We start from the raw sequence: 57671 nt of genomic DNA, 5'->3' as shown, positions 1-57671 counted from the left end.
AACAGCTTTACCCAGCGCACCACCGGCGAATGCTGCCCGGTTCGTTAACTCTTTGTTGCGCCCGCCCCGGGCGCATCTGCCTGATATTTCCGCCGTTCTTCTTCTGCTGCTTACCCTTCCTTCGTGTCACTGCCATACCCGTGTAAATTTTGTTCAAAATTTAAAATCGGGTGATATAATGTGACCCAAGTCACACTTTAAACCTGGTTTGACGGCAAAAAAGGCTTCCCTGACACACTTTTTTGTCGCCGGTGATGTCCGCAGATTGTCAGGATTACCTGTTGATATTGAGGTCCGGCCAATGGCTACGTTAACCACCAGTTTTCTTGTTATGCGTTGGGAATTGCTGAGCGCAGTCATGATGTTTTTTGCCAGCACCCTGAAAACTAAACTTCGTCAGGATAGCCGTCACGTGATGGCATTTATGTGTGGCGGGATTGGTTTAGGCATGACCTGCTGGTTTGTTACCGGGCTGATGGGCATTACCCTGAGCATGGAAAACGTGCATAACTTCGTGGAAATCTCGAAGCATGCCTTTATTGATGCGATGAGCCAGGCGCCTGCTGACTGGCCGATGCCCTGATTGATTCCCTGAATTTTGCGCATAAAAAACCCCGCTAAGCGGGGTTTTTTATATTGCTGTGTGTGCTTAAATTTTCTTCAACATGGCAGGGATATTAACATCCTGCACTGTAACGCCCGGGCTCTGCGTTCCGCGGCGATCCTGAATCCACATATCTCCCATCATCTGATTCAAACCACGATCTAATCCGGTAACCAGTCCTGCACCTGGGGTGAAGGTCAGTTCGCCAAAGTAGATCCGCTCGTCATGGATATACCAGTCCACACGCACATAGTCGAAATCGCTGGCCAGCTTCTTGCTCAGTTCGAGCGCATGTTCCAGTGAAGGCATAATCGGAGACACATCCAGACCGGTATCGCGAATCTTGTGATAAGCCTCATTGAGGTTATTCACGTAGAAGTTCATCGACAGCAGCGGCTGGCAGCGGTTGTAGATCACCTGCAGCACATATTCGAACTTGCCATCACGCTTGTTGAACATATGAAACTTGTAATCAATCGGCGCACTTTTGCCATCACCAATGTACTTCTCAACCAGGATACGTGGCTTGATGTAGCGATAGTGAATCTCACGCGCTTCGTTAGCGAAGTCAGTCTTCAGCCAGCGATAGCAGTCATGAATGATCTGCTGCTTGCGCAGTGCGTCCGGCTCTTCCAGCAGAATCTCTACCATGTTGGAGGCGTGGTTCGGCTTAATCACCGTTCCCTTCCAGCAGGGTAAGCTATTCAGCGTTGTCGGATCAGTGGTTTCGTGTACCAGCGGGATCAGGTATTCATTACCGATTTTTTCAGCAATGAATTCGCGCACCGAGTACTTATCTGACAGACGACCATAGCTCTGGTAATCGCCGAAGATAAACTTACGGTACAACACCTTCTCGTTGAACACTTTTGGCTGACGCAGATTGGGCAGCTTTCTGAACTTGTGGAAGTAGTAAATGCGGTCCTGATAAGCCCAGGGCATTTTCTTAATAAAATACTGCACACTTCTTCTGAGTTCTTCTTTCAACTTGAGCATATCTGACCTCATTTGTATGTTTTGTAGTTGAGTGAGGAAACCTGAATCTTTTGAATGACGCCGTTTTTAAAGAAGTAATTCATTACGGTCAGGGACAAAAGTTCTGAAAGGAAAACGCTCCACGCGGCCCCCATGATGCCGTGACCCTGGATCAACCACCAGGAGAGCGGCAAACTGATGACCATCAGGCAGATGATTTTCCTCAGCAAGTAGTTAAATCCTCCCTCTTTGACCATGTAGCGATACGCTACGGTCCCCATTGCCGAAAAGCTGGTCGCTATCGACAGCAACGTAATGAGACTTCCTGACTGTGTGTAAGCCGGTCCGTACAACGCAATGATGATCCGCTCGCCGTAAAGCGAAATGACAAGCAGCATCAACAATGAAACACCCATAACGTAACCATTAAGCCGCGCCGCCAGCTTAATGGCGACCTCGCCGCGCTCTCTGAAGATCTCAGTGAAGCAGGAGGTAATGAGCGCCACCGGGATAAAAATCCAGGAGGCGGAAATGGTATTCGCTGCCGCGAACAGGCCAAGGTCGCGTGCGGGAGCCGTGCCTGCCAGGAACATCTGCGCCGCTTTGACCTGCACCGAGATAAAGATGCTGGAGATAGCCAGCGGCAGTCCGGCGTACATTAGATAGCGCAGATAGGCGGTGCGCTTTTCGCGCGGCGGCATCTGATCCTGATGGTCCTGATAAAAGTTGCGACGTTTGATCAGGTAAGGCACCAGCGTGACGGCAACAATCGACAGCGTTAGCCACAGCGGGTTAAGACGCAGCCAGGCGACGGTGAAACTGATGCCGAAACTCAGCAGCATGCCCACTGCGTTAGCGATGGTGTTAAGACGCGAGGCAAGACGTGCGTTGTTATAAACGCTGAAAGTGTCCTGCGTGACAAAAACCGAGGCAATAAATGAGGCCAGTGCAAACGCCAGGAAGTTTTCCTGCATGTTGTACCAGACCCAGATTAAGACTGGCACCGAAGTGACCAGCAATAACACCATGCGCATCGTGCGGGCGATGGTCATCAGGCGCAGGCCTTTTGACGCATTTTTGCTGACGCGCTTAAACAGAATGGTTTCGGTGCCAAAGATTGCAACGGTTTGCACCATCGCGAATAGTGAGGTAGAAAACGCCATCTGGCCAAACACCGTTGGCCCAAAGGACTTCGCCACGTAAGACGTCACAAAAATGACGCCAAAAACGGAGATGATCTTCTCAGACATCATCCAGGCGGCATTAGACATTACGCTCAATTTCATCAACTCTTCCTTAGTATTACTCAACTACAACCGCTTCGGTACAACATCCCTGTAACGAATTAATAAGCGCTCAGTGGGCCTGGCGAAAACATAAGACTTCAGACCAAGCTGGTCCGAAAATTGAGATGCAAATCATAATCCGGAGAGTGAATTCAGGATAATTCTTATTATAAATGGTGCGAATCACTTCAAATGGAAACGATTTCAGGCTGAAAATAAAACAGCCTTAAAGAGCCCTGCCGACATAATAATCCCGTCGGTAAGGGTAAATATCCTGTGTACGTTGTATTTTTTCGTATTTTGGATGCGATGAATTTATAACAAAAATCCCCCTCCAGGAAGGCGCGCCCCCCTGATAAGAATAAAATAAGATTTATCCCATGATGATATTTCTTCTAAATATCTTAATTTAGGCTTCGCAATTCAATTCGCGCACTTTAATACTGCCTTAATAAAATCTTACAGTGCCAGAAATTATTAAAGTCATTCTCATCCATTAATCGATAAGAAAGGTAAGAGCATTTATGAGAAAGTCACGATACAGCGAAGATCAAATCACAAATGCCATTAAAGCTTCTGAATCGGGCGTGAAAGTCAGAGAGATCTGTGAAGAGTTAGGTATCTCTGAAGCCACGTTCTATAGCTGGAAGAAGAAGTTTTCTGGGTTGTCTTCGGAAGAAGGCAGAAAAATCAAAGAGCTGGAAGAAAAACTGCAAAACATCACGCGTGAATTGCAGACGCTCAATTCAGATAAAGAGATGCTGCAGAGCGTTCTGAAGCACTTCTTTACGACGAATGAAAAACGTCAGGCTGTGGATTTCCTGCAGACTACCTTCGACATCGGTACCCGTCGTAGCTGCCGCTTATTAGATATCAGCCGTAGCGTATACCATTATCCGTCAGGCACGGAGAATCGCTAAACCCAATGCTACCGCGCTTTTTAGACTTAACGCTGAGATTTGTTCTTACCAGAAGAGATGAAGATCATTTAACAGGACAATTGCGGCACCCTTTTCCGCTCCATTTATAACTAATGAATGGCTTCACGGCTAAGCTTCTTTTTTTGCGGTAAAATTGATTCACAACAGCAAAAGTCTCGCATTCTACGGCTATTCGCCCCCTCCCAATCTCGTTTACGCGGGATTGGGCCCTCCATTTTTTACGTAAGCCCAGCTAATCACCGGAACTAATTCCCTTCAATTCTATTAAGCCGCTTTAAACACCGCGCGAAAAACAACCATCCTTTTTTTAAGTTAATTGTGGCACTAACTCAAATTCTGCGGCTTCGTTTTAATTCCCGGCTATGGGTTTATTGCATTAACTTTCTCCAGGATTAATCCAGGATAAATAGTTTATTGCTCCTTATCACTAACGTTCAGTGTCTATCTTTTCACTCTCTTCATTGCGCATCATTGATGCCAGAGATTAATCTTTAATTAATAGCGCAGCGGCGGAATTTTCTTACTCATTTATCATTGAGTGAAGTTAATAGTGGTTTCTGGCCTCTCTTTCCACGGACCTTACAGCAATAAATAGCCTCTGATAAAAGCGTAACGTCCATAATGCCGCACTATTTTCCCTGATTAATGACGGATATCTGAGCAGTAAGGTTCTGCCAGGGCTGAAAAGAGCCCTGTTCAGCAGACCCTGAGTGCCATTTTTTTACTGAAGAGCGAGGGATAAAAGAGTGAATCAGAGTGGACAGTACAATCACGCAGCGGAATGAAATCGATTTCGCGGCATAAATCTGCCGCAGAGCGTGCAAATCGGGATAGGGTTTAATCTTAAAAAGCCGCGCAGCGGGTTTTCCACACGGCAAAAGGGTTTGCCTGATTTATACGGCTTACGGGTTAAGTGAGACCACATGAGGTTGGGGTTTGATACGCATCGCCCACAGTACACCGACCATCAGACAAATAATGCCTGTCACGGTGAGCTGAGGTGGCCAGCTTTGATACCAGAGAAAAGTCCACAACAGGCCAGACAGAATCTCGAAAACGATCAGCGGTCCCATCAGTACGGTAGGCAGGCGCTGGCTGGCAGCGTTCCAGCATAAGGTGCCCAGCCAGGAGCAGAGCAGGCCAATCGTCAGCATCAGGGAGATAAACACAGTGGGACGCGGCCCAAAGGGCAGCGAAAAATCAGGCTGTTGCCAGGCGAGTTGCACACTGACCAGCGCGTACATGATCAGCGCCATCGGCAGCGTCACGATGCCCTGCGCGGTGGCCCAGGTTGAGGGACGGAGTTCGGGGTGGGTTCGCAGCCAGCGGGCATTGCGCAGCGGATACCAGGTCCAGCACATTACCGCTAACAGTGCCAGCACGATACCGGTCAGATAGCGGCCCAGATCCACTGTGGTGCCCTGACTTTGTAGCTCCGCCGCATTTACGCAGAGTAATCCGGCCGCCATCATGATCAGTGCCGGAACCAGCCGCCGCCATGGTAGCCTTCCTTCGAGATGGCCGTAACAGAGATTGGCGGTCACGGCGATCACCACCGGCAGCGTGCCGATAATCATGGTGGAGACCGGCCCGCCGGTGCGCTGAATGGCGTTCGCCAGAAACGCATAATAGAAGAGGTTTCCCACCAGCGAGAGCTTCACCGCCTCACGCCAGTCGGCCCGGCCCAGCTTGCGCAGGCGACGACGACCATGCCAGGCCAGCGGCAGCGCAATCAGTCCAAACGCCACATAACGTCCCGCCGACTGCAGGGCGCCAGGATAGTCAGGTATCAGCAGCGGCCCGACAAAGATTAGCCCCCACATCAACCCGGCAGTGATAGCAAACATAACACCCGCAAACATGATTTCTTCCTTATATAGACGTTTAATGGAGTGTGGCGGGTTCGGGCGGGGAATGCTTGTAGCAGATTGCGGTGGTATTAAGGCTGGCAAACCTGTTTTTGATAGCGGCCCGGCGTGATGCCATACCGGTTTGCAAAGGCGCGGGTGAGATGGGCCTGATCGGTTAATCCCACTGCCGCCGCAACGCTGGCAGCCGCTTCACCCTGTGCCAGCCTTTGCTTGGCGTCATAGAGTCGGAAAGCCATTAGCATCTGATGCGGCGTAACGTGATAGTGCTGGCGAAAGGCGCGTAAGAAGTGCCATGGCGATAACGATACCAGTGCCGCCAGCTCTTCCAGCCGCACAGGTTCTGCGAGGTTGGCGCGCAGGAAATCTTTTACCTGGTCAAAGCGATGACGGGCATCAGGTCTGCCCTGTGAGGACATGCGGGCCAGCGGACGGATCTGCAGCAGCAGCTCGGCGATCAGGCTCTGGCGCGCCAGCTCAGACTCCGCCTGCCAGAGTGCGGTCAGCAGGCAGGAGAGCGGCTGCGCCACGCATGGATTGGTCAGCAACGCCTCGTTAAACCACCAGCCGCGATCGCCGGTCAGCTCATCCATCAGCTGTGGCTGAATGTAGATCATCTGATAGCGCCATCCCTCCTCGCACGCTGACTCACCGGTATGCAGCTCATCCGGGTTCATCATGACCAGCGAGTTTTCCGGGGCAGTATAGTCGGTGCCGCGATAGCGAAAGCGCTGCGCGCCCGCTTCGATAGTGCCGATCCCAAAGGCTTCATGGGTATGAGGTTCGAAGGCATAGCGAGAGATATGGGCCTGATAGAGCTCTATACCGGGCAGCTCAGCGAGTTGCTGAAACCGGGCGCGATCTTTCTCATAGGGGAAACTAGCCGGAACACCTTCCACTTCTCTCTCCTTATTTAACCAGTCCGTTCAGGATGCCTGCGACCGGGGTGAAAATGCAAAAGATTGCTATCCATAACGCCGCGGGTGACACTGTTTTTTTCTGAGTGATGGGAGCAGGCATGGCACAGCGCGTGGTATTGGTTATAGATATGCAGAATGGGGTGTTCAGCTCGCCACGCTTCGACACAGCGGGACGGATTGCACAGATTAACCGGCTGACTGAACGCGCTGAGATCACCATATTTGTCCGGCACCGCGAAGGCGCGATGTGCGAGGGTAATGACGCGTTTGATCTGCTGCCGGAAATCGCTCAGCCCGATGGCGCGCATTATGTCACTAAAACCGCCTGCGACAGCTTCTGGCAAACGGAGCTGGCCGCGCTGTTAAAGCGTCTGGCGGTTGAGGAGTTTGTGGTGTGTGGCTGTGCCACCGACTATTGTCTGGATACCACGATAAAAGTCGGGGCCAGTGCGGGCTATGCCATTACCGTTGCCGCTGATGCGCACACGACGGCAGATCGCCGCTGGGTCAGCGCCGAAGCGCTGATTAACCAGCACAATGAGGTCTGGGCTTCACTGCAGATACCCGGCAACGTGCCGCGCGTGCTGAGCACGGAGGCCATTCTGGCAGAATGGTCATAACAGGTCGCGAAAGCCGCGCATAAAAAAAGCCCGCATAAGCGGGCTTTTTTGCACTCTCTGGCCAACGTAATCAGAATGGAATATCGTCGTCGAAATCCATTGGTGGTTCGTTGTTGTTGCTGGCCGGCGCGCTCTGTGGCTGCTGCTGCGGACGAGACTGCGCGCCGCCACTGAACTGGTTGTTGTTGCCCTGCGGCTGCTGCGGCTGACCCCAGCCATTGTTGCCACCGCCCTGCGCGCCGCCACCTGCTGGCGCACCAGCACCGGCGTTACCGCCCTGCTGACGGCCACCCAGCATTTGCATGGTGCCACCAACGTTAACCACAACTTCGGTGGTGTAACGTTCCTGGCCGCCCTGATCCTGCCATTTACGGGTGCGCAGCTGGCCTTCAATGTAGACCTGCGACCCTTTTTTCAGGTATTCGCCTGCAACTTCAGCCAGTTTGCCAAACAGCACCACACGGTGCCACTCGGTGATCTCTTTGTTTTCACCGGTCTGCTTGTCGCGCCAGCTTTCAGAAGTAGCCAGCGTAATGTTGGCAACAGCGCCACCATTTGGCATGTAACGTACTTCCGGATCCTGACCCAGATTCCCGACAAGAATCACTTTGTTAACGCCACGACTGGCCATGTTGCTGTCTCCCGATGAGTTAATGCATACAGTCTAATCCATCAATTCTAACACGTCCTGCGGTCTGTTTCCCACTTTCGAGCGGGGTTCCAGTTTTAATCCTTAGCGCTCAGGAGGCCAAGAGTACTGGATATTTATTCAGTCTATTTTTTGTGCCATAATGACACGTTATTCTGGCCGTGTCGGCAAGGCGCGGTGAGTGCTGCTAATCCGGGAAAGGTGAATGGATAAGATCGAAGTTCGTGGTGCCCGCACCCATAATTTGAAAAACATCAACCTGACCATCCCACGCGACAAACTCATTGTGGTGACCGGCCTGTCAGGTTCAGGTAAATCCTCACTGGCGTTTGATACGCTGTATGCGGAAGGTCAGCGCCGCTATGTAGAGTCGCTCTCTGCGTATGCGCGCCAGTTTCTTTCGTTAATGGAAAAGCCGGACGTCGATCATATCGAAGGTTTGTCGCCCGCCATTTCCATCGAACAGAAATCCACCTCGCATAACCCACGTTCGACCGTGGGAACCATCACTGAGATTCACGATTATCTGCGTCTGCTGTTTGCCCGCGTAGGCGAACCGCGCTGCCCGGATCATGATGTACCGCTGGCGGCGCAGACCGTGAGCCAGATGGTGGATCAGGTGCTTTCCCAGCCGGAAGGCCGTCGCCTGATGCTACTGGCACCGGTCGTAAAAGATCGCAAGGGTGAGCACACCAAGACACTGGAGAATCTGGCGACGCAGGGCTATATACGTGCCCGTATCGATGGCGAAGTGTGTGACCTCTCCGATCCGCCGAAACTTGAGCTGCAGAAGAAGCACACCATCGAAGTCGTAATCGACCGCTTTAAAGTGCGTGACGATTTGGCGACCCGTCTGGCGGAATCGTTTGAAACCACGCTGGAGCTTTCCGGCGGCACGGCTATCGTGGCGGACATGGATGACAGCGCCGCAGACGAGTTACTCTTCTCGGCTAACTTCGCCTGCCCAATCTGTGGTTACAGCATGAGCGAGCTGGAGCCGCGCCTGTTCTCGTTTAATAACCCGGCAGGCGCCTGTCCAACCTGCGACGGCCTGGGCGTACAGCAATATTTCGATCCTGACCGCGTGGTGCAGAATCCCGATCTTTCGCTGGCGGGCGGCGCAATTCGTGGCTGGGATCGCCGCAACTTCTACTACTTCCAGATGCTGCGTTCGCTGGCGGAACACCTCGATTTTGACATCGAAGCGTCGTTCGGCAGCCTGCCTGAAAACGTGCAGAAAGTGATTCTGTACGGATCAGGTAAAGAGAGCATCGAATTTAAGTACATCAACGATCGCGGCGATACGTCGGTTCGCCGTCATCCGTTTGAAGGCGTGCTCAATAACATGGAGCGCCGCTATAAAGAGACCGAGTCCTCAGCGGTACGTGAAGAGCTGGCGAAATTTATCAGCAACCGCGCCTGTGCCAGCTGTGAAGGCACCCGTCTGCGTCGTGAAGCGCGTCACGTCTTCGTGGAGAACACCACGCTGCCGACCATCTCTGAGATGAGCATCGGCCATGCGATGTCCTTCTTTGAAAACATGAAACTCAGCGGCCAGCGTGCGCAGATCGCCGAGAAGATTTTGAAAGAAATTGGCGATCGCCTGAGTTTCCTGGTTAACGTCGGCCTGAACTACCTGTCGATGTCACGCTCTGCTGAAACCCTTTCCGGCGGTGAAGCGCAGCGTATCCGTCTGGCCAGCCAGATCGGTGCTGGCCTGGTTGGTGTAATGTATGTGCTGGATGAGCCTTCAATCGGTCTGCATCAGCGCGACAACGAACGTCTGCTTGGTACCCTGATTCATCTGCGAGACCTCGGTAACACCGTGATTGTAGTTGAGCATGATGAAGATGCGATTCGTGCCGCTGATCATGTGATCGATATCGGTCCGGGTGCAGGCGTACATGGCGGCCAGGTAGTAGCTGAAGGTACCGTCGATCAGATCATGGCGGAAGAGGCGTCACTGACCGGCCAGTTCCTGAGCGGCAAGCGGGGTATTGCGGTGCCTGAGGAACGTGTCAAAGGCGATCCGGCCAAAGTGCTGAAGATTACCGGCGCACGCGGCAACAACCTCAAAGATGTCACGCTGACGCTGCCGGTCGGGCTGTTCACCTGTATCACCGGTGTTTCAGGCTCGGGTAAATCGACCCTGATCAACGATACGCTCTTCCCGATTGCCCAGCGGGCGCTGAACGGCGCGACCATCGCCGAACCCGCACCTTACCGTGAGGTAGCGGGACTGGAGCACTTCGACAAAGTGATCGACATCGACCAGAGCCCGATTGGTCGTACACCGCGCTCCAACCCAGCGACTTACACCGGCATCTTCACGCCGGTGCGAGAACTGTTTGCGGGCGTGCCGGAAGCGCGTTCGCGCGGCTACAATCCGGGTCGCTTCAGCTTTAACGTACGTGGCGGACGCTGTGAAGCCTGTCAGGGTGATGGCGTGCTGAAAGTCGAGATGCACTTCCTGCCGGACATTTATGTGCCGTGCGACCAGTGCAAAGGCAAACGCTATAACCGTGAAACACTGGAAGTGAAGTACAAAGGCAAGAGCATTCATGAAGTGCTGGAGATGACCATCGAAGAGGCCCGTGAGTTCTTCGATGCTGTGCCTGCACTGGCGCGTAAGTTACAGACGCTGATTGATGTGGGTCTCACCTACATTCGTCTCGGTCAGTCCGCCACGACCCTTTCCGGCGGTGAAGCCCAGCGTGTGAAGCTGGCGCGTGAGCTGTCGAAGCGTGGCACCGGTCAGACGCTCTACATTCTGGATGAGCCGACCACCGGACTGCACTTTGCCGATATCCAGCAGTTGCTGGAAGTGCTGCATAAGTTGCGCGATCAGGGCAACACCATCGTGGTGATTGAGCACAACCTCGATGTGGTTAAAACCGCAGACTGGATTGTGGATCTCGGTCCGGAAGGCGGCAGCGGCGGCGGTGAAATCCTGGTGTCGGGTACGCCAGAAACCGTGGCGGACTGTGAAAAATCACATACCGCGCGCTTCCTGAAACCCCTGTTACAGCAGTAATTCTCTCAGGCCCGCCACGCGCGGGCCTTTTACGCTCCTCTGCCGATTCAGCCAGAGAAATGCAGAATCAGGCAAGATTCAGACATGTATAGGCATATACGCTTTTCCCCACGCTGACTATCCTTAAGCGGTTCCTCTTTGGCACGTCTCTGACGTCGCCCTGTTTTCGCAGCACCTCAACGCTGCTGCACTTCATCGAATAACACTCACGACACATCGAAACTGGAGACACCATGAATATTACGCATGCGTATGCTGCTCAGGATGCAAAATCCAAACTGGCACCGTTCGATTTTAAGCCGCGTGAGCTGCGCGCCCATGACGTTCAGCTTGAAGTGCTGTTCTGTGGCGTTTGCCACTCAGACCTGCACCAGGCCCGTAATGAGTGGAAAAACACCATTTTCCCTGTAGTTCCGGGTCATGAAATTGTTGGTCGCGTGACCGCCGTTGGTCCGCAGACGCAGAAATACAAGGTCGGCGATCTGGTCGGCGTGGGCTGTATGGTCGATTCATGCCGCAGTTGTCCGAGCTGTCAGCAGGGTCTGGAGCAGTATTGCGAAAATGGCTTTGTCGGCACCTATAACGGTGAAGATCGCGAAACCGGCGCCATTACTTACGGCGGTTACTCAACGTCGATGGTGGTTGATGAAGGTTTTGTGCTGCGCATTCCGGAGAACCTGGAGCTGGCGGGTGTTGCACCGCTGCTGTGTGCCGGTATCACCACCTATTCGCCACTGCGTCACTGGAATGTCGGTCCTGGTAAGAAAGTGGGTATCGTCGGTTTAGGCGGCCTGGGCCATATGGGCGTGAAAATCGCGCATGCCATGGGTGCACATGTGGTGCTGTTCACCACCTCGCCATCCAAAATTGAAGATGGCAAACGTCTGGGTGCAGATGAAGTCGTCATCTCCAAAGATCCGGAGCAGATGGCGCAGCACGCGAACAGCTTTGACTTCATTCTGAATACTGTCGCGGCTCAGCACGATCTCAACCCGTTCATCACCCTGCTGAAGCTGGATGGCAACATGACGCTGGTTGGCGCACCGGAGCACGATCACCCTGCACCACAAGTGTTTAACCTGATCTTCAAGCGTCGCAGCATCGCAGGCTCACTGATTGGTGGCATCGCAGAAACCCAGGAGATGCTTGATTTCTGTGGTGAACACGGCATTACATCAGACATCGAACTGATCGCGATGGATCAAATTAACGAAGCCTATGAGCGCATGCTGAAAAGCGATGTGAAATACCGCTTTGTTATCGACATCAACACCCTGCGCGAGCAACCTGCCGCGTAAACTGTCCGATCTGAAACCCTCTTGCTTTGGCAGGAGGGTTTTTTATTGCCGTTTATCGGGCTGCTGCAACCTGCTGGAATGAGGCATCGACCAGATAGTAGATCTGCGAATCTTTCAGCGAACCGTCCAGGAACAGCGTGCTCCAGTGTGACTTGTTCAGATGCTCACTGGGAATGATGTCGCTATGCTCTTCACGCAGTAACTCGGCCAGCGCCGGCGTCGATTTCAGCGAGACCGCTGGCCGCCCTTTTGCCTCATGCACCATCGCAAACAGCACGCCGTTGCTTTTAATCTGTGTGGCCTTCCAGTCACTGTGTACGCTTTGCTCCGCGCCCGGCTTACTCATGCAATAGGTCAGTAAGTCTGAGTTATTCATTACGCTTCCCCTTGTAAAGTGGCGACAATCCGCCTGGCACCGCCCTCAATGCGATGCTCGCCCAGCCAGATACCCTGCCAGGTGCCCAGCACCAGACGTCCCCGCTGAACCGGTAATAACAACGAAACCCCTAAGGTCGAAGATTTGATGTGCGCTGGCATATCATCACGCCCTTCGTAGTCGTGCTGATAAGGCGCATTTTCCGGCACGTGCCGCATGAAATGCTGCTCCATGTCGCTACGCACTGTCGGGTCGCAATTCTCGTTTAAGGTTAACGACGCCGAGGTGTGCTGTAACAGCAGATGCAGCAGACCGGTTTTGATATCACGCAGTCCTGTGAGCGCGTTAACAATCTCATCGGTGACCAGATGAAACCCACGCGACTTCGCGCTCAGCGTAATAGTTTGTTGATGCCACATAGCTTATTCCTGAAACGGTTATCCCGTTTAAGTGTGCAGCATGTCGCTGAAAGGTAAACCCTGACCCATAAAAAAACCGCCAGAGAGAACCCTGACGGTTTTTTTACAGCCTGCCTGCCGTTACATCACGGCGGCAAACGCTTCAGCGACCTGATGCACGTTTTTGCTGTTCAGACCGGCCACACACATGCGACCGCTGCCCACCAGATAGATGCCAAATTCGTTACGCAGACGATCGACCTGCTGCGCACTCAGGCCGGTATAGCTGAACATGCCACGCTGCTTCAGCAGATAGTCGAAGTTTTTACCTGGCAGAGCGGTACTCAGCACGTCCACCAGCGACTGACGCATCGCGAGAATACGCAGACGCATCTCTTCGACTTCAGCCAGCCAGCTGGCTTTCAGTGACTCATCGTTGAGCACGCGCGCAACAACCTGTGCACCAAAGTTAGGCGGGCTGGAATAATTGCGGCGAACGGTGGCTTTTAACTGACCCAGCACGCGTGCTGACTCTTCGGCGCTGTCACAGACGATGGAAAGACCGCCCACGCGCTCACCATAGAGCGAGAAGATTTTGGAGAAGGAGTTGCTGACCAGCGCAGGCAAATCCGCCGCCGCAACCGCACGCAGTGCATAGGCATCCTGCTGCATACCGGCACCAAAGCCCTGATAGGCGATATCCAGGAAAGGAATCAGTTGCTGTGCTTTCAGCACCTCAATGGTCTGATCCCACTGCGCATCAGTCAGATCAGCGCCGGTCGGGTTATGACAGCAGGGATGCAGCAGCACGATGCTCTGCGCTGGCAGGGTTTTCAGGGTGCTGATAAAGGCATCAAACCGCACACCGTGCGTCTCAGCGTCATACCAGGGATAGGTATTGACATCAAAACCTGCGCCATTAAATATCGCGACGTGGTTTTCCCAGGTCGGATCGCTGACCCAGACCGCAGACTGCGGGAAGTAGCGCTTCAGGAAATCCGCACCCACTTTCAGCGCGCCAGAACCACCCAGCGTCTGAATCGACGCAATACGGCCCGCCTTTAACACCGGATGGTCGGCACCAAACAGCAGCGGTGCAATCGCATTACGGTAGCTGTTCAGCCCTTCCATTGGCAGATAGAGCGATGCCTGATGCGGCTCAGCATAGAGCTGTTCTTCGGCAGCCGCTACGGCCTTTAGCTGCGGAATAATGCCCTTTTCATCGTAATAGAGCCCGATACTCAGGTTAACTTTGTGTTCGCGTGGGTCTTGTTTGAAGGCTTCCATCAACGACAGAATCGGATCGCCAGCATAGGCATCGACGTTTTGAAACACGGTGTAGGTCTCCATGATTGGTCCAGAGGATAGAAGCGGTTAAACCCGATAGCGTCCCGGACGGTGGTTCATTGCAATAATCAGATTCAGGATCACCGCACCTGCAATCGACGCGAGCAGGATGGGGCCACTCACCACAAACAGTGACGCCAGCACGACGCAGGTATCAACCGCCATTTGCAGCTTACCCGCGCGGATCCCAAAGCGATCCTGTAGCCACAGGGCCAGAATATTGATGCCGCCCAGGCTCGCCTTATGACGAAATAACACTATAAACCCGATTCCCATGATGACGTTACCGAACAGTGTCGCATAGAAGGGGTTAACGTCAGAAAAGTGGACGAACAGCGGGTGCAGCTGGGTGAACAGCGACACCAGCCCGACAGCGCAGAAGGTTTTCAGGGTAAATTCCCAGCCCATGCGTTTTACCGCCAGCCAGTAAAAAGGGATATTGATCAGGAAGAACGTGCTGCCAAACGAAAGCGGCGAGAGATAACTGATCAGAAAGGCGATACCTGCGGTGCTGCCGGTCAGCGCGCCCGCCTGTTTCAGCATAATAACGCCGAACGAGACCATCAGGGTGCCAAGCACCATCGCCAGCGCATCTTCAATGCGTGAATGCGGGACGCGGGAGGGTTCTGCGATGTTATCCATGGGGGTTTTCTCAGTGCAAATGATGCGGTTCAGATGCAAAAAACAGACCATCGCCACACCATTGAACTGCTGTAAAGCCGGCGCCAGCGATATCCTGTTGATATCCAAGGCGCTTTTAAAGTAACTTTGTGCATAAATTTCGGCCGACACCGTTAATCCATGCGTTAAAGTCCCTCATCATGCGCGTTGTTTGCATTTATTAGCGAAATTGTGCACCAAAACCACACAATGCGCACCTTTTTAGCGCGTCTTCTTCTCAGGCATCATCATCAGCCCGTTCTCTTTCATTCGTCCCAACACCACCGAGGTTTTCACATGGGAAACACTCTGGTGGCCCGCGACTAACTGGCTGATTAACGCACTGAGCGAATTGAGATCGGCTACCGCTACTTTGAGCAGATAGTCAGCATCGCCAGTGGTTTTATAGGCATCCACGATTGCCTGCTCCTGCTCCACCATGCGGTGAAAGCTCTCAACATATTCGGCGGTGTGGTTGATTAAGCGCACCTCAATTAATCCCACCATGCCAAGCCCGATCGCATCTGGCGACAACCGGGCGTGATAGCCCAGGATGAGATTAGCCTGTTCCAGATTGATACGGCGGCGGGAACATTGTGAGGCGGAAAGGCCGACCAGATCGCTGAGTTCCTGATTGGTCAGACGGCCGTTAGATTGGAGTAAAGTCAGGATTTTAAGGTCGTAATCGTCTACGTGAGTCATTCCGTTTCCACAGCGTGATGGGCGTCGCTTTGTTACAGATAACCCGATAACCCGAGAGGTTGTCCAACACTATTTTCTGATGATGGGGGCTGTCATGCACAGATCGTGCATGACAGCACAAACCGGGGATTATTCGTCGTCGTATTGCGGGCCAGCGTAGTTATCAAAGCGCGACCACTGACCGTTGAATGTCAGCCGTACTGTACCGATCGGACCGTTACGCTGCTTACCCAGAATGATCTCGGCGATCCCTTTGAGATCGCTGTTTTCGTGGTAAACCTCATCGCGATAGATAAACATGATCAAATCCGCATCCTGCTCGATCGAGCCTGATTCACGCAGATCCGAGTTGACCGGACGTTTATCGGCACGCTGTTCCAGTGAGCGGTTAAGCTGTGACAGCGCCACCACCGGCACATTCAGCTCTTTGGCCAGCGCTTTCAGCGAGCGGGAGATCTCCGCAATTTCCAGCGTACGGTTGTCCGACAGCGCCGGAACGCGCATCAGCTGCAGGTAGTCGATCATTATCATGCTTAATCCACCGTTTTCACGGTAGATGCGCCGGGCACGCGAACGCACTTCGGTAGGCGTCAGGCCAGAAGAGTCATCAATGTACATGTTCTTCTTCTCAAGCAGGATGCCCATGGTGCCGGAGATTCGCGCCCAGTCCTCATCATCCAGCTGTCCGGTTCGGATGCGGGTCTGATCGACGCGGGAGAGCGAAGCCAGCATACGCATCATGATCTGCTCGCTGGGCATTTCCAGACTGAAGATCAGCACCGGCTTCTCCTGCAGCATGGCGGCGTTTTCGCACAGGTTCATCGCAAAGGTGGTTTTACCCATCGAGGGACGTGCAGCGACAATAATCAGGTCAGAGCCCTGCAGCCCCGCCGTCTTTTTATTCAGATCCTGATAGCCGGTATCAACGCCAGTGACACCATCGTGCGGAGTCTGATAGAGCGATTCAATACGGGAAACGGTCGATTCCAGAATCTGCTCAATGTTTTTTGGACCAGCATCTTTATCCGCGCGCGCTTCCGCAATTTTAAAGACGTTCGACTCCGCGAAGTCGAGCAGCTCTTCGCTGTTACGTCCCTGCGGATCATAACCGGCATCGGCAATCTGGTTGGCGACGGAGATCATCTCACGCACCACCGCCCGCTCACGCACGATATCGGCATAAGCGCCGATGTTCGCCGCGCTTGGGGTGTTTTTCGCCAGCTCAGCCAGATAGGCGAAGCCGCCCGCCATCTCCAGTTCGCCACGCGTTTCCAGCGATTCGGAGAGCGTAATCAGGTCAATGGGTTTGCTGTTTTCCAGCAGCCGCTGCATCTCGGAAAAAATCAGCCGATGCGAGCGGTTGTAAAAGTCATTCGCGACGACGCGCTCGGAGACGTTATCCCAGCGCTCGTTATCCAGCATTAACCCACCGAGCACCGACTGCTCCGCTTCCAGAGAATGCGGGGGCATTTTCACGCCTGCGAGCTGGCGATCCTGCGTTTCGTTCGATTTGTTGGTGGGTTTATTTCCTGCCATAGTGAATGCATTACCGATCTTCTGTGGGGACGCGCAAGTATACCTTAGTTGGGGTGCGTGCCTCACCCTCATGATGAAACAATCACAGGAGTCAGAATGGCAAAGCGTATTCAGTTCAGCGCACATGGCGGCCCGGACGTTTTAGCGTGGACAGATTTTGAACCTGCTGACCCCGCCGAACATGAAGTGCAGGTTGAGAATCGCGCTATCGGGATTAATTACATCGATACTTATGTTCGCAGCGGACTTTATCCGGTTGCCGATTTCCCCTCTGGTCTGGGGACGGAAGCCGCGGGTGTCGTGTCGCGGGTGGGCCGTGGTGTGACCCTGTTTAAACCCGGCGATCGCGTGGTCTACTGCATGGCGGCTATGGGCGCTTATAGCGACGTGCACAACGTAGCGGAAGATCGCCTGATGCATCTTCCGGAAGCAATCAGCTTTGAGCAGGGTGCAGCCAGCTTTCTGAAAGGACTGACCACGCAATATCTGCTGCGCCAGACCTATAAAATCAGCGCCGGTGAGACCTTCCTGTTTCATGCGGCCGCTGGCGGCGTCGGGTTAATCGCCTGTCAGTGGGCAAAAGCGCTGGGTGCACATTTGATCGGCACCGTGGGCTCAGCAGAAAAAGCCACAATGGCGAAGAATGCCGGTGCCTGGGCGACCATTAACTATCGCCAAGAGAATATTGCTCAGCGCGTCAGCGAACTGACGGCAGGGAAAAAAGTGGCAGTGGTGTATGACTCCGTGGGCAAAGATACCTGGGAAGCGTCGCTGGACTCACTGCGCCGTCATGGCCTGATGGTGAGTTTTGGTAATGCTTCGGGTCCGGTGACCGGCATTGATCTCAGCATTCTGAATAAGAAAGGCTCGCTGTTTGTGACCCGTCCTTCACTGTTTGGTTATGTCACCAACCGTCAGGAGCTGGAAACCGCCAGCGCCGAGCTGTTTTCGCTGCTGGCGAGTGGCGCAATCAAAGTGGATGTGCCAGAGCAGCAGAAGTTTGCGCTGAAAGAGGCCAGCAGGGCACACCAGATGCTGGAGAGCCGCGCCACGCAGGGATCCTGCCTGTTAATTCCGTAATCGCAGTCAGCAAAAAGGGCTTCCCGTGGGAAGCCCTCTTCTTTTTTTTATTTTTTGTTCGCGCTGGTGTAGGGACAGCGGCGATGAATTCATGTCGAGTCGATGGCACATCGATTTGACGACAGGCATCCTGCCAGAAAACATAAGTAAAAAATATGTTTAATTGCAGTTCAGCACTGAGCAATCTCTCACACTGTGATCGCTACCGCATTTAGCGCCAGCCTTTGCGGTCTAACCTGTTGATCTTACGCCTCAGCTTACGACGCGCTCGCGCATCGCTGTCGCCAAAAAAGGCCCGGTGTAGCCACACAGCGATCACCGCCAGCACCAGCCACGGCAACACCTTGATAACAATTGCGAACAGTCCACCGACAAACATTACAATGGTGGCGACGACCAGTGCCGCCAGCACGCCAATCAGCGAAACGCCGGTCAGCAACAGCATCAGGAAAAACCCTAATACGAATAATATTTCCACGTCAGCGCTCCTTTTTGAGATCGATTGCTGTAGTTATTACAAGAAGCGTGCCAACCATTAACTGATTGATTTTAAGTTGAAATAATTCAAGAGCGGCATGGCAACCTGGCGAAAAAAACCATATCGTGGCGTAAAAAAAACCAGCCTTGAGGGCTGGTTTTTCAGCGTTGAATGACGGATCACGCTTCCTGTGGGATCTTATCCGCTACCAGCGCGAGCGCCGCTTCCAGCACACGAACATCAGCACCCGGCTTGTGGGCGTTTTCACTCAGGTGGCGTCGCCATTGACGGGCGCCCGGAATACCCTGGAACAGGCCCAGCATATGCCGTGTAACGTGTCCCAGATACGTGCCCTTCGCCAGTTCCGCTTCTATATAGGGATACATGGCGCGTACCACTTCCACCGGATTAGCCGCCGGATGCTCACGTCCAAACAAAGTCTGATCGACCTGCGCCAGAATGCCAGGGTTTTGATAGGCTTCACGTCCCATCATCACGCCATCGAGGTGCTGCAGATGAGTCTGTGCCTCTTCCAGCGTTTTCACGCCGCCATTAAGCGCGATGGTCAGATGGGGAAAATCGCGTTTCAGCTGATAGACGCGGGGATAATCCAGCGGTGGAATTTCGCGGTTCTCTTTGGGGCTGAGGCCGGAGAGCCACGCTTTACGCGCATGGATGATAAATGTCTCGCACTCACCGCGTCCCGCCACTGTGCCGATAAAATCGGTCAGGAATTCATAGCTGTCCAGCTCATCAATACCGATGCGGGTTTTCACCGTGACCGGAATGGAGACCACGTCGCGCATCGCCTTAATGGCATCCGCGACCAGATTCGCCTCGGCCATCAGGCAAGCGCCGAAACGGCCATTCTGCACACGATCAGAGGGACAGCCGACGTTAAGATTTACTTCATCGTAGCCGCGCTGCTCTGCCAGCTTCGCGCACTCCGCCAGTGCCGCCGGATCGCTTCCGCCAAGCTGTAAGGCGACGGGATGTTCAGCCTCACTGTAAGCCAGGTAATCCCCTTTGCCATGAATGATCGCGCCCGTGGTCACCATTTCGGTGTAGAGCAGCGTGTCACCGGTCAGCTGACGATGAAAATAGCGACAGTGACGATCGGTCCAGTCGAGCATGGGGGCGATAGAGAAGCGTTGCGAAGAGAAATTAGGCATGAAGCGCAGACAATCCGGTAATTAAAGGTGATGGAATTCTGTGCAAGGATAACACAAGGGCGGGCGATAGTGCATCGCCCGCCCCTGAACCGCCTGAATAACGCGCTTAGAAGTTAAAGCCGAGCTGCATCATCGCGCCCCAGGTGTTGTTAGCACCCACAGAGCCCGCCAGATCCAGATGGACGGCTTTGTTAAACGGCGACAGACCGAAACCGGCCGTGGCAACATTCTCGTCGTGAGAACGCATGTCTGCACGATAACCGCCACGCAGCTGCAGCCAGTCAAGTACGCGGTATTCCGCGCCCACACCCGCATACTGGCTGTTATCCTGGGTTTTGAAGCGCTTAGTCTCAGTCAGATCCACATCGCCCGTCACGGTAAACGGACCTTTATCCCAGGACAGGCCGGTGGTGACCAGCGGGCGAATCTGGTAGGTGTCGCGGAAACCATTGACCTCTTTGGTCTGCAGATCGCGCGACACCAGGTTCTGTCCGGTGACACCCAGCGTCCAGTTTTCAGCAAAGGTGGTCGCCAGACCGGCATCAACGTTAAAGCCGGTGTCGGTACTGCGATACTGACTATTGTTGATGTCGTTCTTGTCGTAATTGTAGATGCTGGCGGTGTAGTTATAGAGCCAGGTTTTCTGCACTTTTGGCGTCACGCCTACCGATACGGGCTGACCGGCGATGGTGAACTCATGCGCCACCGCAACGCCATAATCGGTGGTGAGTGCCGCTAAACCATTCGCACTGGAGCGAAGATTATTTTGATCGCCCGGACGTGGGAAAACCGTGCCATTAGCAACACCGCGCAGGTAGTCGATATCACCCTGTACTACGTTAGCGCGGACATGCGCGGTACCGTAGGCTTTGGTGATAAAGGCGAAAGGCAGGGTCTCATTGGGAATGGTAACCGCAACCGCAGCGCCCGCACTGCCGTCGGCTTTATTACCGCGCAAATCGCTTAGCCTGTTGGCGACATCGCCAGAGGCGGCGCGCAGTTCAGGATAGCCACGGAAAAAATCCGCTGCCGTAAAGTTACCCAGTACCGTGCGGTAGCGATCCACGGTGTCCGAAATATCATCGACTTTATCGAGCAGCTTATCTTTGTCAGTAACCTGAATACCTGCCGAGGGAATAATAATGCTGACGTTATCGTCGGGTTTGGCGCGCGTCATCAATGCCGGGTTTGCCAGCACTGCGGAGCCATAGAGAGAAGATGCGACGCCGGTGCCGCCCATTGCGTCATTACGTGCATCATACCAGGTCCCTGCCGCCATGGCGGAAGAAGAAAGGAAAAGCGCGGTCACTACAGCGGAGTACTTCAGCGCTGAACGTTGAGCGGATTTTTTCACCATTTGCCTGCCATCACCTGAGAAATTGTCATTGAAACATTCAACGACTGAATAGTTTGTTAGCCCTATTGTGAACCCTGGCTAACGCGTTATTGCTGTGAATTCAAAGGAAACAGTGTCTTAGTTCAAGGGATTGGACGTTTTCCAATCAAAAAATCATTGTAATTGTTCAAACTGCGCCGTGATATTTCAAATAATGCCAGACTTTTCTTAAGTCTTTCTGAACATTACTTCTTAACTCAGTGAGATGCAAAGCAAAAGGCCAACAAATTCCGCTTCAGGTCGATTCAGGGTGGATCTGATTCGTCGTCATATTTGAGATAAAAGACGGGTTAAACTCTGATTATGCTGCTTTATCAGGTAAGTAATGCTGATTTTTCAAACAATACCAACTTCAGCATCGCGAAACTTTGTGTGATAAAATAACATCACTTATCCAGCGGAGTATTTTCATGACCAACATGACGTCACAGCAAATTTTGATTCAGGCCGAAAAAATGTGCCTGCAACGCGGTGTGCGTCTGACTTCGCAGCGTGCTGAAGTATTGCGCCTGATGGCCGAACAGCCCGGCTCAATCAGCGCCTATGATTTGCTGGATCAACTTCGCGTCAGTGAACCTCAGGCCAAGCCGCCCACGGTCTATCGTGCGCTGGATTTCCTGCTGGAGCAGGGTTTCATTCATCGGGTGGAATCCAATAACAGCTACGTCATGTGTCATCACTTTGAAGCGCCAGCCCATACGTCGGTGATGCTGGTCTGTGACCGCTGTGCTGCTGTTACAGAGAAACAGGCACAAGGTGTGGAGAAGATTATTACGACGCTGGCAGGTGAGGCGCAGTTTACATTACGCCACAGCGTGATTGAAGCGCATGGGTTATGTGAAAGTTGTGCTGCGGTTGAAGCCTGTACGCACCAAGAGAGCTGCGAACATGATCACCAGGATGATGGGAAAAAGCGGGGAAAACGCGGGTAAATGGCACATCCTTGTGCGATTCCATCCCTGTACCCTCCGGTGCGGGCACACCGAAGCGGTTTCAGCTGATTATCAGGATATCGTGATTACCAGCGGTGATCTTTGTTCTTGCCTTCCCAGTCCGTTACTTCGCGCTCTGCTTCATCTTTCGCATAGCCGTAACGTTCCTGGATTTTACCGACCAGCTGATCGCGTTTACCTTCGATAACCTGCATATCATCGTCGGTCAGCTTGCCCCATTTCTCTTTCATTTTGCCTTTGAACTGCTTCCAGTTGCCGCTCGCTTCGTCTTTATTCATGGCAGACCTCCAATCCTCGGGTTTAATGATTATTTTGCTACTCAACAAAATAACGATATAAAGCGCTGGTTAACTGCGCTGCTTAAAGTTAATTGTAGTAGCCAATTTCATAACCGTAGAATAATACGGAATAATCTGTATCAACCTCATGTTAACCCTGCAGGATCAGGCGTCAAACCAGCTGTTCTGACGCCAGTGCTTACGCCAGATGAGCCACAGTGACAGGCCGCGCAGCGCCAGGAAAACCGTCACCGCCAGCCACAGGCCGTGATTGCCCAGCACCGGTATGCTGAGCAACGTCAGAAAATAGCCTGCCGCTGCCACGACCATGCTGTTACGCATCTCGCGTCCGCGCGTCGCGCCGATGAACATCCCATCCAGCAGATAACACCAGACGCCGATCAGCGGCATGATTATCTGCCAGACCAGATAGCGGTCTGCTGTCTGCTGCAGTGACTGAAGAGAGGTCAGCAGGGTGACAATCTGCGGGCCAAAAATGGCATAAGCCAGCGAGAAGAACAGCGCTACCACCAGCGCCTGCCGACAGGCTGAGTGCCAGACCTGCTGCAATTTACTGCCATCTTTTGCGCCATGTGCTTCGCCGGCAAAAGCTTCAACCGCGTAGGCAAAACCATCCAGCGCGTAGGCAGTAAAGGTAATGAACATCAGTAATACTGCGTTAACCGCTACCACATCCGGACCCAGCCGCGCACCCAGCACGGTGAGCGAGGCAAAACAGAGCTGCAGCATCAGAGAGCGCAGCATGATATCCCGGTTGAGGCGCAGCAGCCGGCCGCTGTCACCGCGCCAGCTCTGCTTCAGCAGATTAAACGTAATACCGCGCAGCTTTAACACCCGCCAGACCATATTACCGCCGACACCCAGCGTGATGTACTCCGCCAGCGCCGTGGCGGTTGCCGCACCCGCGACACCCCAGTGCAACCCCATCACCAGCCAGAGATCGAGCACGATGTTAACCAGATTGCCCACCACCAGCAGGATCACCGGCGCGCGGGCATACTGCACGCCCAGCAGCCAGCCCAGAATCACCAGGTTTGCCAGGGTTGCAGGCGCACTGAGCCAGCGAATCTGAATAAACAGTGCCGCCTGTTCAAGAACATCGGGATTGCCACCAACCAGGTGGGTCGCCAGCTGGATAATCGGATAACGTAAAGCGATGAACAGGACACCTGCCAGCAACGCAATGATCAGCGGCTGTGCCAGTGCACGTGCCAGAGCGGTTTTATCGCCCGCACCAAACGCCTGTGCCGTAAGGCCAGTGGTACTCATTCGAAGGAAAAGCAGCAGCATAAACAGGAAGCTGGTCACTGTTGTCCCGACCGCAACCCCGCCAAGATAGACAGGGCTGTCGAGATGACCAATAACTGCAGTATCGACCACCCCCAGTAAGGGAACGGTGATATTTGAAAGGATCATCGGCAGCGCAAGCCGCCAGAGATTTTTATCCGTTGCCGTGACAAAGCGCATTCGCCGTTCCGTGCTCAGTGTCGCTGCAGTAAAGCAGGCGACAAAATTAGGGCAGACAGAATAGCATCAGAAAAGGCGAATGCACGCAGCCCTCAGAATCAGAGCCACTCGCCGTTACGGACCACGCCAACCGCCAGACCTTCAATAGTCAGCGACTGAGCACGGGTATCGACAACAATCGGGTCGAAATCACTGTTTTCAGGCAAAAGGTGCACGATAGCACCCTGCTTTTTCCAGCGTTTAACGGTGACTTCATCATCAATGCGGGCAACAACAACCTGGCCGTTGCGCACATCCTGGGTTTTATGTACCGCGAGCAGGTCGCCATCCATAATCCCGATATCTTTCATAGACATTCCGCTGACGCGCAGCAGGAAGTCAGCAGATGGTTTGAACAGGCCTGGATCGACCTTGTAATGGGTTTCGATATGTTCCTGCGCCATGATCGGCTCACCGGCTGCAACACGGCCAATCAGTGGCAGCCCTTCAGAGGCTTCTTCTTCCATTAACAGACGAATGCCGCGCGAAGCACCAGAAACGATCTCGATGACGCCTTTGCGCGCCAGCGCTTTCAGATGCTCTTCTGCCGCATTTGGCGAACGGAAGCCCAGCTGCGCGGCAATCTCTGCACGCGTAGGCGGCATGCCCGTTGAAGAAATATGGTCGCGAATCAGGTCATAGACCTGCTGCTGCCTGCTGGTTAATGCTTTCATCCCGCCCCCTGGTTGTTTATACAGTCGCTGTGAGTATATACAGGTATTGGCGAAATGGAAACCGATTGTCAGGTAAAACGCGCCCTCAGGCGCGTTGTGGAAGGGCTATCGCAAATGTGTCCAGAGCAGCGCGACCCAGACAAACAGGGCCAGTATGATGCTGATCAGCACCGCTGCCGAGCCCATGTCTTTTGCGCGGCCCGCCAGCGGATGATGCTCCTGACCGATGCGATCGACCACCGCTTCAATGGCGCTATTGAGGATTTCGACAATGACCACCAGCACCACCACCCCAATCATAAGGATGCGGGCGATCACATCGACATCCAGCCAGCACGCGATAATAATAGCGGCCAGTGCAGCCAGCGCTTCCTGCCGAAACGCCGCTTCATGTTGCCAGGCGGCTCGCAGTCCCTGCCATGAGTAGCCTGCGGCTTTTACTATTCTGATAAGTCCGGTGGCATTATTTGCCATGATGTGGGAACCCTTTCATCGGATTGACGTCAATGTCTGGGCTGCGTGCAATTGGCACCACCACAGATCTTCGCTGCGCTTTCTGATATGCTTGCGGCGCTTTGCTAACAAGAGGCTTCATGTTGTCTATGTCAGGTTGGCGTAAACTCTATTACAAATTACTTAATTTACCACTCTCCTTTTTGGTAAAAAGTAAGGCCATTCCGGCCGATCCCGTGTCTGAACATGGTCTGGATCCGACCCGACCTATTATGTATGTTTTGCCTTACGATTCGAAGGCTGACTTACTGACTTTACGTGCACAGTGTCTGCGGCATCATCTGCCCGACCCACTCACTCCGCTGGAGATTGATGGTTCACTGCTGCCACGCCACGTGTTTATCCATGATGGCCCGCGCGTCTTTCCCTATTTTGTGCCCAGCGTTGAATCGGTGAAAATCTTTCACGATTACCTGGACCTGCATCGCAATAACCCTAAGCTGGATATTCAGATGCTGCCAGTCACGGTGATGTTTGGCCGCGCGCCAGGACGTGAAGTCCAGGGCGAAGCGACGCCGCATCTGCGGGTGCTGAACGGGGTGCAGAAGTTCTTTGCAGTAATCTGGCATGGACGCGACAGTTTTGTCCGTTTCTCGCCTACTGTCTCACTGCGCCGTATGGCAACGGAACACGGTACAGATAAGTCGATTGCCCAGAAACTGGCTCGCGTGGCACGCATCCATTTTGCCCGTCAGCGAATGGCGGCGATCGGCCCGCGTTTACCGGCGCGTCAGGATCTGTTTAATCGCCTTCTGCAATCCAAAGCGATTGAAAAAGCCGTCGAAGATGAAGCACGCAGCAAAAAAATCTCCCATGAGAAAGCGCAGCAGAACGCCGTCGAGATGATGGAGGAGATTGCGGCAAACTTCTCCTATGAAGCCATCCGCGTAACTGACCGCGTGATGGGCTGGCTCTGGAGTCGGCTCTATCAGGGCATCAACGTCAATGGCGGCGAAAAAGTCCGCCAGCTGGCGCAGGATGGCCACGAGATTGTCTATGTGCCGTGCCATCGCAGCCACATGGATTATCTGCTGCTTTCCTATGTGCTCTATCATCAGGGACTGGTGCCGCCGCACATTGCCGCAGGTATCAATCTCAACTTCTGGCCAGCTGGCCCGATTTTCCGTCGTCTGGGCGCCTTCTTCATTCGTCGTACCTTTAAAGGCAACAAGCTCTACGCCACGGTATTCCGCGAATATCTCGGCGAGCTGTTCACCCGGGGCTATTCGGTTGAGTATTTTGTGGAAGGAGGTCGCTCACGTACCGGTCGCCTGCTGGACCCTAAAACCGGTACCTTAGCCATGACCTTGCAGGCGATGCTGCGCGGTGGAAATCGCCCCATCACGCTGGTGCCGATCTACATCGGCTATGAGCACGTGATGGAAGTGGGCACTTACGCTAAAGAACTGCGCGGTGCAGCGAAAGAGAAAGAAGGCTTTATGCAGATGGTGCGCGGCTTACGCAAGCTGCGCAATCTCGGTCAGGGTTACGTTAACTTTGGCGAACCCCTGCCGCTGGTCAACTATCTCAATAAGCGGGTGCCGGAATGGCGCGATGCAATCGATCCGATTGAGCCGCAGCGGCCCAGCTGGTTAACACCAACCGTCAACGATATTGCTGCCAGCCTGATGGTGCGTATCAATGAAGCGGGCGCGGCTAACGCCATGAACCTCTGTGTCACGGCGCTGCTGGCGTCACGTCAGCGCTCACTAACCCGTGAACAGCTGATTGAACAACTGGAGTGCTATACCCAGTTGCTGCGCAACGTGCCTTACTCGCCAAATGCGACCGTACCCGATCTCTCAGCGGAAGCGCTGCTCGATCACGCCATGGGTATGAATAAGTTTGAGAGTGAAAAGGACAGCATTGGCGACATCATTATTCTGCCGCGCGAGCAGGCAGTGCTGATGACCTACTATCGCAACAACATTCATCACATGCTGGTGATGCCGTCGCTGATTGCTGCCATTGTTCAGCAGCATCAGACGCTGAGCGAAGCGGAACTGCTGCGTCAGGTGAGCCTGATCTACCCGATGCTGAAGAGTGAACTGTTCCTGCGTTGGCAGAGCGATGAGCTGCCACAACTGCTGACTGACGTGAGTCAGGAGCTGGCACGTCAGGGACTGATTACCTTCGAAGCGGGTGAGTTACGCTTTACCGCAGCACGCTATCGCACGCTGCAACTGCTGGCTGCGGGCGTGCGCGAAACGCTGCAGCGTTATGCCATTACCTTCTCTATTCTCAGCGCCAAGCCGACGATTAACCGTGGCACGCTGGAGAAAGAGAGCCGGACGCTGGCACAGCGTCTGTCAGTGTTGCACGGGATCAATGCCCCGGAGTTCTTCGACAAAGCGGTCTTTACCTCGCTGGTACTGACGTTGCGCGATGAAGGATATATCAGCGACAGCGGTGATGCCGATGTCGCGCAGACCCTGGCGACCTGGCATATCCTGGCTGACCTTGTCACCAGTGATGTCCGCATGACAATTGAAACCGCGGTAGCGCACGACTGACATCGCGCACAGTAAAAAGGCGACCTCATTAGGTCGCCTTTTTTATGTCTGGAAACGTTATCAGAACAGCTGACTGAACGGCGGCGTATTCATCAGTACGCCAAGGAACAGCACCATCCCGACGTAGTTGTTATTCAGGAAAGCCTGGAAGCAGGGCTGACGTTCACGCCCGGCGATCAGCTTTTGCTGATACACAAACAGGGCAGCCGCCAGCAGCAGCGTCCAGTAGAAGGCACTGTTCAGATGCAGCATCATGCCCACCAGCGCCATCAGCAGCAGGGTCGCCAGTTGCAGCAGACCGATGATCAGCTTGTCGAAGCGACCAAATAAAATCGCCGTCGACTTCACACCAATCTTCAGATCATCATCCCGATCCACCATCGCATACTGCGTGTCGTAAGCGACCGTCCAGCAGATGTTGGCGATAAATACCAGCCAGCATACCAGAGGTAAGGACTCACTAACTGCGGACCATGCCATAGGAATCGCCCAGCCAAATGCGGCCCCCAGCACCACCTGCGGCAGATGGGTATAGCGCTTCATAAAGGGATACACCCACGCCAGCGCCAGCCCCACGACGGAGAGCATAATTGTCATCAGGTTCATGGTCAGTACCAGCGCAAAAGCCACCAGCGCCAGAATCACGAACAGCAGCTTAGCCTCTTTTGAACTGACCGCGCCGCTGGCCAGTGGCCGGTGCTTCGTGCGCTCCACGTGACCATCGACTTTGCGATCGGCGTAGTCATTGATCACACAACCAGCAGCACGCATGACAATCACTCCGGCCACAAACACCGCCAGCACCGGCAGTGGCGGAATCGACATACCCGCCAGCCATAATGCCCAGAGCGTTGGCCACATCAGCAGCAGCGTACCAATGGGTTTATCGATACGCATCAGGCGAGCATAGGCACGCCACTTATTCATACTTAAGCTATTTTGCACCACAGGATCCTCAGACCAGATCGCGATAAAGCGGCGATGCCGGTAAAAACAGTTCAGTCAGCAGCAGCGGTTTGCCGGAGAGACGCAGGCGCGAACGCCGTCCCCACAATCCCTCTACCTGGCCCGGATCAATAAAATCACGGGTCAGCGTCGATGAGGAGAAGAGATATCGACCCAGAGGACGGGTGCCCAGCTGTTGCAGCATCGCCTCTGGCCCGTTGAGGGTGCTTTCCGGCACCAGCGTGCGGCCAGCCAGCCAGGGCTGATCGTCGCCGAACAGTAGCACTTCACGCAGCCAGAAGCGTTCATCGTCTGGCAACAACGCCCTTTCCTCACCCAACTCGCTGGCGTCGATAAAACCTTCACGCAGCGGCTGAACCGTGACCCGCTGACAGTGCTGTTCAAAACGGCGCGTCATTGAATCTTCCTCCATCAGCCAGTCAAGCAATGGCGGTGCCAGGGTGGCCTGCGACGGAGAAAGCCAGGTGAGCGAACGTAATAAGCTGAGTGCGTCTTGCGACATGAGCACCACTCCCGATAATTTTCAGGTCGCTAGTTTAGCGCAGAGAAGCGATGCGAACACCTGCCGTCGTGTCAGACGGCAGGAAGATTACTCGCGTTTCAGCCGGTTGCTGTTTGCCAGCCAAAGGGTGATCACCAGAATCAGAATCGCCGCAGAGTAGCAGAGCGTATCGAAGGGATTTTTATGGTCGACAATAATCAGGCGGATGATGGCCGTGATGCCGATATAGACAAAATAGCGCAGCGGAAAATGATAGCCAGACTGAAAGTACTTCACAATCAGGGCGATAAATTCGAAGTAGAGGAAATAGATGACGATTCCATCAATCAGCAGATAGGAGGAAGCCTGTTCGCCAGTGTTAAACAGCACGTTTGCCAGATGGATAGTTTCTTTGCCTAAAAAGACGATCAGGATGATCGCCAGACTCAGCAGACCCAGATTCAGCACCCATTGCAGTACTGTTGCAAGGTGGCGGGCCAAAGGATTTTTGTCACTCATGTTGCGCCTTTAAAAGGAGTTATTAGCGCGCGGTATCATGCGCGAGTGTGACGCAAATCACAATAACTCCTCAGGCCTCCACATCAACACAGAGCGCATCGTAGCGCCAGTATTCACAATCGCAGTCAATCACCTCTTTTTGCTGGTTGCGATTAATGCGGGTGATCAGCAAGCCGGGACTGCCCGGTGCCACATTCAGCGTGGGGGCGGCAACCTCCGGCAGCGGGCCAGGCAGAATAGTGAAGCGCGCGCCGCCATATCGAATACCGTAGCGCTGGTCATAGAGATCGGTCAGAGAACGGGTCAGGTCTTCATCGAGCAGCCCGGGGAAAAAACGCGGATTGAGATAGTGTTCAACATACAGTACCGCACGCCCATCAATGCGCCGCAGGCGGCGAATGCAGTAAACCGCCGAACCGGGGGCCAGCCGCAGCGCGCGGGCTACGCTGTCGTGCGCCGCGACCTGCTCAGCGGCGATGACCTCGGTGGTCGCCTGCCGTCCCTGCTCCATCGCCATGGCATGAAAGTGACTGTGATGCAGCGGATTGTAGACCAGACGCGGCGGCGCGATAAACCAGCCACGACGCAGCTCCCGGTAGATCATACCCTGCGCTTCCAGCTTGCCCAGCGCTTCCCGCAGAGTAATTCGCGTGGTGCTGAACGCCTCGCTTAAGGCACGCTCTGACGGCAGTCGCCCGCCGCTGAATTCATCCGCCTGAATGCGCGTCAGCAGTGCGCTGGCAATCGCATCCGCCGTTTTGAGTGCTATCGACTCCACAACAGTAGCCTCATTTTGGTGCGACTTCGCACTCTGACTGTTCAGGTAAACGTGCCTGTGACGGGCAAGCGGGTCACGTCTCTTGCCGCCCATCCCACGCACCGCACCGCCTTGTCATAAATCGTTCATATACAGGGGCTACATTGGCTCGGTTCTTGCTGGACTAGACCAGCCAGGCCCATCAACTTACACCCGGAGCAACTGAGATGAAAGCGTTTATCGCCTCTGTAGTAGCCAGTGCTGTAGTCCTCACCCTGCCCGTTGCGCAGGCCGCCGATAACGACCTCGCCGCGCTGGAAAAAGCCGCACGCAGTGAAGGTCAGGTCAACAGCGTCGGGATGCCAGACAGCTGGGCCAACTGGAAAGATACCTGGAACGACATCAGCAGCAAATATGGCCTTAAGCACAGCGATACCGATATGTCATCGGCGCAGGAGCTGGCGAAATTCGATGCCGAGAAAGAGAACGCCAGCGCTGACATCGGTGACGTGGGCGCCGCCTTTGGCCCGATTGCCGTTGCTAAAGGCGTCACCCAGCCCTATAAGCCGACGCACTGGGATCAGATTCCGGCCTGGGCCAAAGATAAAGACGGTCACTGGGCGCTGGCTTATACCGGCACCATCGCCTTTCTGATCGACAAGCAGCAGGTTAAAGATATTCCCCACAGCTGGGCCGATCTGAAGAAAGGTAAGTATGTGGTTACTATCGGTGACGTCGGTGTGGCTGCTCAGGCGGCTAACGGCGTACTGGCTGCAAACTACGCTTTAGGCGGTGATGAGAAGAACCTGAAGCCCGCGCTGGCATTCTTTGCCGATCTGGCAAAACAGGGGCGCCTTGGCGTGACCGACCCGGTGATTGCCAACATCGAAAAAGGCGAAGTACAGATGGCGGTGGTGTGGGACTTTAACGCGCTTAACTACCGTGACCAGATCGACAAAAATCGCTATGAGGTGGTGATCCCGTCTGATGGTTCCGTGACCTCCGGCTATACCACCCTCATCAACAAATATGCGAAACACCCTAACGCCGCAAAACTGACGCGCGAATATATCTTCTCAGACCAGGGACAGATCAATCTGGCGAAGGGCTATGCCCGCCCGATTCGTGCTGAGCACCTGACCCTGCCAGCGGATGTTCAGGCTCGCCTGCTGCCGCAATCAGAATATAAAAACGCCCGTCCGGTTAAGGATCAGGCTGCCTGGGATAAATCATCGAAAATGCTGCCGCGCCTGTGGCAGGAAAACGTCATCATCAACATGCAGCAGTAATTCGCGGCAGGGAGAACGGAATGAAGACCATACTGGTCGTGCTGGACGGCCTGAGCAATCAGGTCGCACAACATGCAATGGGTTACCTGCATGCCGAATGTTCGCAGGGCAACGGGTTCTATTACTCTATGACCTGTGAATTACCGTCGCTGTCGCGCCCGCTTTATGAGTGCATTCTGACAGGGGTTCCGCCGGTCAGAAGCGGCATTATTCATAATGGCGTCAGCCGGTTAAGTCGCGAACGCAGCGTGTTTAATTTTGCGCGTGCGGCGGGCCTTACGACAGCGGCGGCGGCCTACCACTGGGTGAGTGAGCTTTATAACCGTACCCCGTTCGTTCCGGCGCGCGATCGTCACACCGATGCGCCGGACCTGCCCATTCAGTTTGGCCATTTTTACTCTGACGATAGCTATCCCGACTCGCATCTGTTTGAAGATGCAGAGAGCCTGCGGCTGCGTCACGATCCCGATTTTTTGCTGATCCACCCGATGAATATTGACGATGCCGGTCATAGATCGGGGCTCTCCTCACCGCAGTACCGCAACCGGGCGCGCATCGCCGACGGTCTGCTATCGCAGTGGATGCCGCTATGGCTGGCCGGGGGCTACCAGGTGATGGTGACCGCCGATCACGGCATGAATGACGATCGCTCCCACGGGGGGATTCTGCCGGAGGAGACCACGGTACCCCTGTTCGTTTTTGGTCGCGCTTTCTCGCTGCAGCCTGACCTTGTACCCCAGCAGACCGACCTGTGTGGCACGCTGTGTGAACTGCTTGAAGTGGCGCATGACAAGCCGGTCTGTCGCGGCCTGCTGGCGGAATCTCAACGATGAAGGGAAAAGGATTCGCACTGCTGCTGCTGTTACCTTTCACCCTGTTCTGGGTCGCCTTTCAGCTAGCACCGCTGTTGTGGATTGCCATCAACAGCTTCTGGAGTGAGATGAACAGCCAGTGGGGCTGGGATAACTATCACGACATCGTGACCTCACCGTTCTACCAGCAGGCGTTTCGCTTTTCGCTGGATATCTCGCTCTGGTCCAGCGTCTGGGGATTACTGATTGCGCTGGTCACCGGCTATTCGCTGCATCAGCTCGGCGGCGGACGACTCCAGCGCTTTCTTATCTCCTTTACCAACATGACCAGCAACTTTGCCGGTGTCCCGCTGGCATTTGCCTTTGTGATTCTGCTGGGGCTGAACGGCTGCCTGACGCTGCTGCTGCGCCATTATGGTGTGATTGAGAGCTTCCGACTTTTCTCGCGCAACGGCATGGTGCTGGTTTACACCTGGTTCCAGATCCCGCTGGGCGTGCTGCTGCTCTACCCGGCGTTTGACGGGCTGAAAAAAGAGTGGCAGGAGTCCGCTGCGCTGCTGGGTGCCAGCCGCGGTCACTACTGGTGGCACATCGGCCTGCCGATTCTCTTCCCGGCGCTGCTTGGAACCTTCGTGATCCTGCTGGCGAATGCGCTGGGTGCCTACGCCACGATTTACGCCCTGACCACCGGTAATTTCAACGTGGTGCCGGTGCGCATCGCCGCGCTGGTGTCCGGTGATATTTCGCTGGATCCCAATACCGGCAGCGCGCTGGCGATGTTGCTGGTGGCCATTATGGCGCTCATCACCCTGGTGCAGCAGTATCTGGTGCGGCGCAGCTATCTCAATGCGAAACAGCCATGAAAGGAGCCGTCATGTCGCGTGCTGAGCATTTTTATCACCGGATCATGGTCGGGTTACTTTTTACCCTGCTGGCATTGCCACTACTGGCTACGCTGCTCTATGCAGTGTCGTCCGACTGGAGTAATACCATCCTGCCGCAGGGCTACAGCCTGAAGTGGTTCATCCAGCTCTGGAGCGATCCGCGTTTTCTGACGGCGCTAGGCCATTCGCTGCTCATTTGCTTTGGTGCGCTGCTGTTCTCGCTGGTACTGGTGCTGCCTGCCATGTTTGTAATCGCTTACTACTTTCCCCGACTGGATTCGGTGATGAACATCCTGATCCTGATGCCTTTCGCCGTGCCCCCGGTGGTGTCATCCGTGGGATTACTCCAGCTCTACTCTTCCTCACCGCTGATGCTGACCGGCACGCCATGGATCTTAATCGGCTGCTATTTCACCATCGCACTGCCCTTTATCTATCGGGCGCTGGCGAACAATATGCAGGCAATCAACCTCAAAGAGCTGATTGATGCTGCACAGCTGCTGGGAGCCAGTACCTGGCAGGCGGCGATCTGGGTGGTGCTGCCCAACCTGCGCAAAGGGATGCTGATTGCCGTTCTGCTCTCTTTCTCCTTTCTGATTGGCGAATTTGTCTTCGCTAACCTGCTGGTCGGCAACCGCTATGAAACGCTGCAGGTTTATCTCTTCAACATGCGTAACGGCAGCGGTCACTTCACCAGCGCACTGGTGATCTCCTATTTCCTGGTCGTGCTGCTGGTCACCTGGCTGGCCAACACCCTGAATCCTGAACGAGGCTGAATATGCATTATCTTGAGGTCAGAGAGCTGAACAAGTCCTATGGACCCACAGCTATTTTTGAGCAGATCAATTTCAGCGCCGCAGAAGGTGAATTTGTCACTCTGCTCGGCCCCAGCGGCTGCGGTAAATCAACGCTGCTGCGCTGTCTGGCCGGGCTAACCAGCGTCGACAGCGGCGAGATCAGAATAGAGGGCAAAGATATCGTGCCACTGGCACCGCAGAAGCGCGCCATTGGCATGGTGTTCCAGAGCTATGCACTGTTTCCCAACATGACCGTGGAGAAGAACGTCGCGTTTGGTCTGAAGATGCAGAAACTGCCCGAAGCGCAGATCCGCCAGCGGGTGCTGGAGGTGCTGGAACTGGTTGAACTCAATGACTATGCACGCCGTTATCCGCATCAGCTATCGGGCGGGCAGTGTCAGCGCGTGGCGCTGGCGCGTTCACTGGTGACGCGTCCGCGTCTGCTGCTGCTGGATGAGCCGCTGTCGGCACTGGATGCGCGTATTCGCCGCCATCTGCGCGATCAAATCCGGCGCATCCAGCGTGAGCTGAATCTCACTACCCTCTTCGTCACCCACGATCAGGAGGAGGCGCTGACGCTCTCCGATCGCATCGTGCTGATGAACCGGGGTAAAATCGTGCAGAACGGGGATGCCGAAGCGCTCTATACCCAGCCGGTCGATCTGTTCGCCGCCGGATTTATCGGCAACTACAACCTGCTCAGTGCTGAGCAGGCAACGCGCCTGACCGGCCAGTCTTTCCACAGCCAGGTGGCCATTCGCCCGGAATCGATGCTGTTCACCGCGCCGGGCCAGGGCATTCCTGCGGAGATCCTCAGCCACAGCCTGCTGGGGAACGTGATCCGCTATCGAATCCGGGCGCATGACGTGGAACTTTCGGTGGATGTGCTTAACCGCTCGGCGGCGGATTTGCATCCCGCAGGCAGGAAGATTGGTCTACAATTGGAGATGTCGACTTTGCGCCAGGTTGCTTAAAACACAGGAAAAAATCACGCATAGCACGGCAATCCCCTTTACAGATTGCTCTCGCTGTCAGGCTGGCAGTCTGTACTGTTTGAAGCCTGACAAACGAGGAGCAACACCACGTGTTAACCCTGCTTAACCTACTCTCTGCTGTGGCCCTGCTGGTCTGGGGCACGCATATTGTGCGAACCGGCATCATGCGGGTCTATGGTGCCGACCTGCGCCGCGTTCTGAGCCGCAGCATAGAAAAAAAACCGATGGCGTTTCTGGCGGGCATCGGCGTGACCACGCTGGTGCAGAGCAGCAATGCCACCACATTGCTGGTGACCTCGTTTGTGGCGCAGAATCTGGTCAGCCTGACGCCCGCGCTGGTGGTGATTCTGGGTGCAGATGTCGGTACCGCCATCATGGCGCGTATCCTGACCTTTGATCTCTCCTGGCTCTCACCGCTGTTTATTTTCTTTGGCGTGGTGTTCTTCCTCAGCCGCAAACAGACGCGCGCCGGTCAGTTAGGCCGCGCCAGTATTGGCCTGGGCCTGATATTGCTGGCGCTGCAGCTGATTGTTGAAGCAGCCCGGCCAATAACCCAGGCTGCCGGTGTCCAGGTGCTCTTCTCCAGCCTGACCGGCGACGTCATGCTCGATGCGCTGCTGGGTGCGGTATTCGCCATCATCAGTTACTCCAGCCTGGCTGCGGTGCTGATCACTGCGACGCTCACCGCCACCGGGGTAATTTCGTTCAAGGTTGCGCTCTGTCTGGTAATTGGTGCCAATCTCGGTAGCGGCCTGCTGGCGATGATTAATGCCAGCGGCTCGAATGCTGCGGGCAAGCGCGTAGCGCTGGGCAGCCTGCTGTTCAAGTTCATCGGCTGCGTGCTGATCCTGCCCTTTGTCGATATTGTGGCGACCTGGCTTGATAAGCTGCCGGTCAACGATGAAGAGTTAGTGATTTTCTTCCATGTGTTTTACAACCTCATCCGCTGCGTGGCGATGGTGCCGTTTGCTGACCTGATGGCGCGCCTCTGCCGTCGTCTCATTGCCGACGACGTCGACAACGCACTGCACCTCAAACCAAAGCACCTCGATCGCAGCGCCCTGGATACCCCGGCGCTGGCGCTGGTGAACGCCGCCCGTGAAGCGCTGCGTATGGGTGACGTGCTGGAGCAGATGCTGGAGGCATTTAATAAAGTTGTGCATGGCGAATCCCGCGAGGAGCGCACGGTGCGGCGACTGGATGATGATGTCGATGTGCTCTATACCGCCATCAAACTCTATCTGGCGAGAATGCCAAAAGAGGATCTGCCTGAAGACGATTCGCGCCGCTGGGGCGAAATCATTGAGATGTCACTCAATCTGGAGCAGGCCGGTGACATTATTGAGCGGATGAGCGGCGACGTTGCAGACAAGTCGCTGGCAGCGGGCCGCGCGTTTTCTGCCGAAGGATTAAAAGAGCTTCAGGAGCTACAGGAGCTGTTGATCGCCAATCTCAGAATGAGTCTGTCGGTGTTTCTGTCGCACGATGTCACCAGCGCGAAACGTCTGCGTCGCGCTAAACATCGCTTCCGCCTGATGATTCGCCGCTATTCTCACGCCCACGTTGATCGCCTGCACCAGCAGAACGTGCAGAGCATCGAGACCAGCTCGCTGCACCTCGGTTTACTCGGCGACATGAAGCGCCTGAATTCGCTGTTCTGCAGTGTGGCCTATACCGTGCTGGACCAGCCCGACGATGAACGGGATTATGAATAAGGCGGGTGAACAGAGCATTGCGTCAGGCTGAAAACACCCGGCGCTACAGCAGTGAGAAGCGGCGCATCATAATCATGCGCCGCCACGGTTACTTCTTCTTAATCGGCTTTCCGGACCAGTAACCCGCCAGCAGTGAACCTGAAAGGTTGTGCCACACCGAGAACAGCGCGCCCGGCAATGCCGCCAGCGGCGAGAAATAGAGTTTGCCCAGCGTCGCTGCCAGACCGGAGTTTTGCATACCGACTTCCAGTGCCAGTGTGCGGCAGGTTGATTCATCGAAGCCAAACAGTTTGCCACCCCAGTAGCCGCCAAGCAGGCCAATCGCGTTATGCAGAATCACCGCCGCGATCACCATCAGACCCACGGATCCAATAAAGCCCTGACTGCCCGCCACCACCGCACTGATGATCAGCAGAATGCAGACCATCGAAAACGCAGGCAGCCAGGGTTCCACCCGGCGAACCACACTGTTCATGCTGTGATGAATAATCAGCCCGAGGCTAATCGGGATCACGACGATCTTCACAATACTCAGCAGCATGCCCACCACATCAACCTGAATGTGGGTATCAACATAAAAGCGGGTTAACAACGGTGTGGCGAACACACCCACCAGCGCGGAGACTGACGAAATCGTCACCGACAGCGCCACATCCCCTTTCGCCAGGTAGATCATCACGTTGCTGGCGGTACCACTGGCGACTGAGCCGACCAGAATCATCCCTGCTGCCAGGTCGGGCGGCATATGAAACAGTTGTGCCAGCCCCCAGGCGGCTAACGGCATCACCAGATAGTGCAGGAAAGTTCCGGCAATCACCGGCGCAGGCCGGGTCAGTACTCGCTTAAAGTCGTCGATATTCAGGGTGACACCCATGCCGAACATAATCAGCATCAGCAGATAAGTGACCCAGGGGCCGATGCCGAGAAAGGTACCTGGAGAGTAATAGGCGGCAACAGACAACAGCACGGCCCAGAGCGGGAACAGGCGGGTTAACGTGGCGAGCATAGCCAGACTTCCTTATAAGAATGTTATGTTTTATGCAGGTTTGCCATAGAGAGTCGCCTGGCAGGAACGACTGCCGTGACGAAGGTGGAATCATAACATTTCATTATCATGGCGTAAGACGAAGATGGGGCGAGGCGGGAAAATGCGGATCGACTGCTGCCGATCCGCTGGATATCGAAGAAATTACGCTGCTTTTTCCTCTAAACCACGGTAGATAAAACCACTCATCACGGTGCCGATAATAGGCATGAACCAAAAGATTACTCGAACAGATTGCGATGCAGGGTACGTACCACGCTTTCCGCATCATTACCCGGCACCAGGAAGCAAAGATTGTAGCTGCTGGCGCCGTAGCAAATCATCCGCAGGTTGAACGGATCGAGTACACCAAATACCTCTTTACCGACACCGCACGCTTTTGACAGCTGGTTGCCGATAATCGCCACCAGCGCCAGATCTTCTTCTACTTCTACCCGGCACAGCGACGAGAGTTCAGTCAGCAACGCCTGGGTCAGCAGACTGGCACTCGTTGAGGTCGAGCCGGTGGTGTCGAGGGTCAGCGCCACGCTCACTTCGGAGGTGGTGATCAGGTCAACCGAGACATTGTGGCGCGCCAGGATATTAAAGAGTTCGGCAAGGAAACCAAATGTATGCAGCATGTTAAGGCTATGCAGCGTTAATAGCGTCTGCTTGCGGCGTAAAGCCAGCGCCCGGAACAGCGGCGGGTTGCGCGTTTCGTTGCAGACACGGGTACCGCCCGCGGCCGGATCCTTGCTGGAACCGACGAAGACCGGAATACCCCGGCGTACGGCGGGTAGCAGCGTTGCGGGATGCAGCACTTTCGCGCCAAACGTCGCCATTTCGGCGGCTTCTTCAAAAGTGATTTCATCAATGCGCTTGGCCGTCGGCACTACGCGAGGATCGGTGGTGTAGATGCCCGGCACATCTGTCCAGATATCCACACGCGCCGCGTTCAGCGCTTCACCCAGCAGTGCAGCAGTGTAATCACTGCCGCCACGACCTAAGGTGGTGGTGCGCCCTTCGCTTTCGCTGCCGATAAAACCCTGCGTAATGACCAAAGCCTGCTCAATGCGTGGCTGTAATTGCGCCGTGGCCTGCTCCGCCAGCACCTGAACATCCGGTACTGCCCGGCCAAAATGATCGTCGGTACGCATGACCTTGCGGACATCGAACCACTCTGCGTTAACCTGACGTTCACGCAGAATTTCTACAAACAGCAGTGATGACATCAGCTCGCCGTGGCTGACCAGTTCATCGGTCAGGGCATTCGAGGTGGCCAGTGAAGCAGCTTCAGAGAGCATGCTGATGTTGTCGATCATGCGATCGATTTCATCACGGATCACTTCAGGGCGCTGCAGGCGATCAACTATGGCGTACTGGATACGGCGGATATCATCAAGCAGCACAGCGCGCTGAGAAGCCTGCTGGCCTTCAGCCAGCGCAACCAGCAGATTAGTAATGCCCGCCGAAGCAGAGAGCACGACCAGACGCGTGCTGGCGTCCTGCAACACCACATCGGCGCTGCGGTTCATCGCTTCAAAATCGGCTACGCTGGTGCCGCCGAATTTTGCCACTATCAGTGTTTGAGACATGTAGGACCTCGTGTCAGGTTATCTTGTTCTCGCCGATGAAAGGGTCGAGAAACATTCTTTCAGCCAGGCACAAGGAAAGAGCAGAAACGGGCGGACAAGATCGGATAGACGAGTCACCCAGAAGCGCCCCACCTTGCGAAACGTCGACTGCAGACGTTTCTGGTGACAACCCAGAGGATTCAGCCCCTGTAGCCGACAGGCAACACACCGCGTGCTGACCCACCTCGGCGTCGCTCCCCATCATGTGTTTTCACCGGATACGGTTCCTCCAACACACTGCCTGGGCGACGCGCCTCTTCTGGCTTGCACACAGGTGCGCAAGTAGGCGCATAGATTTAGCCTTTTCTGGACCTGCTGTCAATGTCAGCGATGGCCGGAGAGCCGCATCAGAAAACAAATTAACCTGCGCCACAGCGGCTACAGTGCTTAATGGGTTCAGCACCTGCAACAATCCCTGACACGGCACAACGTTTTGCGCAGACTTTCGCGTCACACTTTGCCGCGCGTTGCCTCTGCGACCCGCTGGCTATTCGCGCCAGTGAATGCTGACGATAAACAGCCGCGTTGAAAACGCCTGTCCGGCGCGCGCTGACAAAATTTTTCCTTTCAGTTACAACTGTGGTCATACTGAAACGCTAAACGGGCATGATGTGCCTCCGATGGAATGACGGTTCTTAATATCAACAAGAGTGTTGCCATGAAAAATATCAATCCGACACAAACCGCAGCCTGGAAAGCGCTGCAACAGCATTTTGAGCAGATGAAATCGGTAGAGATTGCCGATCTGTTCGCCCAGGATGCCGATCGTTTTGCCAAATTCTCTGCCACCTTTGATGATCAGATGCTGGTGGATTTCTCTAAAAACCGCATCACCCAGGAAACCCTCGATACGTTACAGGCGCTGGCCAGAGAGACCGATCTCAGCGGTGCCATTAAATCTATGTTCTCGGGTGAGAAGATTAACCGCACTGAAGATCGTGCGGTGCTGCATGTTGCACTGCGTAACCGGAGTAACACGCCGATTCTGGTGGACGGCAAAGATGTGATGCCTGACGTCAACGCGGTGCTGGACAAGATGAAAGGCTTCTCCGAACGCATCATCAGCGGCGAATGGAAAGGCTATACCGGTAAAGCGATCACGGATGTGGTGAACATCGGTATCGGCGGCTCCGACCTCGGCCCGTTTATGGTGACTGAAGCGCTGCGTCCGTACAAAAACCATCTGAATATGCATTTTGTCTCCAACGTTGACGGCACCCACATCGCCGAAACGCTGAAAGATCTCAGCCCGGAAACCACCCTGTTCCTGGTCGCATCAAAGACCTTCACTACCCAGGAAACCATGACCAACGCCCACAGCGCGCGCGACTGGTTCCTGAAAACCGCAGGCGATCAGCAGCACGTAGCGAAACACTTTGCTGCGCTGTCGACCAACGCCAAAGCGGTGGGTGAATTCGGTATCGACACCAACAATATGTTTGAATTCTGGGACTGGGTTGGCGGCCGCTATTCACTGTGGTCAGCCATCGGTCTGTCGATCATTCTTTCGATTGGCTTCGACAACTTCGAGCAGCTGCTGAGTGGCGCACATGCCATGGACCAGCACTTCGCAACCACTCCTGCGGAACAAAACCTGCCGGTACTGCTGGCGCTGATTGGCATCTGGTACAACAATTTCTTTGGTGCTGAAACCGAAGCGATTCTGCCTTATGACCAGTACATGCACCGCTTTGCCGCCTATTTCCAGCAGGGAAATATGGAGTCTAACGGCAAGTATGTGGATCGCGCCGGTCATCCGGTGGACTACCAGACTGGCCCAATCATCTGGGGCGAACCCGGCACCAACGGTCAGCACGCGTTTTATCAGCTGATTCATCAGGGCACCAAGCTGGTTCCGTGTGATTTTATTGCGCCAGCCATTACCCATAATGCGCTGACAGATCACCATCCGAAGCTGCTCTCTAACTTCTTTGCCCAGACCGAAGCGCTGGCGTTTGGTAAGTCACGCGACGTCGTCGAGAAAGAGTTTACTGATGCCGGTAAATCTGCAGAGTCAGTGGCTCATATCGTGCCGTTCAAGGTGTTTGAAGGTAACCGCCCGACCAACTCCATCCTGCTGCGTGAGATCACCCCATACAGCCTGGGCGCACTGATTGCCCTGTATGAGCATAAAATCTTCACTCAGGGCGCCATCCTGAATATCTACACATTCGATCAATGGGGTGTGGAATTAGGTAAGCAGCTGGCAAACCGTATTCTGCCGGAACTGGAAAATGAGGATGAAATTACCACTCACGACAGTTCCACTAATGCCTTAATTAACCGCTATAAATCCTGGCGTTAATCGGCATTAATTTCATCGGGCGGCAACCTTGCCGCCCTTTTTTTGTCTGTTTTAAGGGCTTATTGGGCAATTTCTGGATTGATCGATAAACTCTGACGCGGGAAAAGTCCTAAAGTAGCCTAAGATAATTCTGAACATCGGCCTGCGAAACAGAGTCATACCCAGTATAAAATGGACCTGAAAAACGGATAATGAGCAGGTTAACTATTGATTCATAATCATATTTAATTACAACCGCCCTGAGTAAATTCTGATTATTCTTATTCCGTACCAGATATTAATAAAAAAGAACATTACGCTTTGCATTCCCCTTAACTGCAGCGAAATATAGGGTATCAACCGGAAATGTTCCGATATAAAAAGTAGTTATCCCCAATCTCACTGATTAAATCACGCCATCGCCCCGCCATTTGCCCTGGTTTTTATGGCACTGAACTCTGATATTTTGTTGCCCTATAATGAACGCGCCCGCAATGGGACTGTCCGTCGCACTGGTCGCAGCTTGTCTGCATCGCCATTGTTGCCGGTCAGAGATCCTTCATTCACTCAATGCAGGAAACGTTGTTATGAAAAAAACTATGGTTGCCGGTGCAGCCTTGATCCTCGTTGCCTCCTCCTCAAGCGCATTCGCTGCGCCGCAGGAAGCCGGTGAAGCAGGTACTGCAGCAGGCGCGCAGGCGGGAGCAATCTCTGCTGGTGCGTCCACCGCTGTCGGTATCGGCGCACTTGGCGCGCTGGTCGGGCTCGGCATTGCCGCTTCTGGCGGTGGTGACGGTGCAAATACCGGTACAACAACCACAACCACGACGAGCACCACTCGTTGATGGATGCCCGATACGCGTCTGATTACTGAACGGTAACAAACGGGCGAGGCTGAAACTCACTACGGTGAGGACTTCAGCGGAGCAACGTTGTCTGCCGCTTTGCAGCCAGACGTAACGGGCAGAGCACCTTTAAACATAACCACACGCCTGTGTGGTTATTTTTACTTTGGCATGACTTATCAGGGACACACAGTGCGCCAACTTCCTCTGCTGCTCGCTTGCCTGCTGCTGCAGGCCTGTACACAAACGCAAAAAGGTCTTGAACAGACTTTGCTGCTCGCGGTTAACGGTCCGGATGACGTCACCGTCACCGATCAACAGGTCAACAATCTTCCCTATGCCAGTCTCTATGCTCGTCTGAATGAGGGTCCGCGCATTTTTGTGGTGCTGGGCTACAGCGAGAAGGGGCAGCAGAAATGGGTCACGCAGGATCAGGCGATGCTGGTGACACAGCATGGCCGCCTGGTTAAAACCCTGGGCTTACCCGATAACCTGCTGAGCGTCAGTAATCTGCAACAGGATCCGCTTGCTGACAGCCTGCATATCAGCAACGGCGCAGGCTGGACCCGCATCGTGCAGTGGACCGAGCAGGGCAAGGTTCGCGGCGCGACCGTGCGTTCAACTTTCCAGCGCGGCACCGACGAAGTGCTGACCGTGGCGGGCAACCGCATCCCGTGCCGTGTCTGGCATGAGCAGGTGAGCATCGACAGCAGTAACCGCGAGTGGGAGAACACCTTCTGGATCGATAACAGCAGCGGCGATGTGGTGCAGGCCCATCAGATGCTGGCGGCCGATGCCTTCCCTGTTGATATCACTATTCTGAAGCCGGCGAAATCATGAAAAAAATCACTATTTTGCTGGCCGGGCTGAGCCTGTTCAGCGCCGCAGGAGCGCAGGCAGCTGCGCAGGTTACTGTCCATGCACCGCACAACGGCGGTCAGGCTGAGCTGAGCCAGGTCGCGGATCTCTCACAGCTGGTGACTCTGCCTCCGCTGCAGGTCAACACGGACTGGCGCGCAACCTTTATTGCAGAGCGCGGCGCAACCGCAGTCTCACAGCAGCAATATCAACAGACGCTGGGCGCGTTACGGGCCTGGCGTGCCGACAGCAGTGGCGATCGGGCGGCAGCCATTGATGAGGTGATCCGCCAGTTGAGCACCATCAACGTGACAGGTCGCCAGTTCACGTCGCTCGACCCGGACTGGATCCGTCTGCATCCGGCTGACAACCGTCGGCTGGAAGGCAGCTATGACCTCTATCTGCAGGCGCCCACCGATTCTGTGCTGCTGCTCGGTGCACTCAGCGGCGCAGGCAAGGTGAGCTGGCAGCCGGGTAAATCCGTACGCGACTATCTGGATGGTCATGACGCACTCTCCGGGGCAGAACGCAATTTTGTCACGGTGATTGCCCCTTCAGGCGCCACACAGCAGGTGCCGGTTGCCTACTGGAATCGTCGTCATGCGGAAGTGGAACCCGGCAGCGTTATCTGGCTCGGCTTTTCGTCATGGAGCCTGCCAGGCAGCTATGAAGACCTTAATGATCGCATCCTTTCCGTACTGACTCACCGGATACCAGACTGATGAAAAAACGTTATTTATTCAGCCTGTTGGCTGTTTCTGTGGCGGCAGCCTGTCAGGCACAGGCTGATACCTTCCCCGCGCCGGTGGGTCCTTCACAATCTGATTTTGGTGGCGTAGGCCTGATGCAGGTGCCGACGGCGCGCATGGCCAGAGAGGGCGAATTCAGCCTTAACGCCCGCGACAACGATCAGTACCGCTACTACTCTGCGTCATTGCAGCTCTTCCCCTGGCTGGAAACCACCGTGCGTTATACCGACGTTCGGACACGTCAGTATAGTGCGGTGTCAGAATTCAGTGGTACGCAGAGCTATAAAGATAAAGCCTTCGACCTGAAACTGCGTCTCTGGCAGGAAGGCTTCTGGCTGCCGGAAGTGGCGGTAGGAACCCGCGATCTCGGCGGTACTGGTCTTTTCGACAGCGAATATCTGGTGGGGACGAAAGCCTGGGGACCGTTCGATTTTACCCTGGGCCTCGGCTGGGGCTATCTCGGCAACAGCGGCACCGTTAAGAATCCCTTCTGCTCCTACAGCGACAGCTATTGCCAGCGTCCGCGGGTGGGCGAAGCGGGCTCAATCAATGGCTCGCAGATGTTCCACGGCCCGACGGCATTTTTTGGCGGCGTAGAATATCAGACGCCGTGGCAGCCGCTGCGCCTTAAGATGGAATATGAAGGCAACGACTACCAGAATGACTTTGCTGGCCGCCTTGATCAGCGCAGCAAACTCAACGTCGGGGCAATCTATCGTGTCACCGACTGGGCCGACATCAACGCCAGCTACGAACGTGGCAACACCTTTATGTTTGGTGTGACCATTCGTACCAACTTCAACGACCTGCGTCAGGCGCACATCGACAGCGAGAAGCCAGCCTACAATCCGCAGCCGCAGCCAAAACTGCTGGAGACGACGGTAGTCGGATCTCAGCTGACCGATCTGAAATACAACGCCGGTCTCGACGGTCCACGTATTCAGACTCAGGGCCATACGCTGTATGTGTCAGGCGAGCAGACGAAGTATCGCGACACCCGTGAAGGGGTTGATCGCGCTAATCGCATCATCATGAACCACCTGCCTGACGGCATCGACACCATCAATGTCACCGAGTCGCGCTTTAACATGCCGCAGGTGACCACCGAGACGAAAGTCGCCAGCCTGCGTAACGATCTGGAAGGCTATCCGCTGGGGCATGAGCAGCCGCTGCAACAGACCCGCAAAGAACCGGTCGATCCGGGTACCACTGAGCAGGGAATGTTTATCCGTAAAGATCGCCTGAACTACAGCCTGTCACCGGTGCTGAATCAGTCGGTGGGCGGCCCGGAAAGCTTCTATATGTATCAGGTCGGCGTCATGGCCAGTGCGGATTACTGGCTGACGGATCACCTGCTGGTGGGCGGCAGTCTGTTTGGTAACCTCGCCAACAATTACGACAAGTTCAACTACAACGGCGCACCAGCGGACTCCTCATTGCCGCGCGTGCGTACCCATATCCGCGACTACGTTGAGAACAACGTCTATGTCAACGATCTGCAGGCCAACTACATGGGCCAGCTCGGTAACGGCTTCTATGGTCAGGTTTACGGCGGCTATCTGGAGACGATGTACGGCGGTGTGGGTGGCGAGGTGCTTTATCGTCCGGTCGATGCGAACTGGGCGGTGGGCGTCGATGCCAACTATGTCCGTCAGCGTGACTGGGACAACATGATGCAGTTTAACCGCTATAAAGCGACCACCGGCAACCTGACGGGTTACTGGCGTCCGTGGTTTATGCAGGATGTGCTGGTAAAAACCAGTGTCGGACAGTATCTGGCGAAAGATAAAGGCGTGACAGTCGATGTGTCGAAGCGCTTCGACAGCGGCGTGATGGTCGGTGTTTATGCCACCAAAACCAACGTGTCGTCTGAAGAGTATGGCGAAGGCGACTTCACCAAAGGCTTCTATATCTCCGTTCCAATGGATCTGTTCACTGTGACGCCAACACGCGGTCGTGCGCAGGTGAACTGGGTGCCGCTGACGCGTGATGGCGGTCAGATGCTGGGTCGTAAGTACCAGCTGTATGATCTGACGTCGGATCGCGACGCGCGCTTCAACTAAGCAGAGGCGGCCTCCGGGCCGCTTCATGCTAATGAGAGAAAGCAGGCTCAGGATGAATCTGGCCGGGTTTACTGCGCTGGCGCGATAACACAGCTGACAGCGTCGGCGTTGATTTCCCTCCCTTCAGGCGGCCCGCTGGCCGCTTTTTTTATTTAGTCCGCATCGTAGCCGAGATTTGGCGCCAGCCAGCGCTCTACTTCGGTAACCGACATCCCTTTGCGTGCCGCATAATCTTCCACCTGATCACGCTGAATCTGTGCCACGGCGAAATAGCGGCTGTCAGGATGGCTGAAGTACCAGCCAGACACCGCCGCACCCGGCCACATGGCAAAGGATTCGGTGAGCTTCATGCCGGTCTGCTCTTCCACTGACAGCAGACTCCAGATAGCGGCTTTCTCAGTGTGCTCCGGGCAGGCCGGATAGCCTGGTGCCGGACGTATCCCCTGATAATTTTCGCGGATTAGCTCTTCATTGCTCAGATTTTCGTTGGGTGCAAAGCCCCAGATCACCTTACGCACCCGCTCGTGCAGATATTCAGCAAAGGCTTCCGCCAGACGGTCAGCCAGCGCTTTCACCATGATCTTGTTGTAGTCATCGTGCTGACGATCATAGGCGTCCGCCAGCGCATCTTCTTCCAGCCCGCCTGTCACCGCGAATGCGCCCAGATAATCCGCTTTTCCGGAGGTTTTCGGGGCGACAAAATCCGCCAGACAGTAGTTGGCGAAGTCGGTTTTCTCAGTCTGCTGACGTAAGTGATGACTCACACACAGCACTTCATCGCGCCGCTCATCACTGTAGAGATGAATGTCATCGCCGACCCGATTAGCCGGGAAAATACCGACCACACCACGCGGCTTCAGCAGCGACGCCTCACTTAATCGGTCGAGCATCGCATTGGCATCGGCAAACAGGCGCTGCGCCTCTTCACCCACCACTTCATCCTCAAGGATGCGGGGATATTTGCCCGCCAGCGACCAGGTCATAAAGAATGGCGTCCAGTCAATGTAGTGCCGCAGCGTGGCAATGCTGGCCTCCACCTGACTGACACCCGGGCGATGCGGCACCGGCGGCGTGTAACTCTCCCAGTCTAGTGAGGTGGCGTTATCGCGCGCTGCCTGCAACGAGACCGGCGGCGTGCGTGGCTTTTTGCGTGCATGCTGGATGCGCACGGTTTCGTACTCTTTACGCGTTCGGGCAACGAAATCGTCTTTTAAGGTGGCAGAAAGCAGGGATGACACCACGCCAACGGTGCGTGAGGCGTTCTGCACGTAGACCGTCGGACCGCTGTAGTGCTGCTCAATTTTGACGGCGGTATGCGCCTTGGAAGTGGTCGCCCCGCCAATCAGCAGGGGTAAGGTAAAGCCCTGCCGCTCCATCTCTTTCGCCATATTGACCATCTCATCCAGCGACGGCGTAATCAGGCCTGACAGGCCAATGATGTCCGCATTCACTTCGCGCGCCGTTTTGAGGATTTTTTCGCCCGGCACCATTACACCGAGGTCGATAATTTCGTAGTTATTACACTGCAGCACCACGCCGACAATGTTTTTGCCGATGTCATGCACGTCGCCTTTGACCGTGGCCAGCACGATTTTACCGTTGCTGCGCCCCGCCTCTTTGCTGGCTTCGATAAAGGGCTCCAGATATGCCACTGCCTGTTTCATCACGCGCGCCGACTTTACCACCTGCGGCAGGAACATTTTGCCTTCGCCAAACAGATCCCCGACTACGTTCATGCCGGACATTAGCGGGCCTTCAATTACCTCTATCGGACGTGGTACCTGCTGACGCGCCTCTTCGGTATCCTGCTCGATAAACTCCGTGATCCCCTTGACCAGCGAATACTCCAGCCGCTTCACCACGTCCCAGCTGCGCCACTCGGCAAGCTGCTTTTCCTGCGCCCCATCGCTTTTGCCGCCACGGTATTTTTCCGCCAGCGCCAGCAGCCGCTCGGTGCCATCATCACGGCGGTTAAGGATCACATCCTCTACCGCGTCACGCAGTTCTGCCGGCAGATCGTCATAGATGGCCAGCTGGCCTGCGTTGACGATGCCCATATCCATGCCTTTTCGGATGGCATAATAGAGGAACACCGCGTGTATCGCTTCACGCACCGGATCGTTGCCCCGGAATGAAAACGACACGTTGGAGACGCCGCCGGAGATCATGGCATGGGGCAGTTCACGCTTGATATCTTCACAGGCACCGATGAAATCCATGGCGTAGTTGTTGTGTTCGTCGATGCCGGTGGCGACCGCAAAGATATTGGGATCAAAGATGATATCTTCCGGTGGGAAACCCACCTGCTCAGTCAGAATCCTGTAGGCACGGCGGCAGATCTCAATTTTTCGGGCGCGGGTATCCGCCTGACCTACTTCGTCAAACGCCATGACTACCATGGCCGCGCCATAACGCCTGACCTGGCGCGCATGGTGGATAAAGGCCGCTTCACCCTCTTTCATCGAAATCGAGTTAACGATCCCTTTGCCCTGAATGCACTGTAGCCCTTTCTCAATGACCGCCCATTTCGAGGAGTCGATCATAATCGGCACACGGGCAATATCGGGTTCGCCCGCAATCAGATTCAGAAAGCGCACCATCGCCGCTTCAGCGTCGAGCATCCCTTCATCCATGTTGATGTCGATGATCTGCGCGCCGCTCTGCACCTGCTGCAGCGCCACTTCCAGCGCTTCGTTGTACTTCTCTTCTTTAATCAGCCGCTTAAATTTTGCTGAGCCGGTGACATTGGTGCGCTCACCGACGTTAACAAACAGTGACTCTGCGGTGATGTTTAGCGGCTCCAGGCCGGAGAGACGACAGGCCACCGGAATCGTCGGCAAGGGACGCGGCGCGACGCCTTCAACCGCCGCGACCATCGCCGCAATATGCTGCGGCGTGGTGCCACAGCAACCGCCAATGATGTTCAGAAAACCCGAAGTCGCCCATTCACCAATCTGCTGCGCCATCAGCTCCGCATCGAGATCGTATTCGCCGAACGCGTTTGGCAGACCAGCGTTGGGATGGGCAGTGACGTAGCCTTCGGCGATGCGCGACAGCTCCGCGACATACTGACGCAGCTCATCCGGTCCCAGCGCGCAGTTCAGGCCAAAAGAGAGCGGTTCGGCGTGACGTAGCGAGTTGTAAAAAGCCTCGGTGGTCTGGCCGGAGAGCGTCCGGCCGGAGGCATCGGTGATGGTGCCGGAGATCATCAGCGGCAGCGTCACACCCAGCGCTTCCATCTCGGTCTGCACCGCATAGATGGCCGCTTTAGCATTCAGCGTATCAAACACCGTTTCGATCATGATGAGGTCGCAACCGCCCTCCACCAGCGCGCGGGTCGATTCACGGTAGGCTTCCACCAGCTGATTAAAGGTGACATTTCGGTAGGCGGGATCGTTGACGTCGGGTGAGATCGAGCAGGTGCGGTTGGTCGGGCCGAGAACACCCGCGACATAACGCGGACGATCCGGCGTTTTCGTCGTCCACGCATCGGCGCAGATGCGCGCCAGTCGGGCCGCTTCGAAATTGATCTCCGCCGATAGACTTTCCATCTGGTAATCCGCCATCGCAATCGACGTGGCGTTGAAGGTGTTGGTTTCGAGGATATCCGCCCCCGCAGCCAGATAGGCGTCGTGGATCTCGCGGATCACGTCTGGTTTACTCAGCACCAGCAGGTCGTTGTTGCCTTTGAGATCGCAGGGCCAGTCCGCGAAACGGCTGCCACGATAATCCTTTTCCTCCAGCCGGTAGCTCTGGATCATAGTGCCCATGCCGCCATCCAACACCATAATGCGTTGTGCGAGCTGCTGATGTAGCGCGTCGATTTTATTGCTCACTGTTGCCCCATTCACGTCAGTCTGCTGGCGGAAAAGCCCGTTTTTCATTCTGGCACAAGCTGGTCAGGCGACAAAGTAACCTCGACGGAGAGATTTTCAGACACGGCCTCACAGGTCTGACCAGAAAACCAGCGTTTGCAAACCGCGCGATTAAAACGAAAATGATTTCCACAATGTAAAAGGAGAAACAACGATGGCAACGCCCGTTCCCGTTAAGCGCGGTAAGAAACCCCGCGGCACTCCTGTCGCCGCACCCACGGGCGGTCAGGTTCAATCGCTGACGCGCGGCCTGACGCTGCTGGAGCTGATTGCTGATTCGCATGGTAGCGTGGCGCTGACCGAACTGGCGCAGCAGGCGGGTTTGCCTAACTCCACCACGCATCGCCTGCTCAGCACCATGCAGCAACAGGGTTTTGTCCGCCAGGTGGGCGATTTGGGGCTATGGACGATTGGCGCCCACGCCTTTGTGGTCGGCAGCAGTTTCCTGCAGAGCCGTAATCTGCTGGCGCTGGTTCACCCGGTGCTGCGAAGCCTGATGGAGCAGTCCGGTGAGACGGTGAATCTGGCGGTGCTGGATCTCAGTGACTACCAGGCCGTGATCATTGATCAGGTGCAGTGTACCCAGCTGATGCGGATGTCTGCGCCGATTGGCGGCAAGCTACCGATGCATGCATCAGGCGCAGGCAAAGCGTTTCTGGCGCATCTGGGTGATGAACAGGTCACCGCCCTGCTGCATCAGAAAGGATTGCACTACTACACGCCGAAGACCCTGATGTCGCCGCAGAGCCTGAAGGATAATCTGGCACAGGTTCGCAAAGCGGGCTTTTCGCTGGATGATGAAGAGCATGCACTCGGATTGCGCTGTGTCGCCGCGCCCATCTATGATGAACATGGCGAGGCGTTTGCCGCGCTCTCCATCTCCGGCCCCATCGCCCGCATGACAGACGATCGGATTACGGAGTTAGGTGCGCTGGTCATTCGCGAAGCGCGTCAGGTTACGCTGGCGTACAGCGGTCGTTAATAACCTCTGCCGCGTAGCAGACGCTGAAACGCTGCGTCTGCCGCCAGGCGATCACCTCTTCCACATGGCCCTGTGCGATGCGCTGTTGCTGCGCACGCCACCAGCTGGCGTCAAATATCTCCGGATGCAGTTGCAGCAGCAAGGCGCCGGTCGCGGCTTCACTGCATAACGCATAGCGGAAGGTTTCCGGGAAGACATCGTCCGGCCCGACGCTGTACCACGGTTCGGCACTGAGTTCATCTTCCTCATAGCGCGCCGCTGGCACCTCCCGGAAGTTCAGCTCCTGCATCGGACGAATTTCATCGTAATCGTAAAAAATTACCCGGCCATGGCGGGTTATGCCGAAGTTTTTAAACAACATATCGCCAGGAAAGATATTGGCGGCCGCCAGCTGTCGGATGGCGTTGCCATACTCCTCAATGGCATGACGTCGCTCTCCTGCATTGGCCTGCGCCAGATAGAGATTAAGCGGCTGCATTCGGCGCTCCAGCCACAGATGACGGATGATCAGGCGATCGCCTTCGATGTGCAGCTTCTCTGCAACGCAGGCGTGGAGTTCCGCCAGCAGCGCCGGTGAGATGCGCGACAGCGGCAGTGCAAACTGCTCGAACGCCTGCGTATCCGCCATCCGTCCCACGCGATCGTGCTCTTTGACCTGCTGATAACAGGCGCGGACCTGCGCTTCCGTCACCTCTTTTTGCGGCGCGAAGCGATCCCTGATGACTTTGAATACCCAGTCAAAGCCTGGCAGCGTAAAGACCAGCATCACCATGCCGCGCACGCCAGGCGCGATCTCAAAGGCCGTGTCACTCCCGGCCAGCGCCTGAAGATATTCACGATAGCTTTCGGTTTTGCCGTGCTTCTGGCAGCCAATCGCCATATAGCGCTCCGCCAGGGTTTTGCCAGGCAGAATGGGCTGCAGCCAGGCGACCAGCGCCGCAGGCACCGGGGCATAAACCATGAAATAGGCGCGGGCAAAACCAAAGACAATACTGGCGTCATTTACATCGGTGAGGCAGGTGTCGATCCACAGTTCGCCGCTTTCAGTGCGCTGTATCGGCAGCAGACAGGGAAAAATGCCCTCCGGCAGATGCAGGCGCGCCACCAGCCAGGCAGTTTTGTTGCGATAAAAGAGTTCACTGTTGACCTCGAGCCAGCCCTGGCTCAGCCGGGGGAAATGCGACTCCAGGTGGCGGACAATCCACCCGACATCGCGCGCGCGATGCTGCCACGGGAGCGTCAGAGGTAAATCTCCCAGCACCTGCTCCACCAATGCCCGCCAGCCCCGCTCCGGCTGATAACGCCGTGATAAGGGCCGCAAAGGTGTGACCGGGGTGGTTATGGGCTGCGAGCTGATGATAAACAACCGGTCCGGCTGCAGGTCGGCATGTCCATGCAAGCGACAATAGACAGAATTAAAGAAGCTTTCGGCAATCTCATGTCGTGGATAGCCCGGCAGCAGGCTTTGGTAATGATCCTTCACCCGCAGCCAGAAAATATCATCCCAGCTGGCCGCGCCGTTCAGCACCCGCAGCTGATCGGCCACCAGACTGACGTGATGGTCATAGAGATGAATGCGGGCCTTCATAGCATGCTGCACTGCCTGCCATTCCGCCTGCTCAAAACGCTGCTGCGCCCCGGCGGTAATATCCAGAAAGCGGCCATACTGAGCATCAAAACCCTGCAGAATAGTGTGGGCAATCAGGGATTCACGTGGCGGCATAGTCAGCTCCGGTCAATGCCCGCCTGCATGGTGCAGGCGGGGAATCCGTCAGAGGATAAGCGTCAGAACTGGTGCTCTTCAGTCGAACCGGTGAGCGCGGTGACCGAGGACTTACCGCCCTGAATGATGTTGGTCACCTGATCGAAATAGCCGGTGCCGACTTCCTGCTGATGTGATGAGAAGCTGTAACCGCGATCGCGGGCAGCGAACTCAGGCTGCTGAACCTTTTCCACGTAGTGACGCATCCCTTCTCCCTGGGCATAGGCATGGGCCAGATCGAACATGTTGAACCACATGCTGTGGATGCCCGCCAGCGTGATGAACTGGAAGCGATAGCCCATGTCGCTGAGCGCCTGCTGAAATTTTGCGATAGTGCGATCGTCGAGGTTCTTCTTCCAGTTGAACGACGGTGAACAGTTGTAGGCCAGCAGCTTGCCGGGGAAACGCGCATGAATAGCATCAGCAAAGCGCTGTGCCATCGCCAGATCCGGCGTTGAGGTTTCACACCACAGGATGTCAGCGTAAGGGGCATAGGCCAGTCCGCGACTGATCGCCTGTTCAATGCCAGCGTGAGTGCGAAAGAAGCCTTCTGCCGTCCGGTCGCCACGTATAAAGGGACGATCGTATTCATCGCAGTCTGAGGTAATCAGGTCAGCGGCGTCGGCATCGGTGCGGGCCAGCAGTACGGTTGGCACACCCATCACATCGGCAGCCAGCCTTGCCGCCACCAGTTTCTGAATCGCTTCCTGAGTCGGTACCAGCACTTTGCCGCCCATGTGACCGCATTTTTTTACCGCCGCCAGCTGATCTTCGAAGTGGACCGCCGCCGCGCCTGCCTGAATCATCGCCTTCATCAGCTCATACGCATTGAGCACGCCGCCAAAACCCGCTTCCGCATCAGCCACAATCGGCAGGAAGAAATCGGTGTGCCGGCTGTCACCTTTTTCAATGCCGCTGGACCACTGAATCTGGTCGGCGCGCTGGAAGGTCTGATTAATACGGGTCACCACTTCTGGCACTGAGTTCACCGGGTAGAGCGACTGATCGGGATACATCTGCCCCGCCACGTTGGCATCCGCAGCCACCTGCCAGCCAGAGAGGTAGATTGCTTCGATGCCCGCTTTGGCCTGCTGCAGTGCTTGTCCACCACTCAGCGCACCCAGACTATTGATATATCCTTTCTTCGCCTCGCCGTTCAGCAATGCCCATAATTTTTCCGCGCCGCGCTCTGCCAGCGTACAGGCGGGCAGAACCGAGCCGCGCAGATTGACGACCTCTGCTGCGCTGTAAGGGCGGGTAATGCCCTCCCAGCGTGCGGTCTGCCAGAGTTGTTCCAGTTGATCGATCTGTTGAGTACGTGTCATGGCAATAGCTCCTCTGTTCAGGGGATCAGGCGATAGCCTGGCAGGGTAAGAAAGGAAACCAGCTCGCGTTCGGTGGTGATCTGCGCCATCAGCTGTGCCGCGTCGTCATAGCGACCGGCGCTGAATGGGGCTTCGCCCAGCGCGTTTTGCAGCAGATGGAGCTCTTCGTTCAGCCAGCGCAGAAACAGTTCAGCCGTGACCTGCTGGCCACTGTTCAGCACTTGCTGATGACGAATCCATTGCCAGATTGAGGTGCGTGCAATCTCAGCAGTGGCGGCATCCTCCATCAGCCCGTCTATCGGCACACAGCCGTTACCACTGATCCAGGCTTCAAGGTATTGCAGCGCGACGCGGATGTTGGCGCGCATCCCTGCTTCGGTGCGCTCACCCTGACAGGGTGCGAGTAATTGCTCCGCCGTAATCGGTGCATCCTCTTCCCGCATGACATGCAGCTGATTGAGTCGGTCACCCAGCGTGGCATTGAAGACCGCCATTGCGGTATCTGCCAGGCCCGGATGCGCAATCCAGGTGCCGTCATGCCCGTTGCCCGCCTCCCGCTGCTTATCCTCCGTCACGCGCTGCAGCACCCAGGCATTACGCGTCGGATCTTTAGCGGGTATCAGGGCTGACATTCCGCCCATTGCGAATGCTCCCCGGCGATGACAGGTTTTAATCAGCAGGCGCGAGTAAGCATCCAGGAACGGCTGAGACATGGTGACGGACTGGCGATCCGGCAGCACGCGATCCGCATGCTGTTTCAGGGTTTTGATATAGCTAAAAATGTAATCCCAGCGACCACAGTTGAGGCCAACAATGTGATCGCGCAGATTCCACAGGATCTCATCCATCTGAAACACGGCGGGTAACGTTTCGATCAGGACAGTGGCTTTGATCGTGCCGCGCGGCAGATCGAATTGATCCTCGCTGAAACTGAAGATCTCACGCCACCAGGCGATCTCCTGCCAGCTCTCTGTTTTCGGCAGGTAGAAGTAGGGTCCGCTGCCTTTGGCCAGTAATGGCCGCACGTTGTGGAAGAAATAGAGCGCGAAATCAAACAGCCCGCCCGGAATCGCCTCACCCTGCCAGCTGACATGTTTTTCTGACAGATGCAGGCCGCGAACCCGGCACATCAGTACCGCAGGGTTTGCGCCGAGCTGATAAATTTTGCCTTTGTCGCTGGTGAAACTCAGAGTGCCCTGCACCGCCTCGCGCAATGTCAGCTGTCCTTCAATCAGCTTTGACCACTCCGGTGACAGCGAATCCTCAAAGTCAGCCATAAAAACTTTTACGTTTGAGTTCAGGGCATTAATGACCATTTTTCGATCGGGAGGGCCGGTAATCTCGACCCGACGATCCTGTAAATCTGGGGGTATGGATTGAATACGCCATTCACTGGCTCTTATGGAAGCTGTTTCCATATTGAAATCTGGCAGGTAGCCCTGGTCATATTGTTGCTGACGCTGCTGGCGAGCCGATAACAGTTCTTCGCGTTGCGGTGCAAAGCGCGCAACCAGGGCCTCCAGAAAGGAAATCGCCTCGGGCGTTAACAACTGCTGTTCGGTATGGCTAAAGGGCTGGCTAAAGTTCAGGGTATGGCTGATCACTGAGTCTGTCATGCTGGCGTTCTCCTGTATTCAAAGGATCGAATGCAGCGGATCCACACGGTGTTTGTTTTGTAAGCGACAGGATCAGAGCATAAAGATTTATTTTTCTAAATCAAAAACTATTTCCATTTTTGTAATTTAATCGACCTATCTCAATGTTTTATATGCAATTAAATTTTTATTTAGTAAAGGAACGGTTTTCATTGCTGTTTTACTGGCGAAAAAAAACCGTGCTGCCATCGGCTAACACGGTTCAGTTGATCTTTGAGCGGGTCTATTCGAGCGTAGGATTCATGCGGCGCAGATCGAACGGCGTGATCTGATAAACGTAGTAGTTGAGCCAGTTGGAGAACAGCAGATTGCCGTGACTACGCCACGTGGCACGTGGTGGCAGGGCCGGATTATCCTGCGGGAAATAGTTATAGGGGATGTCCGGATTCACCCCGGCTTCATAATCGCGATGATACTCACCAGACAACGTCAGCGCGTCATACTCCGGATGGCCAGTAACAAACACCAGGCGTTTGTCTTTGCTCGCCATCAGATAGGCACCGGTTTGTTCCGATTCAGCAAACAGCTCAAGATCGGTGTAATCCGTGATCAGGTGAGCAGGAAAATCAGCATAGCGAGAGTGTGGCGCGAGGAAATTATCATCAAAACCCCGGGTCAGTAACGCATGAGGATGCAGTATCTGATGCTCATAGACGCCAGAAAGTTTGTTATGCCGGGTTTGCTTGGGAATGCCATACAGAATATTCAGCGCAGCCTGCACGGCCCAGCAGACAAACAGGGTTGAGGTGACATGCTCGTTTGCCCAGTGCAGCACGCGCTGAATCTGGGGCCAGTAGGCAACATCATTAAAATCGACCAGCCCAAGTGGCGCACCTGTCACGATTAAGCCGTCATAGTTGTCATGCTGGATATCTTCAAAATTGCAGTAGAAGTTGTTGAGATGCTCAGTGGGCGTATTACGTGACTCACGGCTGTCGATGCGCAGTAACTGAATATCGATCTGTAAAGGCGAGTTGGAAAGCAGACGCAGAAACTGATTCTCTGTTTCGATCTTTTTCGGCATCAGATTCAGTATGAGCACTTTAAGCGGTCGGATCTCCTGAACACTGGCACGCGACGATGTCATGACAAAGACATTTTCGTCACGTAAAAAATTCACTGCCGGTAATTCGTCGGGGACCCTGATTGGCATAACCTGCTCACCTCTCGCAACCATATAAACGTTTAGACATCTGGATGCCCAACATTAGCCTGATCGTTGTGAGATGTCGAGGTTTCATGCAGAAAATGAAAATGTTTCAGCTTAAAGTGGCATATTGCAGACGTAAAAAAGCCCCGCACTTCCGTGCGGGGCTTCTTCACTTATTTAATGCCTGGCAGTTCCCTACTCTCGCATGGGGAGACCCCACACTACCATCGGCGCTACGGCGTTTCACTTCTGAGTTCGGCATGGGGTCAGGTGGGACCACCGCGCTAAAGCCGCCAGGCAGATTCTGTCTCTGCGCCGCCCCGGGGGCCGCGCAGATATATCCGGTACAAGGCTGAAAATCGTGTCTCTCAAAAACGCCTCTGGCGTTGTAAGGTTAAGCCTCACGGGTCATTAGTACCGGTTAGCTCAACGCATCGCTGCGCTTACACACC

50 protein-coding genes, 1 rRNA gene and 1 riboswitch (1 of these 52 running past the window's edge) are annotated in these 57671 nt (G+C 55.0%); of the genes, 21 read left to right on the top strand and 30 right to left on the bottom strand.

The genetic code is table 11. From position 1 onward, the window contains the following. Both soxS and HZZ01_RS10640 read left to right on the top strand, forming a co-directional pair. Positions 1–48 carry the 3' portion of a superoxide response transcriptional regulator SoxS gene (gene soxS / locus HZZ01_RS10645; protein ID WP_179897227.1) on the top strand. Its footprint begins 378 nt before the window's first position, so only the last 48 of its 426 coding nucleotides appear in the window; its start codon lies off the left edge, out of view; it ends in the stop codon at positions 46–48. Between the two features lie 253 nt (positions 49–301). After that, a complete protein-coding gene (locus HZZ01_RS10640) occupies positions 302–583 on the top strand; it encodes a YjcB family protein (RefSeq protein ID WP_179897225.1) in 282 nt (93 codons plus the stop codon). Between the two features lie 66 nt (positions 584–649). Here the strand turns inward: HZZ01_RS10640 and HZZ01_RS10635 are convergent, their stop codons facing one another. Then, positions 650–1600, bottom strand: coding sequence for an ATP-grasp fold amidoligase family protein (locus HZZ01_RS10635; protein WP_010252168.1), 951 nt, complete (start codon positions 1598–1600; stop codon positions 650–652). 8 nt (positions 1601–1608) lie between these two features. Beyond that, entirely contained in the window at positions 1609–2865 is a 1257-nt protein-coding gene (locus HZZ01_RS10630; RefSeq protein WP_179897223.1) for an oligosaccharide flippase family protein, read from the bottom strand. Positions 2866–3389: 524 nt separating this feature from the next. Between HZZ01_RS10630 and HZZ01_RS10625 the strand changes: the two genes are divergently transcribed. After that, on the top strand, positions 3390–3785 hold the full coding sequence (locus tag HZZ01_RS10625) for a transposase (RefSeq protein WP_090963707.1): 396 nt from the start codon (positions 3390–3392) through the stop codon (positions 3783–3785). 923 nt (positions 3786–4708) lie between these two features. Here HZZ01_RS10625 and HZZ01_RS10620 read toward each other — a convergent pair. Both HZZ01_RS10620 and HZZ01_RS10615 read right to left on the bottom strand, forming a co-directional pair. Continuing rightward, positions 4709–5668, bottom strand: a complete 960-nt coding sequence (locus tag HZZ01_RS10620) for a DMT family transporter (RefSeq protein WP_179897221.1) — start codon at positions 5666–5668, stop codon at positions 4709–4711. Between the two features lie 77 nt (positions 5669–5745). Beyond that, positions 5746–6573 carry an AraC family transcriptional regulator gene (locus HZZ01_RS10615; RefSeq protein WP_179897219.1) on the bottom strand — a complete coding sequence of 276 codons (828 nt, stop codon included), beginning with the start codon at positions 6571–6573 and terminating at the stop codon, positions 5746–5748. Between the two features lie 119 nt (positions 6574–6692). On the opposite strand from HZZ01_RS10615, the gene HZZ01_RS10610 reads away from it, so the two are divergent. Beyond that, entirely contained in the window at positions 6693–7214 is a 522-nt protein-coding gene (locus HZZ01_RS10610; RefSeq protein ID WP_179897218.1) for an isochorismatase family protein, read from the top strand. Positions 7215–7284: 70 nt separating this feature from the next. Here HZZ01_RS10610 and ssb1 read toward each other — a convergent pair whose 3' ends face one another. Continuing rightward, on the bottom strand, positions 7285–7845 hold the full coding sequence (gene ssb1, locus HZZ01_RS10605; RefSeq protein ID WP_090963699.1) for a single-stranded DNA-binding protein SSB1: 561 nt from the start codon (positions 7843–7845) through the stop codon (positions 7285–7287). A gap of 223 nt (positions 7846–8068) precedes the next feature. On the opposite strand from ssb1, the gene uvrA reads away from it, so the two are divergent. Next, positions 8069–10897: an excinuclease ABC subunit UvrA gene (uvrA, locus tag HZZ01_RS10600; RefSeq protein WP_179897215.1), complete on the top strand. Its 2829-nt coding sequence runs from the start codon at positions 8069–8071 to the stop codon at positions 10895–10897. 233 nt (positions 10898–11130) lie between these two features. Next, complete coding sequence (locus HZZ01_RS10595; RefSeq protein WP_136197603.1) at positions 11131–12195, top strand: NAD(P)-dependent alcohol dehydrogenase; 1065 nt, start codon at positions 11131–11133, stop codon at positions 12193–12195. A gap of 52 nt (positions 12196–12247) precedes the next feature. Here the strand turns inward: HZZ01_RS10595 and HZZ01_RS10590 are convergent, their stop codons facing one another. The 6 genes from HZZ01_RS10590 to dnaB all read right to left on the bottom strand — a co-directional run bounded on the left by HZZ01_RS10590 (position 12248) and on the right by dnaB (position 17214). Next, positions 12248–12571, bottom strand: coding sequence for an MmcQ/YjbR family DNA-binding protein (locus tag HZZ01_RS10590; protein WP_003855748.1), 324 nt, complete (start codon positions 12569–12571; stop codon positions 12248–12250). Further along, positions 12571–12990, bottom strand: a complete 420-nt coding sequence (locus HZZ01_RS10585) for a secondary thiamine-phosphate synthase enzyme YjbQ (protein WP_179897214.1) — start codon at positions 12988–12990, stop codon at positions 12571–12573. The genes HZZ01_RS10590 and HZZ01_RS10585 overlap by 1 nt, the downstream gene beginning before the upstream one ends. 120 nt (positions 12991–13110) lie before the next feature. Beyond that, positions 13111–14304: an amino acid aminotransferase gene (locus tag HZZ01_RS10580; RefSeq protein WP_179897823.1), complete on the bottom strand. Its 1194-nt coding sequence runs from the start codon at positions 14302–14304 to the stop codon at positions 13111–13113. A 39-nt stretch (positions 14305–14343) separates the two neighbouring features. Then, positions 14344–14958 (bottom strand): YitT family protein, encoded by a 615-nt coding sequence (locus HZZ01_RS10575; protein ID WP_179897212.1) that lies wholly within the window; start codon positions 14956–14958, stop codon positions 14344–14346. A 240-nt stretch (positions 14959–15198) separates the two neighbouring features. Next, positions 15199–15678, bottom strand: coding sequence for an Lrp/AsnC family transcriptional regulator (locus tag HZZ01_RS10570; protein ID WP_179897210.1), 480 nt, complete (start codon positions 15676–15678; stop codon positions 15199–15201). Between the two features lie 129 nt (positions 15679–15807). Beyond that, entirely contained in the window at positions 15808–17214 is a 1407-nt protein-coding gene (gene dnaB, locus HZZ01_RS10565; protein ID WP_003855755.1) for a replicative DNA helicase, read from the bottom strand. Between the two features lie 96 nt (positions 17215–17310). Here dnaB and HZZ01_RS10560 point away from each other — a divergent pair, with 96 nt between their 5' ends. Next, on the top strand, positions 17311–18294 hold the full coding sequence (locus tag HZZ01_RS10560; RefSeq protein WP_179897208.1) for a quinone oxidoreductase: 984 nt from the start codon (positions 17311–17313) through the stop codon (positions 18292–18294). Positions 18295–18505: 211 nt separating this feature from the next. Here HZZ01_RS10560 and pspG read toward each other — a convergent pair whose 3' ends face one another. The 3 genes from pspG to HZZ01_RS10545 form a co-directional block, all read right to left on the bottom strand. Further along, positions 18506–18772: an envelope stress response protein PspG gene (gene pspG / locus HZZ01_RS10555; protein WP_179897206.1), complete on the bottom strand. Its 267-nt coding sequence runs from the start codon at positions 18770–18772 to the stop codon at positions 18506–18508. Positions 18773–18951: 179 nt separating this feature from the next. After that, entirely contained in the window at positions 18952–19944 is a 993-nt protein-coding gene (gene dusA, locus HZZ01_RS10550) for a tRNA dihydrouridine(20/20a) synthase DusA (protein ID WP_179897204.1), read from the bottom strand. Positions 19945–20050: 106 nt separating this feature from the next. Further along, positions 20051–21301, bottom strand: a complete 1251-nt coding sequence (locus HZZ01_RS10545) for a conjugal transfer protein TraF (protein ID WP_179897202.1) — start codon at positions 21299–21301, stop codon at positions 20051–20053. A 449-nt stretch (positions 21302–21750) separates the two neighbouring features. On the opposite strand from HZZ01_RS10545, the gene zur reads away from it, so the two are divergent. Then, positions 21751–22272 carry a zinc uptake transcriptional repressor Zur gene (zur, locus tag HZZ01_RS10540; RefSeq protein WP_179897200.1) on the top strand — a complete coding sequence of 174 codons (522 nt, stop codon included), beginning with the start codon at positions 21751–21753 and terminating at the stop codon, positions 22270–22272. 86 nt (positions 22273–22358) lie between these two features. Here zur and HZZ01_RS10535 read toward each other — a convergent pair whose 3' ends face one another. From HZZ01_RS10535 to HZZ01_RS10520, 4 genes are all read right to left on the bottom strand, one after another. After that, the gene (locus HZZ01_RS10535; protein WP_090963679.1) at positions 22359–22571 is read right to left on the bottom strand and encodes a CsbD family protein; all 213 of its coding nucleotides are present in this window, start codon (positions 22569–22571) and stop codon (positions 22359–22361) included. Positions 22572–22736: 165 nt separating this feature from the next. Beyond that, positions 22737–24059: an MATE family efflux transporter DinF gene (gene dinF, locus HZZ01_RS10530; RefSeq protein WP_179897198.1), complete on the bottom strand. Its 1323-nt coding sequence runs from the start codon at positions 24057–24059 to the stop codon at positions 22737–22739. A 98-nt stretch (positions 24060–24157) separates the two neighbouring features. After that, positions 24158–24772, bottom strand: a complete 615-nt coding sequence (gene lexA, locus HZZ01_RS10525; protein WP_010252231.1) for a transcriptional repressor LexA — start codon at positions 24770–24772, stop codon at positions 24158–24160. A 105-nt stretch (positions 24773–24877) separates the two neighbouring features. Next, a complete protein-coding gene (locus HZZ01_RS10520; protein ID WP_179897196.1) occupies positions 24878–25246 on the bottom strand; it encodes a diacylglycerol kinase in 369 nt (122 codons plus the stop codon). Between the two features lie 128 nt (positions 25247–25374). Here HZZ01_RS10520 and plsB point away from each other — a divergent pair, with 128 nt between their 5' ends. After that, positions 25375–27798 carry a glycerol-3-phosphate 1-O-acyltransferase PlsB gene (gene plsB / locus HZZ01_RS10515; protein ID WP_179897821.1) on the top strand — a complete coding sequence of 808 codons (2424 nt, stop codon included), beginning with the start codon at positions 25375–25377 and terminating at the stop codon, positions 27796–27798. Positions 27799–27858: 60 nt separating this feature from the next. Here the strand turns inward: plsB and ubiA are convergent, their stop codons facing one another. The 4 genes from ubiA to HZZ01_RS10495 form a co-directional block, all read right to left on the bottom strand. After that, entirely contained in the window at positions 27859–28743 is an 885-nt protein-coding gene (ubiA, locus tag HZZ01_RS10510; protein ID WP_179897194.1) for a 4-hydroxybenzoate octaprenyltransferase, read from the bottom strand. 10 nt (positions 28744–28753) lie between these two features. Next, positions 28754–29266 carry a chorismate lyase gene (gene ubiC, locus HZZ01_RS10505; RefSeq protein ID WP_179897192.1) on the bottom strand — a complete coding sequence of 171 codons (513 nt, stop codon included), beginning with the start codon at positions 29264–29266 and terminating at the stop codon, positions 28754–28756. An 87-nt stretch (positions 29267–29353) separates the two neighbouring features. Then, positions 29354–29764 (bottom strand): phosphate-starvation-inducible protein PsiE, encoded by a 411-nt coding sequence (gene psiE / locus HZZ01_RS10500; protein WP_090963668.1) that lies wholly within the window; start codon positions 29762–29764, stop codon positions 29354–29356. A gap of 70 nt (positions 29765–29834) precedes the next feature. Beyond that, entirely contained in the window at positions 29835–30542 is a 708-nt protein-coding gene (locus HZZ01_RS10495) for a UTRA domain-containing protein (RefSeq protein WP_179897190.1), read from the bottom strand. A gap of 206 nt (positions 30543–30748) precedes the next feature. Here HZZ01_RS10495 and HZZ01_RS10490 point away from each other — a divergent pair, with 206 nt between their 5' ends. The 6 genes from HZZ01_RS10490 (at position 30749) to HZZ01_RS10465 (ending at position 37013) form a co-directional block, all read left to right on the top strand. Next, on the top strand, positions 30749–31810 hold the full coding sequence (locus HZZ01_RS10490) for an ABC transporter substrate-binding protein (RefSeq protein ID WP_179897188.1): 1062 nt from the start codon (positions 30749–30751) through the stop codon (positions 31808–31810). 20 nt (positions 31811–31830) lie between these two features. Beyond that, positions 31831–32643, top strand: coding sequence for an alkaline phosphatase family protein (locus HZZ01_RS10485; protein ID WP_179897186.1), 813 nt, complete (start codon positions 31831–31833; stop codon positions 32641–32643). Then, a complete protein-coding gene (locus HZZ01_RS10480) occupies positions 32640–33485 on the top strand; it encodes an ABC transporter permease subunit (protein ID WP_179897184.1) in 846 nt (281 codons plus the stop codon). Before HZZ01_RS10485 ends, HZZ01_RS10480 begins: the two co-directional genes overlap by 4 nt. An 11-nt stretch (positions 33486–33496) precedes the next feature. Further along, on the top strand, positions 33497–34282 hold the full coding sequence (locus HZZ01_RS10475) for an ABC transporter permease (RefSeq protein WP_179897182.1): 786 nt from the start codon (positions 33497–33499) through the stop codon (positions 34280–34282). Between the two features lie 2 nt (positions 34283–34284). After that, a complete protein-coding gene (locus HZZ01_RS10470; protein WP_179897181.1) occupies positions 34285–35277 on the top strand; it encodes an ABC transporter ATP-binding protein in 993 nt (330 codons plus the stop codon). A gap of 110 nt (positions 35278–35387) precedes the next feature. Continuing rightward, positions 35388–37013, top strand: a complete 1626-nt coding sequence (locus HZZ01_RS10465) for a Na/Pi cotransporter family protein (RefSeq protein WP_179897179.1) — start codon at positions 35388–35390, stop codon at positions 37011–37013. An 88-nt stretch (positions 37014–37101) separates the two neighbouring features. Here the strand turns inward: HZZ01_RS10465 and panS are convergent, their stop codons facing one another. Further along, positions 37102–38019, bottom strand: a complete 918-nt coding sequence (panS, locus tag HZZ01_RS10460; protein WP_179897177.1) for a ketopantoate/pantoate/pantothenate transporter PanS — start codon at positions 38017–38019, stop codon at positions 37102–37104. A gap of 260 nt (positions 38020–38279) precedes the next feature. Then, positions 38280–39632, bottom strand: coding sequence for a lysine-sensitive aspartokinase 3 (gene lysC, locus HZZ01_RS10455; RefSeq protein ID WP_179897175.1), 1353 nt, complete (start codon positions 39630–39632; stop codon positions 38280–38282). Positions 39633–39745: 113 nt separating this feature from the next. Beyond that, positions 39746–39938, bottom strand: a riboswitch (Lysine riboswitch). Between the two features lie 391 nt (positions 39939–40329). Here lysC and pgi point away from each other — a divergent pair. From pgi to HZZ01_RS10430, 5 genes are all read left to right on the top strand, one after another. After that, on the top strand, positions 40330–41976 hold the full coding sequence (gene pgi, locus HZZ01_RS10450; protein ID WP_179897173.1) for a glucose-6-phosphate isomerase: 1647 nt from the start codon (positions 40330–40332) through the stop codon (positions 41974–41976). A gap of 566 nt (positions 41977–42542) precedes the next feature. Further along, on the top strand, positions 42543–42800 hold the full coding sequence (gene yjbE / locus HZZ01_RS10445; RefSeq protein WP_179897171.1) for an exopolysaccharide production protein YjbE: 258 nt from the start codon (positions 42543–42545) through the stop codon (positions 42798–42800). A 192-nt stretch (positions 42801–42992) separates the two neighbouring features. After that, a complete protein-coding gene (locus HZZ01_RS10440; protein ID WP_090963644.1) occupies positions 42993–43640 on the top strand; it encodes a YjbF family lipoprotein in 648 nt (215 codons plus the stop codon). After that, positions 43637–44380 (top strand): capsule biosynthesis GfcC family protein, encoded by a 744-nt coding sequence (locus HZZ01_RS10435; protein ID WP_179897169.1) that lies wholly within the window; start codon positions 43637–43639, stop codon positions 44378–44380. The genes HZZ01_RS10440 and HZZ01_RS10435 overlap by 4 nt, the downstream gene beginning before the upstream one ends. Continuing rightward, on the top strand, positions 44380–46470 hold the full coding sequence (locus tag HZZ01_RS10430; protein WP_179897167.1) for a YjbH domain-containing protein: 2091 nt from the start codon (positions 44380–44382) through the stop codon (positions 46468–46470). The genes HZZ01_RS10435 and HZZ01_RS10430 overlap by 1 nt, the downstream gene beginning before the upstream one ends. A 152-nt stretch (positions 46471–46622) precedes the next feature. On the opposite strand, the gene metH is transcribed toward HZZ01_RS10430, so the two are convergent. After that, positions 46623–50354, bottom strand: a complete 3732-nt coding sequence (metH, locus tag HZZ01_RS10425) for a methionine synthase (protein WP_218928161.1) — start codon at positions 50352–50354, stop codon at positions 46623–46625. A 145-nt stretch (positions 50355–50499) separates the two neighbouring features. Here metH and iclR point away from each other — a divergent pair, with 145 nt between their 5' ends. After that, positions 50500–51327: a glyoxylate bypass operon transcriptional repressor IclR gene (gene iclR / locus HZZ01_RS10420; RefSeq protein WP_179897165.1), complete on the top strand. Its 828-nt coding sequence runs from the start codon at positions 50500–50502 to the stop codon at positions 51325–51327. Here the strand turns inward: iclR and aceK are convergent. The 5 genes from aceK to rrf all read right to left on the bottom strand — a co-directional run bounded on the left by aceK (position 51302) and on the right by rrf (position 57517). Beyond that, the gene (gene aceK / locus HZZ01_RS10415; protein WP_179897163.1) at positions 51302–53050 is read right to left on the bottom strand and encodes a bifunctional isocitrate dehydrogenase kinase/phosphatase; all 1749 of its coding nucleotides are present in this window, start codon (positions 53048–53050) and stop codon (positions 51302–51304) included. The two genes, iclR and aceK, sit on opposite strands and share 26 nt — an antisense overlap. Positions 53051–53112: 62 nt before the next feature. Further along, a complete protein-coding gene (aceA, locus tag HZZ01_RS10410; protein WP_179897161.1) occupies positions 53113–54414 on the bottom strand; it encodes an isocitrate lyase in 1302 nt (433 codons plus the stop codon). A 17-nt stretch (positions 54415–54431) separates the two neighbouring features. Further along, the gene (gene aceB / locus HZZ01_RS10405; protein ID WP_179897159.1) at positions 54432–56030 is read right to left on the bottom strand and encodes a malate synthase A; all 1599 of its coding nucleotides are present in this window, start codon (positions 56028–56030) and stop codon (positions 54432–54434) included. A gap of 262 nt (positions 56031–56292) precedes the next feature. Further along, on the bottom strand, positions 56293–57222 hold the full coding sequence (metA, locus tag HZZ01_RS10400; protein WP_179897157.1) for a homoserine O-succinyltransferase: 930 nt from the start codon (positions 57220–57222) through the stop codon (positions 56293–56295). Positions 57223–57401: 179 nt separating this feature from the next. Further along, positions 57402–57517: ribosomal RNA gene (rrf, locus tag HZZ01_RS10395) — 5S ribosomal RNA — on the bottom strand. Positions 57518–57671: the final 154 nt, after the last annotated feature.

The sequence above is a fragment of the Pantoea sp. WMus005 genome, assembly GCF_013415305.1.
Classification (GTDB): domain Bacteria; phylum Pseudomonadota; class Gammaproteobacteria; order Enterobacterales; family Enterobacteriaceae; genus Pantoea; species Pantoea rara.
Note: the sequence above shows the minus strand (reverse complement) of the source record. Positions and strands in the feature narration are given on the sequence as shown.

What these genes read in the sequence shown, in the direction of transcription:
- HZZ01_RS10595 (WP_136197603.1), top strand. Translation starts at nt 11,131, where the DNA reads ATGAATATTACGCATGCGTATGCTGCTCAGGATGCAAAATCCAAACTG.
- ssb1 (WP_090963699.1), bottom strand. Translation starts at nt 7,845, where the DNA reads ATGGCCAGTCGTGGCGTTAACAAAGTGATTCTTGTCGGGAATCTGGGT.
- ubiC (WP_179897192.1), bottom strand. Translation starts at nt 29,266, where the DNA reads ATGTCGCAAGACGCACTCAGCTTATTACGTTCGCTCACCTGGCTTTCT.
- HZZ01_RS10560 (WP_179897208.1), top strand. Translation starts at nt 17,311, where the DNA reads ATGGCAAAGCGTATTCAGTTCAGCGCACATGGCGGCCCGGACGTTTTA.
- lysC (WP_179897175.1), bottom strand. Translation starts at nt 39,632, where the DNA reads ATGTCTCAAACACTGATAGTGGCAAAATTCGGCGGCACCAGCGTAGCC.
- HZZ01_RS10640 (WP_179897225.1), top strand. Translation starts at nt 302, where the DNA reads ATGGCTACGTTAACCACCAGTTTTCTTGTTATGCGTTGGGAATTGCTG.
- HZZ01_RS10570 (WP_179897210.1), bottom strand. Translation starts at nt 15,678, where the DNA reads ATGACTCACGTAGACGATTACGACCTTAAAATCCTGACTTTACTCCAA.
- metA (WP_179897157.1), bottom strand. Translation starts at nt 57,222, where the DNA reads ATGCCAATCAGGGTCCCCGACGAATTACCGGCAGTGAATTTTTTACGT.
- HZZ01_RS10620 (WP_179897221.1), bottom strand. Translation starts at nt 5,668, where the DNA reads ATGTTTGCGGGTGTTATGTTTGCTATCACTGCCGGGTTGATGTGGGGG.
- HZZ01_RS10470 (WP_179897181.1), top strand. Translation starts at nt 34,285, where the DNA reads ATGCATTATCTTGAGGTCAGAGAGCTGAACAAGTCCTATGGACCCACA.
- HZZ01_RS10610 (WP_179897218.1), top strand. Translation starts at nt 6,693, where the DNA reads ATGGCACAGCGCGTGGTATTGGTTATAGATATGCAGAATGGGGTGTTC.
- panS (WP_179897177.1), bottom strand. Translation starts at nt 38,019, where the DNA reads ATGCTCGCCACGTTAACCCGCCTGTTCCCGCTCTGGGCCGTGCTGTTG.
- HZZ01_RS10625 (WP_090963707.1), top strand. Translation starts at nt 3,390, where the DNA reads ATGAGAAAGTCACGATACAGCGAAGATCAAATCACAAATGCCATTAAA.
- aceB (WP_179897159.1), bottom strand. Translation starts at nt 56,030, where the DNA reads ATGACAGACTCAGTGATCAGCCATACCCTGAACTTTAGCCAGCCCTTT.
- HZZ01_RS10630 (WP_179897223.1), bottom strand. Translation starts at nt 2,865, where the DNA reads ATGAAATTGAGCGTAATGTCTAATGCCGCCTGGATGATGTCTGAGAAG.
- HZZ01_RS10545 (WP_179897202.1), bottom strand. Translation starts at nt 21,301, where the DNA reads ATGGTGAAAAAATCCGCTCAACGTTCAGCGCTGAAGTACTCCGCTGTA.
- yjbE (WP_179897171.1), top strand. Translation starts at nt 42,543, where the DNA reads ATGAAAAAAACTATGGTTGCCGGTGCAGCCTTGATCCTCGTTGCCTCC.
- psiE (WP_090963668.1), bottom strand. Translation starts at nt 29,764, where the DNA reads ATGAGTGACAAAAATCCTTTGGCCCGCCACCTTGCAACAGTACTGCAA.
- HZZ01_RS10585 (WP_179897214.1), bottom strand. Translation starts at nt 12,990, where the DNA reads ATGTGGCATCAACAAACTATTACGCTGAGCGCGAAGTCGCGTGGGTTT.
- HZZ01_RS10575 (WP_179897212.1), bottom strand. Translation starts at nt 14,958, where the DNA reads ATGGATAACATCGCAGAACCCTCCCGCGTCCCGCATTCACGCATTGAA.
- HZZ01_RS10485 (WP_179897186.1), top strand. Translation starts at nt 31,831, where the DNA reads ATGAAGACCATACTGGTCGTGCTGGACGGCCTGAGCAATCAGGTCGCA.
- lexA (WP_010252231.1), bottom strand. Translation starts at nt 24,772, where the DNA reads ATGAAAGCATTAACCAGCAGGCAGCAGCAGGTCTATGACCTGATTCGC.
- HZZ01_RS10480 (WP_179897184.1), top strand. Translation starts at nt 32,640, where the DNA reads ATGAAGGGAAAAGGATTCGCACTGCTGCTGCTGTTACCTTTCACCCTG.
- HZZ01_RS10520 (WP_179897196.1), bottom strand. Translation starts at nt 25,246, where the DNA reads ATGGCAAATAATGCCACCGGACTTATCAGAATAGTAAAAGCCGCAGGC.
- HZZ01_RS10590 (WP_003855748.1), bottom strand. Translation starts at nt 12,571, where the DNA reads ATGAATAACTCAGACTTACTGACCTATTGCATGAGTAAGCCGGGCGCG.
- HZZ01_RS10475 (WP_179897182.1), top strand. Translation starts at nt 33,497, where the DNA reads ATGTCGCGTGCTGAGCATTTTTATCACCGGATCATGGTCGGGTTACTT.
- plsB (WP_179897821.1), top strand. Translation starts at nt 25,375, where the DNA reads ATGTCAGGTTGGCGTAAACTCTATTACAAATTACTTAATTTACCACTC.
- aceA (WP_179897161.1), bottom strand. Translation starts at nt 54,414, where the DNA reads ATGACACGTACTCAACAGATCGATCAACTGGAACAACTCTGGCAGACC.
- HZZ01_RS10435 (WP_179897169.1), top strand. Translation starts at nt 43,637, where the DNA reads ATGAAAAAAATCACTATTTTGCTGGCCGGGCTGAGCCTGTTCAGCGCC.
- aceK (WP_179897163.1), bottom strand. Translation starts at nt 53,050, where the DNA reads ATGCCGCCACGTGAATCCCTGATTGCCCACACTATTCTGCAGGGTTTT.
- zur (WP_179897200.1), top strand. Translation starts at nt 21,751, where the DNA reads ATGACCAACATGACGTCACAGCAAATTTTGATTCAGGCCGAAAAAATG.
- dinF (WP_179897198.1), bottom strand. Translation starts at nt 24,059, where the DNA reads ATGCGCTTTGTCACGGCAACGGATAAAAATCTCTGGCGGCTTGCGCTG.
- uvrA (WP_179897215.1), top strand. Translation starts at nt 8,069, where the DNA reads ATGGATAAGATCGAAGTTCGTGGTGCCCGCACCCATAATTTGAAAAAC.
- metH (WP_218928161.1), bottom strand. Translation starts at nt 50,354, where the DNA reads ATGAAAAACGGGCTTTTCCGCCAGCAGACTGACGTGAATGGGGCAACA.
- HZZ01_RS10535 (WP_090963679.1), bottom strand. Translation starts at nt 22,571, where the DNA reads ATGAATAAAGACGAAGCGAGCGGCAACTGGAAGCAGTTCAAAGGCAAA.
- dusA (WP_179897204.1), bottom strand. Translation starts at nt 19,944, where the DNA reads ATGCCTAATTTCTCTTCGCAACGCTTCTCTATCGCCCCCATGCTCGAC.
- iclR (WP_179897165.1), top strand. Translation starts at nt 50,500, where the DNA reads ATGGCAACGCCCGTTCCCGTTAAGCGCGGTAAGAAACCCCGCGGCACT.
- HZZ01_RS10490 (WP_179897188.1), top strand. Translation starts at nt 30,749, where the DNA reads ATGAAAGCGTTTATCGCCTCTGTAGTAGCCAGTGCTGTAGTCCTCACC.
- HZZ01_RS10635 (WP_010252168.1), bottom strand. Translation starts at nt 1,600, where the DNA reads ATGCTCAAGTTGAAAGAAGAACTCAGAAGAAGTGTGCAGTATTTTATT.
- HZZ01_RS10430 (WP_179897167.1), top strand. Translation starts at nt 44,380, where the DNA reads ATGAAAAAACGTTATTTATTCAGCCTGTTGGCTGTTTCTGTGGCGGCA.
- dnaB (WP_003855755.1), bottom strand. Translation starts at nt 17,214, where the DNA reads ATGGCAGGAAATAAACCCACCAACAAATCGAACGAAACGCAGGATCGC.
- pgi (WP_179897173.1), top strand. Translation starts at nt 40,330, where the DNA reads ATGAAAAATATCAATCCGACACAAACCGCAGCCTGGAAAGCGCTGCAA.